At 66.2% G+C, this 55703-nt stretch carries 57 protein-coding genes (1 of these 57 cut by a window edge); 33 read left to right on the top strand and 24 right to left on the bottom strand.

The genetic code is table 11. From position 1 onward, the window contains the following. The 6 genes from AB2U09_RS06870 to AB2U09_RS06845 form a co-directional block, all read right to left on the bottom strand. Positions 1-36: the 5' end (the start) of an NAD(P)/FAD-dependent oxidoreductase gene (locus AB2U09_RS06870; protein WP_459191963.1), read on the bottom strand. 999 nt of this gene lie to the left of the window's left edge; only the first 36 of its 1035 coding nucleotides appear in the window; its start codon is at positions 34-36; the stop codon falls past the left edge of the window. After that, on the bottom strand, positions 37-396 hold the full coding sequence (gene trxA, locus AB2U09_RS06865) for a thioredoxin (RefSeq protein WP_459191962.1): 360 nt from the start codon (positions 394-396) through the stop codon (positions 37-39). It abuts the gene before it with no gap. Between the two features lie 261 nt (positions 397-657). Continuing rightward, positions 658-1062 carry a helix-turn-helix domain-containing protein gene (locus AB2U09_RS06860; protein ID WP_459191961.1) on the bottom strand — a complete coding sequence of 135 codons (405 nt, stop codon included), beginning with the start codon at positions 1060-1062 and terminating at the stop codon, positions 658-660. 170 nt (positions 1063-1232) lie between these two features. Then, a complete protein-coding gene (locus tag AB2U09_RS06855; protein WP_459191960.1) occupies positions 1233-1694 on the bottom strand; it encodes a YeeE/YedE family protein in 462 nt (153 codons plus the stop codon). Between the two features lie 2 nt (positions 1695-1696). Continuing rightward, positions 1697-2251 carry a YeeE/YedE family protein gene (locus AB2U09_RS06850; protein WP_459191959.1) on the bottom strand — a complete coding sequence of 185 codons (555 nt, stop codon included), beginning with the start codon at positions 2249-2251 and terminating at the stop codon, positions 1697-1699. Between the two features lie 11 nt (positions 2252-2262). Next, on the bottom strand, positions 2263-3456 hold the full coding sequence (locus AB2U09_RS06845; protein WP_459191958.1) for an MBL fold metallo-hydrolase: 1194 nt from the start codon (positions 3454-3456) through the stop codon (positions 2263-2265). Between the two features lie 243 nt (positions 3457-3699). Here AB2U09_RS06845 and AB2U09_RS06840 point away from each other — a divergent pair, with 243 nt between their 5' ends. The 8 genes from AB2U09_RS06840 (at position 3700) to AB2U09_RS06805 (ending at position 10006) form a co-directional block, all read left to right on the top strand. Continuing rightward, positions 3700-3945 carry a sulfurtransferase TusA family protein gene (locus AB2U09_RS06840; protein ID WP_459191957.1) on the top strand — a complete coding sequence of 82 codons (246 nt, stop codon included), beginning with the start codon at positions 3700-3702 and terminating at the stop codon, positions 3943-3945. A gap of 2 nt (positions 3946-3947) precedes the next feature. Continuing rightward, positions 3948-4547, top strand: a complete 600-nt coding sequence (locus tag AB2U09_RS06835; protein WP_459191956.1) for a DsrE/DsrF/DrsH-like family protein — start codon at positions 3948-3950, stop codon at positions 4545-4547. Positions 4548-4698: 151 nt separating this feature from the next. Then, complete coding sequence (locus AB2U09_RS06830) at positions 4699-5433, top strand: DUF2270 domain-containing protein (RefSeq protein WP_459191955.1); 735 nt, start codon at positions 4699-4701, stop codon at positions 5431-5433. Between the two features lie 147 nt (positions 5434-5580). Beyond that, a complete protein-coding gene (locus AB2U09_RS06825; RefSeq protein WP_459191954.1) occupies positions 5581-5967 on the top strand; it encodes a DUF302 domain-containing protein in 387 nt (128 codons plus the stop codon). Positions 5968-6076: 109 nt separating this feature from the next. Further along, positions 6077-6946, top strand: coding sequence for a DUF7351 domain-containing protein (locus AB2U09_RS06820; RefSeq protein WP_459191953.1), 870 nt, complete (start codon positions 6077-6079; stop codon positions 6944-6946). A gap of 211 nt (positions 6947-7157) precedes the next feature. After that, positions 7158-8078 (top strand): ABC transporter ATP-binding protein, encoded by a 921-nt coding sequence (locus AB2U09_RS06815; protein ID WP_459191952.1) that lies wholly within the window; start codon positions 7158-7160, stop codon positions 8076-8078. Beyond that, positions 8075-8947, top strand: coding sequence for an ABC transporter permease subunit (locus AB2U09_RS06810; protein WP_459191951.1), 873 nt, complete (start codon positions 8075-8077; stop codon positions 8945-8947). Before AB2U09_RS06815 ends, AB2U09_RS06810 begins: the two co-directional genes overlap by 4 nt. 243 nt (positions 8948-9190) lie before the next feature. Further along, a complete protein-coding gene (locus AB2U09_RS06805; protein ID WP_459191950.1) occupies positions 9191-10006 on the top strand; it encodes a CPBP family intramembrane glutamic endopeptidase in 816 nt (271 codons plus the stop codon). Here the strand turns inward: AB2U09_RS06805 and AB2U09_RS06800 are convergent. Beyond that, positions 9986-10552: an ArsR/SmtB family transcription factor gene (locus AB2U09_RS06800; protein ID WP_459191949.1), complete on the bottom strand. Its 567-nt coding sequence runs from the start codon at positions 10550-10552 to the stop codon at positions 9986-9988. The genes AB2U09_RS06805 and AB2U09_RS06800 overlap by 21 nt on opposite strands. A 157-nt stretch (positions 10553-10709) precedes the next feature. Here AB2U09_RS06800 and AB2U09_RS06795 point away from each other — a divergent pair, with 157 nt between their 5' ends. Genes AB2U09_RS06795 through AB2U09_RS06785 form a run of 3 tightly spaced genes read left to right on the top strand, consistent with a single transcriptional unit; the run spans position 10710 to position 13527 of the window. After that, on the top strand, positions 10710-10925 hold the full coding sequence (locus AB2U09_RS06795) for a heavy-metal-associated domain-containing protein (RefSeq protein WP_459191948.1): 216 nt from the start codon (positions 10710-10712) through the stop codon (positions 10923-10925). A 4-nt stretch (positions 10926-10929) separates the two neighbouring features. Next, complete coding sequence (locus AB2U09_RS06790; RefSeq protein WP_459191947.1) at positions 10930-12849, top strand: heavy metal translocating P-type ATPase; 1920 nt, start codon at positions 10930-10932, stop codon at positions 12847-12849. A gap of 24 nt (positions 12850-12873) precedes the next feature. Continuing rightward, a complete protein-coding gene (locus AB2U09_RS06785; protein WP_459191946.1) occupies positions 12874-13527 on the top strand; it encodes a hypothetical protein in 654 nt (217 codons plus the stop codon). 16 nt (positions 13528-13543) lie between these two features. Here AB2U09_RS06785 and AB2U09_RS06780 read toward each other — a convergent pair whose 3' ends face one another. Beyond that, positions 13544-15745: a heavy metal translocating P-type ATPase gene (locus tag AB2U09_RS06780; RefSeq protein ID WP_459191945.1), complete on the bottom strand. Its 2202-nt coding sequence runs from the start codon at positions 15743-15745 to the stop codon at positions 13544-13546. 29 nt (positions 15746-15774) lie between these two features. Continuing rightward, positions 15775-16653 carry a DUF6920 family protein gene (locus AB2U09_RS06775; RefSeq protein ID WP_459191944.1) on the bottom strand — a complete coding sequence of 293 codons (879 nt, stop codon included), beginning with the start codon at positions 16651-16653 and terminating at the stop codon, positions 15775-15777. Between the two features lie 129 nt (positions 16654-16782). Between AB2U09_RS06775 and AB2U09_RS06770 the strand changes: the two genes are divergently transcribed. The 3 genes from AB2U09_RS06770 (at position 16783) to AB2U09_RS06760 (ending at position 20108) form a co-directional block, all read left to right on the top strand. Beyond that, positions 16783-18111, top strand: coding sequence for an MFS transporter (locus tag AB2U09_RS06770; RefSeq protein WP_459191943.1), 1329 nt, complete (start codon positions 16783-16785; stop codon positions 18109-18111). Next, positions 18108-18986 carry a bactofilin family protein gene (locus tag AB2U09_RS06765; RefSeq protein ID WP_459191942.1) on the top strand — a complete coding sequence of 293 codons (879 nt, stop codon included), beginning with the start codon at positions 18108-18110 and terminating at the stop codon, positions 18984-18986. The genes AB2U09_RS06770 and AB2U09_RS06765 overlap by 4 nt, the downstream gene beginning before the upstream one ends. A gap of 216 nt (positions 18987-19202) precedes the next feature. Then, a complete protein-coding gene (locus AB2U09_RS06760; RefSeq protein WP_459191941.1) occupies positions 19203-20108 on the top strand; it encodes a CPBP family intramembrane glutamic endopeptidase in 906 nt (301 codons plus the stop codon). 41 nt (positions 20109-20149) lie between these two features. On the opposite strand, the gene AB2U09_RS06755 is transcribed toward AB2U09_RS06760, so the two are convergent. The 4 genes from AB2U09_RS06755 to AB2U09_RS06740 form a co-directional block, all read right to left on the bottom strand. After that, entirely contained in the window at positions 20150-20809 is a 660-nt protein-coding gene (locus AB2U09_RS06755; RefSeq protein ID WP_459191940.1) for a DUF998 domain-containing protein, read from the bottom strand. Positions 20810-20882: 73 nt separating this feature from the next. Continuing rightward, entirely contained in the window at positions 20883-21638 is a 756-nt protein-coding gene (locus AB2U09_RS06750; protein ID WP_459191939.1) for a sugar phosphate isomerase/epimerase family protein, read from the bottom strand. Between the two features lie 70 nt (positions 21639-21708). Then, positions 21709-24354: a cation-translocating P-type ATPase gene (locus AB2U09_RS06745; protein ID WP_459191938.1), complete on the bottom strand. Its 2646-nt coding sequence runs from the start codon at positions 24352-24354 to the stop codon at positions 21709-21711. Positions 24355-24403: 49 nt separating this feature from the next. Further along, entirely contained in the window at positions 24404-24892 is a 489-nt protein-coding gene (locus AB2U09_RS06740; protein ID WP_459191937.1) for a hypothetical protein, read from the bottom strand. Positions 24893-25534: 642 nt separating this feature from the next. Between AB2U09_RS06740 and AB2U09_RS06735 the strand changes: the two genes are divergently transcribed. The 5 genes from AB2U09_RS06735 to AB2U09_RS06715 all read left to right on the top strand — a co-directional run bounded on the left by AB2U09_RS06735 (position 25535) and on the right by AB2U09_RS06715 (position 28699). Continuing rightward, the gene (locus AB2U09_RS06735; RefSeq protein ID WP_459191936.1) at positions 25535-26569 is read left to right on the top strand and encodes a bactofilin family protein; all 1035 of its coding nucleotides are present in this window, start codon (positions 25535-25537) and stop codon (positions 26567-26569) included. Positions 26570-26679: 110 nt separating this feature from the next. Then, the gene (locus AB2U09_RS06730) at positions 26680-26844 is read left to right on the top strand and encodes a DUF7560 family zinc ribbon protein (protein ID WP_459191935.1); all 165 of its coding nucleotides are present in this window, start codon (positions 26680-26682) and stop codon (positions 26842-26844) included. Between the two features lie 136 nt (positions 26845-26980). Continuing rightward, entirely contained in the window at positions 26981-27436 is a 456-nt protein-coding gene (locus AB2U09_RS06725; RefSeq protein ID WP_459191934.1) for a pyridoxamine 5'-phosphate oxidase family protein, read from the top strand. 97 nt (positions 27437-27533) lie between these two features. Beyond that, complete coding sequence (locus tag AB2U09_RS06720; RefSeq protein WP_459191933.1) at positions 27534-28178, top strand: helix-turn-helix domain-containing protein; 645 nt, start codon at positions 27534-27536, stop codon at positions 28176-28178. Between the two features lie 119 nt (positions 28179-28297). Next, a complete protein-coding gene (locus AB2U09_RS06715) occupies positions 28298-28699 on the top strand; it encodes a helix-turn-helix domain-containing protein (protein ID WP_459191932.1) in 402 nt (133 codons plus the stop codon). Between the two features lie 628 nt (positions 28700-29327). Here AB2U09_RS06715 and AB2U09_RS06710 read toward each other — a convergent pair. Then, a complete protein-coding gene (locus tag AB2U09_RS06710; RefSeq protein ID WP_459191931.1) occupies positions 29328-30101 on the bottom strand; it encodes an inositol monophosphatase family protein in 774 nt (257 codons plus the stop codon). Between the two features lie 223 nt (positions 30102-30324). Here AB2U09_RS06710 and AB2U09_RS06705 point away from each other — a divergent pair, with 223 nt between their 5' ends. Beyond that, positions 30325-31416, top strand: a complete 1092-nt coding sequence (locus tag AB2U09_RS06705) for an endonuclease/exonuclease/phosphatase family protein (RefSeq protein ID WP_459191930.1) — start codon at positions 30325-30327, stop codon at positions 31414-31416. 187 nt (positions 31417-31603) lie between these two features. Here the strand turns inward: AB2U09_RS06705 and AB2U09_RS06700 are convergent, their stop codons facing one another. The 3 genes from AB2U09_RS06700 to AB2U09_RS06690 form a co-directional block, all read right to left on the bottom strand. Then, positions 31604-31732 (bottom strand): hypothetical protein, encoded by a 129-nt coding sequence (locus AB2U09_RS06700; RefSeq protein ID WP_459191929.1) that lies wholly within the window; start codon positions 31730-31732, stop codon positions 31604-31606. Between the two features lie 181 nt (positions 31733-31913). After that, a complete protein-coding gene (locus AB2U09_RS06695) occupies positions 31914-32543 on the bottom strand; it encodes a YIP1 family protein (RefSeq protein ID WP_459191928.1) in 630 nt (209 codons plus the stop codon). Between the two features lie 43 nt (positions 32544-32586). Then, positions 32587-32799, bottom strand: coding sequence for a hypothetical protein (locus AB2U09_RS06690; RefSeq protein ID WP_459191927.1), 213 nt, complete (start codon positions 32797-32799; stop codon positions 32587-32589). A 178-nt stretch (positions 32800-32977) separates the two neighbouring features. On the opposite strand from AB2U09_RS06690, the gene AB2U09_RS06685 reads away from it, so the two are divergent. After that, positions 32978-33829, top strand: coding sequence for a DUF8054 domain-containing protein (locus AB2U09_RS06685; protein WP_459191926.1), 852 nt, complete (start codon positions 32978-32980; stop codon positions 33827-33829). Positions 33830-33841: 12 nt separating this feature from the next. Here AB2U09_RS06685 and AB2U09_RS06680 read toward each other — a convergent pair whose 3' ends face one another. The 3 genes from AB2U09_RS06680 to AB2U09_RS06670 all read right to left on the bottom strand — a co-directional run bounded on the left by AB2U09_RS06680 (position 33842) and on the right by AB2U09_RS06670 (position 38617). Then, positions 33842-34942, bottom strand: a complete 1101-nt coding sequence (locus tag AB2U09_RS06680; protein WP_459191925.1) for an ABC transporter permease — start codon at positions 34940-34942, stop codon at positions 33842-33844. Further along, complete coding sequence (locus AB2U09_RS06675) at positions 34929-35924, bottom strand: ABC transporter permease (RefSeq protein WP_459191924.1); 996 nt, start codon at positions 35922-35924, stop codon at positions 34929-34931. Before AB2U09_RS06675 ends, AB2U09_RS06680 begins: the two co-directional genes overlap by 14 nt. 197 nt (positions 35925-36121) lie before the next feature. Further along, positions 36122-38617 (bottom strand): ABC transporter ATP-binding protein, encoded by a 2496-nt coding sequence (locus tag AB2U09_RS06670; protein WP_459191923.1) that lies wholly within the window; start codon positions 38615-38617, stop codon positions 36122-36124. A 548-nt stretch (positions 38618-39165) separates the two neighbouring features. Here AB2U09_RS06670 and AB2U09_RS06665 point away from each other — a divergent pair. Beyond that, positions 39166-39927, top strand: coding sequence for a metallophosphoesterase family protein (locus tag AB2U09_RS06665; protein WP_459191922.1), 762 nt, complete (start codon positions 39166-39168; stop codon positions 39925-39927). Positions 39928-40005: 78 nt separating this feature from the next. Here AB2U09_RS06665 and AB2U09_RS06660 read toward each other — a convergent pair whose 3' ends face one another. Further along, positions 40006-42000: an ABC transporter substrate-binding protein gene (locus AB2U09_RS06660; protein ID WP_459191921.1), complete on the bottom strand. Its 1995-nt coding sequence runs from the start codon at positions 41998-42000 to the stop codon at positions 40006-40008. Between the two features lie 203 nt (positions 42001-42203). Here AB2U09_RS06660 and AB2U09_RS06655 point away from each other — a divergent pair, with 203 nt between their 5' ends. The 6 genes from AB2U09_RS06655 to AB2U09_RS06630 all read left to right on the top strand — a co-directional run bounded on the left by AB2U09_RS06655 (position 42204) and on the right by AB2U09_RS06630 (position 48036). Next, entirely contained in the window at positions 42204-42986 is a 783-nt protein-coding gene (locus AB2U09_RS06655; RefSeq protein WP_459191920.1) for an inositol monophosphatase family protein, read from the top strand. Positions 42987-43702: 716 nt separating this feature from the next. Continuing rightward, the gene (locus tag AB2U09_RS06650; RefSeq protein ID WP_459191919.1) at positions 43703-45079 is read left to right on the top strand and encodes a BNR-4 repeat-containing protein; all 1377 of its coding nucleotides are present in this window, start codon (positions 43703-43705) and stop codon (positions 45077-45079) included. Positions 45080-45383: 304 nt separating this feature from the next. Next, on the top strand, positions 45384-46154 hold the full coding sequence (locus tag AB2U09_RS06645) for an MOSC domain-containing protein (RefSeq protein WP_459191918.1): 771 nt from the start codon (positions 45384-45386) through the stop codon (positions 46152-46154). A 74-nt stretch (positions 46155-46228) separates the two neighbouring features. After that, positions 46229-46690 carry a dTDP-4-dehydrorhamnose 3,5-epimerase family protein gene (locus AB2U09_RS06640; RefSeq protein WP_459191917.1) on the top strand — a complete coding sequence of 154 codons (462 nt, stop codon included), beginning with the start codon at positions 46229-46231 and terminating at the stop codon, positions 46688-46690. A gap of 90 nt (positions 46691-46780) precedes the next feature. Further along, on the top strand, positions 46781-47854 hold the full coding sequence (locus AB2U09_RS06635) for a glucose-1-phosphate thymidylyltransferase (RefSeq protein ID WP_459191916.1): 1074 nt from the start codon (positions 46781-46783) through the stop codon (positions 47852-47854). Positions 47855-47856: 2 nt separating this feature from the next. After that, a complete protein-coding gene (locus AB2U09_RS06630) occupies positions 47857-48036 on the top strand; it encodes a hypothetical protein (RefSeq protein WP_459191915.1) in 180 nt (59 codons plus the stop codon). A gap of 205 nt (positions 48037-48241) precedes the next feature. On the opposite strand, the gene AB2U09_RS06625 is transcribed toward AB2U09_RS06630, so the two are convergent. Beyond that, entirely contained in the window at positions 48242-48490 is a 249-nt protein-coding gene (locus tag AB2U09_RS06625; protein ID WP_459191914.1) for a hypothetical protein, read from the bottom strand. Positions 48491-48626: 136 nt separating this feature from the next. Here AB2U09_RS06625 and AB2U09_RS06620 point away from each other — a divergent pair, with 136 nt between their 5' ends. Both AB2U09_RS06620 and AB2U09_RS06615 read left to right on the top strand, forming a co-directional pair. Next, the gene (locus AB2U09_RS06620; protein ID WP_459191913.1) at positions 48627-49217 is read left to right on the top strand and encodes a hypothetical protein; all 591 of its coding nucleotides are present in this window, start codon (positions 48627-48629) and stop codon (positions 49215-49217) included. A gap of 182 nt (positions 49218-49399) precedes the next feature. After that, positions 49400-50155 carry a PspA/IM30 family protein gene (locus AB2U09_RS06615; protein WP_459191912.1) on the top strand — a complete coding sequence of 252 codons (756 nt, stop codon included), beginning with the start codon at positions 49400-49402 and terminating at the stop codon, positions 50153-50155. 16 nt (positions 50156-50171) lie between these two features. On the opposite strand, the gene AB2U09_RS06610 is transcribed toward AB2U09_RS06615, so the two are convergent. Both AB2U09_RS06610 and rfbD read right to left on the bottom strand, forming a co-directional pair. Further along, entirely contained in the window at positions 50172-50411 is a 240-nt protein-coding gene (locus tag AB2U09_RS06610) for a hypothetical protein (protein WP_459191911.1), read from the bottom strand. Positions 50412-50549: 138 nt separating this feature from the next. Beyond that, the gene (gene rfbD, locus AB2U09_RS06605) at positions 50550-51452 is read right to left on the bottom strand and encodes a dTDP-4-dehydrorhamnose reductase (RefSeq protein ID WP_459191910.1); all 903 of its coding nucleotides are present in this window, start codon (positions 51450-51452) and stop codon (positions 50550-50552) included. Between the two features lie 54 nt (positions 51453-51506). Here rfbD and rfbB point away from each other — a divergent pair, with 54 nt between their 5' ends. The 3 genes from rfbB to AB2U09_RS06590 all read left to right on the top strand — a co-directional run bounded on the left by rfbB (position 51507) and on the right by AB2U09_RS06590 (position 55647). Further along, the gene (rfbB, locus tag AB2U09_RS06600; RefSeq protein WP_459191909.1) at positions 51507-52433 is read left to right on the top strand and encodes a dTDP-glucose 4,6-dehydratase; all 927 of its coding nucleotides are present in this window, start codon (positions 51507-51509) and stop codon (positions 52431-52433) included. A 129-nt stretch (positions 52434-52562) separates the two neighbouring features. After that, entirely contained in the window at positions 52563-54389 is a 1827-nt protein-coding gene (agl22, locus tag AB2U09_RS06595; protein ID WP_459191908.1) for a glucose-alpha-(1,4)-galactose-dolichol phosphate synthase Agl22, read from the top strand. A 349-nt stretch (positions 54390-54738) separates the two neighbouring features. After that, on the top strand, positions 54739-55647 hold the full coding sequence (locus tag AB2U09_RS06590) for a glycosyltransferase family 2 protein (protein ID WP_459191907.1): 909 nt from the start codon (positions 54739-54741) through the stop codon (positions 55645-55647). Positions 55648-55703: the final 56 nt, after the last annotated feature.

Genomic DNA, 55703 nt, shown 5'->3' with positions numbered 1-55703 from the left:
CCCGGCGACGACGAGGTCCCTCGGGGTTCCGGACATTTACTCGGCGTACCGCTCGATCAGCGAGCGGAGCTGTTCCTCACTCTGCGCGCCGACGACTTCTTCGACCTGCTCGCCGTCGGCGAACAGGACCAGGGTCGGGACACCGCGGACGCCGTACGCACCGGCGAGTGGTTGGTTTGCGTCGACGTCGATCTTCGCGACCGCGGCATCGGTCTCCGCGGCGAGTCGCTCGACGACGGGTTCGAGCATCCGGCATGGACCGCACCAGTCGGCGTAGAAGTCCGCGAGAACGATGCTGGTGCCATCGACCAGGGCATCGAGTTCTGACTCGCCGTCCACGTGGACTGGCTCGTTCGGCGTTTCTGCACTTCCATCGGTTGCAGTGTCGGTTGCCATCACTCCATCGTACGCACCGGCAATAGTTAAGGGTTGTGTGTATATCATACAATATTGGTGGGCGAAAAGTACTGGACAGGTCCTCAACGTTGCGTCCGGTGAGTGCGCTGTTCGGCGCTGTTTCGGGAGTATTGAACCGGTTACGCGGGAGATGTTCTCGGGAGCGAGTTTCGATGGGAGTGTACCAGGCAAACTCGGCAGAAGCGAGCGTTCGAACGATCCGGTGGACGATCGACGGAGAACTGCGCTGGGGCGACCGCGTTAGCTTTCGGCCGACTGAGCCGCCGCGTCGGTCTGCTCGTACTTGGTTTCGAACTCCTGGATGAGCTGACCCATCTTGGCGTACCAGTCGTTGAGCAGACGCTGCATGTCGTCGGCGATCTTGGAGGGGTCGGTCGGCGAGTAGACGTGGTAGTACCCGCCCTGATCGTAGTTGACCTGGTCTTTCTGGATGAACCCCGTCTGGAGGAGCCGCTGGACGGCCCGGTAGGCGGTCGAGCGCTCGCGATCGACCGCTGCGGCGATCTCGTCCACGGTGAGCGGTTCTTCGGCCTCGACCAACGCTCTGAAACACTCCTTGTCGAGTTGCTTCAACCCGTGGAAACACTCGAGTAGCCCCTCACACTCCATGTCCTGCTGCAGTTGCTCCGACATCGAATCCGGCATTGTTCTCTCGTAGAGGTATGGACGAGCTGGTTAAAAGACTTGTGTAGGGAGCGCACAATCGCGTGCACGCTACGGATAGGTGCGGACGGGTGTCCCCGGGCACCGCCGACGGCGGACCGAGACGGTGGTCGACTGGTGTCCTCGCGATCAGCGACCCCGACGCCGGGCGGTCAGTCGGCGCTTCGTGTCGCCGGTGTTGCGTCGAGCGAGCGACTGCGCCAGTAGCCCTGAACGTAGGCGCCGACGAACATGCCGGCCAGCGCCCAGAGGATCGCGACGTTGCCGACCCCGAGACTGGCGTACGCCGCGCCGGGGCAGATGCCCGATAGGCCCCAGCCGACGCCGAAGATCGCGCCACCGATCAGGACGTTGCGGTCGAACGGCTTCAGGCGCCGCTCGTACGCGTCGCCGGTCAGCGGTGCGCGATCACGGACCCGGGGAAGCAACGCGAAGGCGGTCCCCGATACCACCGCGGCGCCGAACATCACGAACAGCAGCCCGAAGTCCTCGAACTGGAGGAAATCGAGCACGACCTCCGGGCGCGCCATCTGGCTGAACCCGAGCCCGAACCCGAAGATCAGGCCGCCGACGAAGATCAGCGGTTTGAACAACGGGTGCCGTTTTCCGCTCATCGTTACGGTGACACCCCGAGCGCGGCGACGACCTGTGCCGTCCCGATCGCAACGGTCAGAAACGTCAACACCCCTATCAGCGACGTCTTCGACGCTGAACCGACGCCACAGACGCCGTGGCCGGACGTACAGCCCTTGCCGACCCGGGTCCCGATCCCCACCAGGACGCCGCCGACGAATAGCCGCCAGGGCTGGACGTCGGTCGACCACAACGTGATGCCGGCGACTTCGTACAGGTCGCCGGTCGTACCGGGTTCGTACAGCGACGTCGTGACGACGCCGGACTGGACGGTCGCCGCGAACGCCAGCGCGCCAAGGACGATCCCCGCCGTGAACACGAGCCGCCAGTCCCGCGAGGCGACGTACTGCTGAAACTGCGGTCGGTCGGAGACGTACGAGAGCGTCGACTCCAGGAACGTGCTCGCCCCAGCCGGGATCCCGGTGCCGAGGTAAATCACGACGGTCCCGAGACCGACGAGCAGGCCGCCGACGGCGTAGCGGCTGATCCCGTCGGGGAACAGTTCGGTGGCCAGCTGCAGCACGACGAGATCAGTCATCGTCGGTGACTCTAGTCACCGGCGAGCGATTCCTGACTCGCGGCGCAGTTGTTCGGGCCGAGTTCGAGCGTGAACGCCTCCTCGTCGTCGACCTCGTTCTGGCCGAGGTTCGTCGCGATGATCGCCTCGTAGTTGGCCGGCCGGGGTGGCATGTCCGTGAGGATCAGGTCGACGAATTCGTCCTCGGTCATCGTCAGTGCGTCCATCTCTGCGACGAGGGTTCCGAGCGGCGCGGTGAAGCTGCCGTCGGCGGCGGGCTCGGCCGCGTTGCTAAAGTGGGCGCCACCGACGAGAGTGTCGTCCGGCAGCGACAGGATCCGCTCCTGTAGCGATTCGTAGAGCATTCGGGCGGCCTCGGGTGCGCCCTCGTCGCCCTCTTCGAGGTCGGGGCGGGCGACGCTCTCGACGAACAGCCCGTCACCAGTTGCGAGCAGCCCGTCGTCGATCAAGTACGAGGTCATGCCCGTGGTGTGTCCGGGCGTGGCGATCGACTCGATGGTAGCGTCGCCGACTCCGAACTCGTCGCCGTCCGCAGCGGCGGTGAGTTCGTCGGCGTCGGTGACGCCGCGGTCGACCGCGGCCTCGGGGATCACGCCCTCGACCCCCTCGTCGTGGAGGGTTCGGACGCCCGAGATGTGGTCCGCGTGGATGTGCGTGTCCAGCGCGTACGTCAGTTCGACACCCAGTTCCTCGGCGTCTTCGAGGTAGCGGTCGGAGAACGCACGGAGGGGGTCGACAACGGCAGCTTCATCGCCGTCGTACAGCAGGTAGCCCAGACAACCCGAGGAAGGACGCTGGTACTGTACCAGCGTGCCAGCCCCGTCGTACCCCTCGACCTCGACGGCCTCGTAGATGCTCGCCCAGCCGTTCATGCCGTCTTCGAGGTGGCGGACATCGTAGCCGCGCTCGATGAGTTCGCCGGCGACGTACTCGCTGGAACCGCCCTTCGCGCAGACGACCGTGATCTCGCGGTCGTCTGGGACTCGTGCGAGGATCTCATCGTCGATCTCGTCGTTGAGGAACTCGAAGTAGGGGACGTTGATCGACTCGACGGTCTCGCCGTCGATGCGCCACTCCTCGTACTCCGAGTTCATCCGCGTGTCGAGGAGCACGAGGTCCTCCCCCTCGTCGATCTGCGCTTTCAGCGTCTCCGGCTCGATCGAACCGACCTCGACAGCCGGCGTCGGAAAGTCTGCTGCGTTCATGGTGTACGCCATAGGGTAACGGAAGGATTCACAAAAGTGTTTGCATAGTATTTACTGGATCAAACAATATTGTGTCGCGCATGCTGTGTCGGTTCAGTGTGGGGATTTCTGGCTAATGGTTCCTTATGCGCAATTATTGGCTAAATGTGTTGGTCTGTGGGGCCGACCACAACCGATATATTTTTGCAGAATCGTACAATATTGTGAATTGGCTCCAATACGAAGCACTGGAGCAACTAACCAATGAGCTCAGAATTTGACGTCACGGAGACGCTCGACGTGAAAGGTGAATCGTGCCCCATGCCGGTCGTCAAGACCAGGTCTGCAGTCGACGAACTCGAGACGGACGACGTTCTCGAGGTGTTAGCGACCGATTCCGGCAGCATGAGCGACATCGACGGCTGGGCGGACAGCACGGCCGACGTGGAACTCCTCGAGCAGGTCGAGGACGGCGACGTGTACAGGCACTACGTGCGCAAGGAGGAGTGAAGATGAGCACCGAACCGCCTGACGCGACGGCCGAGGACGGCGATCAGACCACGGAAGCGGTTCCGACGCGCGCGGCGTTGGCAGCCCGCGTGGAGGACCTCGAAACGCGGCTCGCCGAGGCGACCAGCGATTCCGGCGATGGCCAGCAGAAGATGTCGATCATCGCGACGAAGGGGACGCTCGATATGGCCTACCCGCCGCTGATTCTCGCCAGCACTGCGGCCGCCTTCGGCTACGAAGTGACTGTCTTCCACACGTTCTGGGGGCTGGAAATCCTTCACGAGGAGCGTTCGAAGCACCTCAAGTTGAGTGCCGTCGGCAATCCCAACATGCCCGTCCCGAACGTCGTCGGTGCGCTTCCCGGGATGGACCGCGTGACGACGAAGCTGATGGAGCGGAAAATCGAGGAGAACGAGACTGCATCGATCGAGGAACTCATCGAAACCTCCCTGGACATGGGTGTGGAGTTCCAGGCCTGCCAGATGACTGTCGAGCTGATGGGCTACGACGAGGAGGACTTCTACGACGGTGTCACCACCGGTGTGGGCGCCGCGACGGCGCTCCAGGACATGGCCGAGGCCGACGTTCAGCTCCTCGTGTGACGCCCCCGTTCTCCGCTCGCGAGGCCGTAGATGCGACACAGGGATTGCAGATCATGGACAATACAGAACCCAACGACGCTGTGGACGAGTTCGATACGACCGGTGACCCAATCACGGATACGTCCTTCCAGACGGGGGTGTTCCCGCTCGGATGACTTCGCCACCGGAGGACGAACCGGGACAGCGTCCCGAAGCGAATGATACTGGACAGGTACCCGAGGAAACGGCGTCGCCGTACGTCGGGTCGGGCCTTCTCGACGAGGAGATGGGACCGAGTTCTGCGATGGCGCACCTCTATCGCGGTGAGATCCACCGGATGAAATTCTGGCGTGAACGACTCGACAGGACGACCAACTGGGCGGTCATCGTGATCGCGGCGCTGCTCACGTGGGCGTTCTCCAGTCCGAACAATCCGCACTACATCGTCCTCATCGGTGTCGCGACGCTGACGGTCTTTCTCGTCATCGAAGCGCGACGCTATCGGGGCTACGATATCTGGCGGTCGCGCGTCCGCACGCTCCAGGAGAACGTCTGGGCGTACGGCCTCGATCCCGAGGGCGGCGTCGCCGACGAGGAGTGGCGGGTGCGGCTCGGCGACGACTACCGGACGCCGACACTCAAGATCGCCGCCGAAGAGGCGATCGCTCACCGCTTGCGGCGCGTCTACCTTCCGCTGTTCGTCGTGCTACTTGCCGCATGGATCGTCCGAATCACTGCGTTCGCGCCCGAACGGTGGACCGAAACGGCGGCCATCGGGACGATTCCCGGTCCCGTCGTCGTCGGACTCGTCGGCGCCTTCTACGCGGTCGCACTCGCCATCGCGTTCCGGCCGCGGACCTGGCACGCGCGGGGCGAACTTCGCGCTGAAGATCTCCGAAAACGATGAGAACCGATCTCGTTTTCGAACCGACGCTCATCGATCACGCTCCACCGCAGTTCTCCCAACCAGCGACCGAGGGCGTATCTGATCGTTCTGACTCGGCAGTCCGAGGCCGACCCAACAGTCATTACCGCTGCGATAGTATTGTTGAGTATGGGATATACAATACAAACTACGGTGGACGGCGAGTTCGACGACGTCGTCGAGCGGACGATAGGCGCCCTGGAAGACGAGGGATTCGGAGTACTCTGTGACATCGACGTTCAGGCGACGTTCGCGAAAAAACTCGACGAGGAGTTCCGCCAGTACCGGATCCTCGGCGCGTGCAATCCGCAACTGGCGTACGACGGACTCGGAGACGAACTCGAACTGGGAGCGCTCCTCCCGTGTAACGTCGTCGTGTACGAGACCGACGACGGACCGGTCGCGGTGAGCGCGGTCGACCCGGCGAAACTCGTCGGTATCACCGACAACCCGGAACTCGACCCGATCGCTGCGGACGTCTCGGAGCGGTTCGAGCGCGTGCTCGACTCGCTTTGAGCGGTCCCCGACGACCCAGCGGCGATTCTTCTGGGTGTCGGATGGAGCCAGTTTCCGTTTCGTCTGGCGGAGTGCCCTTTCATAGGGGCGGCGCACAGAGTTGCGACCGATGGATGACGGAGTTCGCGGCGGTGAGGTCACGCAGGAGGTGGTCGACGCTATCGCAGCGCTCGGGAACCGGCAGCGACTGGAGATCCTGTTCGCCCTGGCGGCCGCAGCGTGGAAACACCAGCAGCAGTGGCAGACGCTGACGTTCAGTGCACTTCACGAGGCGATCGACATCGAGAGCTCGTCGCAGTTCTCGTATCACCTCGATCAACTCGTCGGACAGTTCGTCAGCGAGACGCCGGACGGGTATCGACTCACGTACAGCGGTCACAGGATCGTACGAACGGTCCTCTCCGGGCTGTACGAGAGCACGTCGACCTTCGAGGACAGGGCCGTCGACGGCGCGTGCGTGTTCTGCGAGGAACGGTCGCTTCGCGCGAGTCTGGAAGACGAGCAGTTCCTCGTCAGGTGCGAGGGCTGCGACTCGGTCCTCGTCACCGACTACTTTCCCCGGAGCCAAGCGCGCGGCCGGTCGCCATCGGAGGTGATTGAAAGCTTCGGCGCCCGGACCTGGAGCGCGTACGTGTTACTCCGCGGGGGCGCCTGTCCCGAATGTTACGGCCCAGTCGAGACTGCGGTCGAATCACACGAACGCCGTGGAGAGACCCGATACACTCACCGAGGCGCCTGTCAGGAGTGCCTGTTTACGGTCCATCTGCCGGTCGAGGTATCCGCAGTGTTCCATCCCGCAGTCGCCGACCTGTTCCGCCGACACGGTGTCTCGGTCGTGGACATCCCGCTGTGGAACTCTTCGAGTACATCGCGTCCGGTGCGATGGAGACGGAACGTGTCTCTCACGACCCGACAGAGTTGCGCTGTACCGTCGCCCTTGAAGGCGACTCGTATTGTGTCGGAATCGACGAGACACTGAAAGCCACTCTTCTCGATACTTCCGGCCAGTGACTCCATCCCAACTGTTCGCCGGATCGCCCTCCATCGGCACCCATTCCTCCTCAAATATGTTTGAGTTGTGTGCCTGTCAAGTGTAACAATTGTAACAAGACTTAACTCGCGATAGCGCCTCGATTTGGCTATGGCATCTGTATCACTCGTGGTGGACGGTCAGGACGGGAGAGCGAGCGATGGCGGCGATTGAGATCGACGGGCTGACGAAGCGATTCGGGAACGTCGTCGCCGTCGACGGCCTCGACCTGACAGTCGAGGAGGGCGAGATATTCGGCTTTCTCGGCCCGAACGGCGCCGGGAAGTCGACGACGATCGACATCCTGCTGGATTTCATCCGTCCGACAGCGGGGACCGTCACCGTCCTCGGACACGACGCACAGCGCGAGGGCGAGGCCGTCAGACGGCGCACAGGGGTGCTTCCGGACGCCTACCACGTCTACGACCGGCTCTCCGGTCGCCAGCACGTCGAGTTCGCGATCGACATGAAGGACGTCGACGACGATCCGATGGCACTGCTCGATCGAGTCGGGATCGCGGACGCAGCCGGACGGAAAGCCGGGAACTACTCGAAAGGGATGCGCCAGCGGCTGGTGCTCGCGATGGCGCTGGTCGGCGACCCCGATCTGCTGGTCCTCGACGAACCGTCGACGGGGCTTGACCCCAATGGCGCCCGCGAGATGCGCGACATCATCCGGGCGGAGAACAACCGCGGAACGACGGTGTTCTTCTCCAGTCACGTCATGGAGCAGGTCGAGGCGGTCTGCGACCGGGTCGCGATCATCAACCGCGGGCACCTCGTCGCCGTCGACACGATCGACGGCCTCCGTGACGCGACCGAAACTGGCGAGATTCTGTACGTCTACGTTTCGAACCTCGACGACGGGATCGTAGAGCGGGTCGCGAGCCTCGACGAGATCAGCAGTGCGACCGTTCAGGACGGTCGCCTTCGCGTCACTGTCGACGACGTCTCCAAGTTCGCCGCGCTCCACGCCATCGACGCGAACGTCGTCGCGGTGCAGGACTTCTCCGTCGTCGAATCGTCGCTGGAGGACCTGTTCGTCCGCTACACGAACGAAGATCAGGCGGTAGAGGCATGACCTGGGCCACGGTTGCGGAGAAGGACTTCAGGGACGCCGTCCAGTCACGAGCGCTGTGGGCACTCGTGGTCGTCTTCGTCCTCCTCTCGGTCGCCTCGACGTTCGCGTACGTCGAAGTGCCCGAGATGTTCGGCGAGCCGGGCGGCGCGACGTTCGGTGGCCTGATCCTCTTCACCGTCGGGATTACCGGACTGTTCGTTCCACTGGCTGCGATCGTCGTCTGCTACAAATCCATCGCCGGGGAGCGAGAACTGGGGAGCATCAAGCTCCTGCTCTCGCTGCCGACGAACCGGAGAAGCGTGTTCATCGGGAAAGTCGCTGGCCGCGCAGCGGTCCTGTCGTTCGGCCTCGGCGTCGGACTCGTGGTCGGGTTCGGCTTCGGCGCGGTCATGCTCGGGACCATCGACCTCGGTGCGGTTCTGGTCTTCCTGCTCGTGACGCTGGCGTTCGCGGCCGTCTACGCCACGATCGTCGTCAGCCTGTCCGCGACGACGGGGTCGACGACGCGAGCGACGACACTCGCGCTCGGCTTTTTCGTCGTCTTCGAACTGTTCTGGGACGTGGTCCCGACGGCGTTTCTCTACGTCGTTTCGGGGCTCTCGTTTCCGTCGACGTTCCCGGACTGGTTTTACTTTGTGTCGCAGCTGTCCCCGTCGGCGGCGTACTTTTCGACAGTCGTCGCGCTATTGCCCGACATCGCTGGCACGACCGGTGCCGCTCCGTCGGGATCGGGTGTCGACGTCGAGGTGGCACAGGCCGGAACCGACCCGTTCTACCTGTCGCCCGAGATCGGGATCGTCGTCCTCCTCGTCTGGTTCGTTATCCCGCTAGTCGTGGGTTACTTCCAGTTCGACAGCGCCGATCTCTGAACCGCCACCCAACTTGTCGAACCGGCCCTGCTAACCCGGGGTTGTCGATATTGCCGATCGCCGTCTCCGCGCTGCTGGCCGTTACCTATCTCCGCGGAATGGAATCTCCAACGTAGGCCCCGGCGGACAGAATCGTCCCGAACGGAGTCATCTGGGGATCCGAGGTCGAGAGTCTTCACTTTGCGGACAGCGGCGTCTGTCGCCTGCGGGGTTTATCATCGACGCCGTTGAATGCCGGACGCAATGACAGTCGGGAACAACGGAGTGCGCGAGATCGGGCGTGGGTCGGCCCTCCTGTTCGTTCTGGGCCTACTCGGAGTCGTCGCACTGGGAGTATTTTCCGTCCCGGGGCTTAGGGAGGTCCCGGAACTCGCTTCGCTCTCTTTCCCGGTACTCGTGGCGATCGCGGCTGCAAATTCGGCGGTTTTGCTCGTCGTATTCGTCGTCCTCGGAGCCCTGACAGCGCCACGCATTGGCCTCCGATCGCACCTCTATGCGTGGGCAACCGGGGCTGATCCGGAGTGGCAGGAGTTTCGAGTATCCCTCCCGCTCGCGGTTGGCCTCGGTGCCGTTCTGTTCGTGGTCATTACGCTTCTCGATGTGGCGTTCGCCCCGTTCCTCCCAGCGGGACTCGGGGAGGCTGCTTCCGACGCTGAGGCGTTGCGTGCGCTTGCGGAATCCGTTCCGATGCGGTTGCTGTACGGTGGTATCACCGAGGAACTACTCCTCCGGTGGGGCGTGATGTCACCACTCGCCTGGGGGCTCTGGCGAGCGCGAACCCGGCTTGGATCCGCGACTGACCGGCCATCCAGCGGGACGATGTGGGCCGCTATCACCGTCACCGCCGTGCTCTTTGGTCTGGGGCACCTCCCGGCCCTAGCGGCGAGTTTCGAACTCACGACCATGCTGGTACTTCGGACGGTCCTCCTCAACGCGATTGTCGGCCTGGGACTGGGATGGCTCTACTGGCGTCACTCGCTGGAGACGGCGATGGCCGCACACGCTGCGTTCCACGTCGCCCTCGTGGCCGTGTCGAGCCTACTTCTCGTCGCCAACTGACAGCGCGGAAGCGTTCGATCCCTGGCTGTGGTGGTGAGCGCGAACGAACGCACGCCGCAAGACCGTCAAGAGGACGTACGTCTCGTACTTCTGTGTTCGGCAGTGTTCGCAGGGCTGCATGTCCGCGACGATCTCCTCGATCGACTCGTCGTGCTCGTCGGTGAGCGTGGCGAGCGCATCCTCGATCTGGGGTTCGACGGCGTCGATCAGTTCCTCGACGGTGGCGTCGGTGGACTCCGGAAGAGAGTACGAGAGGACGATCGTATTCGCGTGGTAGTACTTGGTCGTCCCGCCGCGACCCTCCTCGAACCGGACGACGTCGACGAGACCGGCGTCCCGTAGTTCGTTGATGTGGTGTCGAACCGTATTCTCCGTTCGGTCGACGCCGCGGCCTTCGAGTTGATCGTGGACCTCGGTCGCGGTCAGAGCTTCCTCCGACAGAATATCGAGGATCATCGCCCGCATCGGCTCGTCGATCGCGTCTGAAACTCGGGGGTCTCGCACCGCGATGTCTTCGAGCCGGTGATCGGTATCGGAACCACTCATGCGGGAACTGAGAGCGAGCACGCGGGAAAAGGTAGCGGGACGAACGCGACCGCGAAGCCCCAGACGACCCGTTTGACTGTTCCAACGACCGATTTCCGTACTCAAACATATCATCTAAAAAATACTTATTGCGATATAGGGGGTAGATCGAACTGTAATGAGCGAAACCACACAGTTCCGCGTGATGGACTTCGACTGTCCGACCTGTGCGAGCACCGTCGAACGCGCCCTGTCGAACGTCGACGGCGTCGGGCGCGTCGAGGTCCACTACGCGACCGGCCGCGTCGAGATCGAGTACGACGACGGGGTCGCCACCCCCGACGCCTTCGCAGCGACCATCGAGAGCCAGGGGTACACCCCTCAGCCCGCCTAAACCCATGGACGGACGAACCATCAGACAGTACTACCGGGCACATCGGAAGGCCGTCGTCACGGCGACGACCGGCCTCCTCTACGGGTGCGGCTGGAGTCTCGGCTACTTCACCGGTCTCGATATCGTGAGCGCCGTCGGACTCGTCCTCGCGACGATCGTCGGTGGGTACGACATCGCCAGGATGGCCTACCACGAGGTCACCAACCGGACGCTCGGTATCAAGACGCTCGTGACGCTGGCTGCCATCGGAGCCGTCGTTATCGGGGAGTACTGGGAGGCCGCCGCCGTCGTCTTCCTGTTCAGCCTCGGCAGCTACCTCGAAGGCCGGACGATGCGGAAAACCCGGACAGCTCTCCAGGAGCTACTGGAGATGACGCCCGACACGGCGACGGTTCGCCGCGGAGGGGAGCTCCAAGAGGTACCTGCCCGTGACGTCGAGGACGACGAAGTCGTTGTCGTGAAGCCGGGCGGGAAAATCCCCGTCGACGGCGACGTCGTCGACGGTGAGAGCGCCGTCAATCAGGCGCCAGTCACCGGCGAGAGCGCGCCCGTCTACAAGGCCCACGGTGACGAGGTCTACGCCGGGACCGTCAACCAGGACGGGGCGCTGGAAATCCGAACGACAGGTGCGGGCTCGGACACGACGCTCGAGCACATCATCCGTCGCGTCGAGGAGGCCCAGGAGGCCCAATCGCCCACCGAGAGTCTCATCGACCGGTTCGCGAGGTACTACACCCCAGCCGTCATCGCTCTCGCGATCGGAGCGTATGCAGTCACCCAGAACGCGATCCTGTCGCTGACGCTGCTGGTAATCGGCTGTCCCGGCGCGCTCGTTATCGGCCCACCGGTTAGCATCGTCTCCGCGATCGGAAACGCCGCCCGCTCGGGTGTCCTGATGAAGGGTGGTGACCACCTCGAACGCGCCGGCAAGATCGACCACGTCGCCTTCGACAAGACCGGCACCCTCACGAGTGGCGAGACCACGGTCGCCGACGTTGAGGGGTTCGGCGTCGCTACTGACGAGGTCCTCTCGCTCGCGGCCACCGCGGAGAAGAAGAGCGAGCACCACCTCGCCGCCGCCATCGTCGACGCAGTTCGCGAGCCTTCGACGGCTATGACAGACGGTGGCGCGACAGTCGCGAAAGCGGACGAGACGGACGCGGGACGCCAGTCGGTGCCCGACCCGGACGACTTCGACGTGGTCGCCGGCAAGGGCGTCACTGCCCACGTCGACGGCCAGGAAGTCGTCGTCGGCAACCGCGCACTGCTGGACGACCGTGATATCGATATCCCGGGTCCGGTCACCGAGTACGTCCGCGAGCGTGAGGAGCGCGGCGAGACGGTCGTCCACGTCATTCGAGATGGAGACGTCATCGGTGCGATCGCGATGCGGGACGAACTCCGAGAGACCGCCCCCGGTGTCGTCGCAGCACTTCGAGACGCCGGCATCGAGACGATGATGCTCACCGGTGACAACGAGCGGACGGCCGCTGCCGTCGCTGCGAAAGTCGGCATCGACGAGTACCGCGCCGAACTCCTCCCCGAGGACAAGCAGACCGTCATCGAGGCCTACCAGGCCGACGGCCACGTTGTCGCGATGGTCGGTGACGGCATCAACGACGCCCCGTCGCTGGCGACCGCCGACGTCGGTATCGCGATGGGCGCCGCCGGTACTGACACCGCTATCGAGACAGCGGACATGGCGCTGATGGCCGACGACTTAGAGCGCATCCCGTACGCGGTCAAACTGAGCAAAGCGACGCGCTGGAACGTCCTCGAGAACGTCGGACTCGCGGTAGTGACTGTGACTGTCCTGCTCGCGGGCGTGCTCACCAGCTACGTCACTCTCGCGTCGGGGATGCTCGTCCACGAGGCCAGCGTCCTTGCGGTCATCCTCAACGGGATGCGCCTGCTGCGGTACTGACGACCGACCACACTCACACTACTCATGACACCAAATTCGACTCCCACCGATGCGGCCACCGCGAGCACCGAACTTGCCGTCGAGTACGACGTCGCCCCCATCGAAATCCGTGACCCCGTCGCGGAGGCGCTCGGCGTCCTCGAACCCGACGACCCGTTCGTCGTCACCTACGCGGACGTGGTGAAAGCGGCAGGCCACTCCTGTCCGACCGCCGCAGGCGCCTTCCGGATCGTACAACTCGGGCTCGAATCCCTGTATCCGGACGGACATCCAGTTCGGAGCAGCATCGAAGTGCAAGCGGGAGGCCCTCGTAACGACGTCACGTACGGCGTGATGAGCCGCATCATCTCGTACGTGACGGGCGCGGCTGGCGAAGACGGATTCGGCGGGCTCGCCGGCGGCTACGGTGGCCGCCGCGATCTCGTTCGGTTCGATGCGTTCGATCCGGAGACCGCGGAACCGACGTTCCGCTTCAGGCGGACCGACACTGACGAGACTATCGAAGTGATCTACCACGGCAGCGATGTGCCAGACGGTGGACCCGCAATCGGGCATCTCCGGCTGATTCTCGACGGCTCGGCAACCGAACAGCAGCGGGCCGCCTTCGACGAGGCCTGGCACCGCCGCGTTCAGACCGTCCTCAGCGACGAGTCGCTGTTCAGCGTCGAACCGGTATAGACGGGCCACGCAGCATCTACTCGCGAAACCCGAGCAACCGGAGGCCGTTCAGCGACACGAGGACCGTCGATCCCTCGTGCCCGACGACAGCGAGCGGCAGTGGGATCCCGCGGAGCAGGATCGTCCCGACCATGAGGGCGATCGCACCGAAGGCGATCGCGAGATTGATCAGGAGCGTCCGGTGCGTCCTCCGGCCGAGGCCGAGGGCGTACGGGATCTTGCTCAGATCGTCGCCCATCAGTACGACGTCGGCTGTCTCGAGTGCGACGTCAGTCCCCGCACCGCCCATCGCGACGCCGAGCGTCGCTGTCGCGAGTGCCGGGGCGTCGTTGACGCCGTCGCCGACCATCGCCACATTCTCGTGCTGGTCGACCAGTTGCTCGACGGTCGCCACTTTCTCCTCCGGCAGCAGTTCGGCCTGGACTTCGTCGATGTCGACTTCCGCAGCGATGCGCTGGGCGACGCGTTCGTTGTCGCCCGTCAGCATGACGATGTGTTCGACTCCGAGCGCACGGAGGGCTTCGATCATCTCGGCGGCCTCGGGGCGGAGCGTGTCGGTGTAGGTCAGCCAACCCAGGACTGTGGCGGCCCCGTCGGACTCTCGGGCGACGAGCACGCTCGTCTTCCCCTCCGCCTCGAGCGTTTCGAGGCGCTCGAACCCCTCGTCGAGTCCATCGACTGGCGTGTCGTCGAGTACGGTGCGGAAGTAACTTCGATTTCCGATGTGGACGGTCCCGTCTTCGATCTCGGCCCGGACCCCTTTCCCGGCGACTGATTGGAACCCGCGGGCGTCGGGAACGTCGAGCGCTCTCTCCTCCGTCGCCGATACGGTCGCGCGGGCCAGATGATGTTCCGATCGGGTCTGGACTGCGGCCGCGAGGGCGAGCAGATCGTCGGCCGTCAGTCCCTCATCCTCCGTTCCCGCGTGCTCCGATCCCGTCCCGTCACGGACGATGACGTCGGCTAACTGCGTATCGCCCTGAGTGAGCGTCCCCGTCTTGTCGAAGGCGACCGCATCGATCTTGGCGGCCGTCTCGACGTGTTCGCCGCCCTTGAACAGGACGCCCTGTCGCCCCGCGGCGGCTATCGCGGACAGGACGGCCGCCGGCGTCGAGATGATGACCGCACACGGCGAGGCGGCGACCATGAGCGTCATCGCCCGGTAAAACGTGCTGGGGAACTCGCCACCGAGCGCCAGTGGGACCGCGATCGCCGCGACGGTGAGACCGAAGACGCCGAGGACGTACGGCTGTTCGAGACGGTCGATCAGTCGCTGGGTCGGCGCCTTCTCGCTCTGGGCCTCCTCGACCATGTGGATGAGTCGACTGATCGCCGACTCGTGGGCCTGCCGCGTCACCTCGATTTCGAGGCTGCCGCTCTCGTTGATCGTCCCGCCGAACACCTCGTCGCCGGGTGTTTTCGGGACGGGGACGGACTCGCCGGTCAGCGACGCCTGATCGACCGTCCCCTCGCCGGCCGTGACGACGCCGTCGAGGGGGATCCTATCACCGGGGCGGACCACGAACACGTCACCGACGGCGACGTCGTCGATGGGAACGGCGACCTCCTCCCCATCGCGCAGGACGTGGGCTTCGTCCGGCCGCATCTCGACGAGCGACTTGATCGCCCGGCGCGAGCGGCCGATCGCGTAGTGCTGGAGGGTATTCGACAGCGAGAACAGGAACAGAAGCATCGCGCCCTCGAAGGGCGCTCCGATCGCGAGGGCGCCGAGCGCGGCGACGATCATGAGCAGGTCGATGTCGACTCGGTGGTGGCGGAGCGTCTCGATCGCGCCCTTGAGCCCGTACCACCCACCGAAGGCGTACGCGACGGCGTATCCCGCCCACACGAGAACAGATGGGCCCTCGAGCCACCCCACCGCGAGGCCGGTCACCATCCCGAGGAGCGTCAGGCTGACGAACGCCACTTCCCGCCTGAGTCCCGAGCGGGTACTTCCGTCGTCCGCTCCCGTATCGCGCTCGTCTCGGACCGAGACAGCGCGGTCGCGGATCGCGTCTCGGATCGTGTGTTCGGACGTAACGGTCTCGTCGTAGGTTATCCGAACAGTGCCCGTCCGGAAGGAGACGGCAACGTCGTGGACGCCGGAAAGGCCCTGAAGATACCGTTCGAGTGACCGGGCGCCCGCTTCGCCGCGGCCTCCCCGTCGTTCGATCCGGACAGTACACGTGGATTCCGGGGGAGATTCAGTAACGGCCACGTTCTCTCTCCGTACGGCGTGATCTGCGTTTACCTTTTTGAAACCCGCGGCCGATACTCGACGTCGGTGACCGTGGCGCGCCAGTAGGGCACTTCCCCGTCTTCCGTCTCCCAGCCGACCTGCGCCTCGGTCGGGATCGCCATGCCGCTCCGTTCCTCGTAGGCCCCGTAGTGGCCGACCCACGGGGCCAGCGCTCCCTCGTCCTGCCGGTACCTGTCGGCGGTCACCCGCGTGACGTAGCCCCGCTCGTCGAAGTGGAAGGTTACGGTCGCGGTCACGACGCCGTCACGGATCGAGGCCCGGGCGGTCCGGTCGTCGACTGGCTCCCACGAGACGCCGGCCGCGGGCAGGAGCGCGGTCGGGAACCAGGGCGTCTCCGAGAGATAGCGCTGGAGCTCCGCCTCGTTCATCCACGGGTCCGGGCCCGCGGTGGCAACCGGGATACCGCCGAGGAGGTCCGCCCGGAGCAGTCCCTCGCCGTCGACGTAGGCGTCGAGGACTCGCGCGGCGGCCAGCGGGTGGAGGTCGATCCGGGCGTCCCAGACGTACCCGGGCGGGGAGACGCTGTAGTCCTGTGTCGCGGTGAACGGGTGCCACTGCGCGCCCGCCCCACCGAGGCGGAAGTCGCCCGCCTGTTCGAGGCGGACGCCCGTGACGTGGGAGTGGCCCGCATCCAGCACGTTCTCGAAGTACCGCCTGACCGGTGCGGGGAGGTCGGCCACGTCGTCGGGATCGTACGACCCATCTGCGGCGGCGACGCCGTCGGCCCGAACCCGGGAGCGGTACTCGCCGATCCGCTGGGACACCCGGCGGCGACGGAGGGCGACTGTTGCGGCGGCCGCGGCGACCGTGACAGCGCCACCGGCGGCGACGCCGGTCAGCCACCGGCCCCGCGAGGACAGTTGCATGGGCCTCGATTGTGCCCCGGCCGCCAAAGAGATTCCTGCGATGTGGGGATCCGACCGGCGTCTCACTCCGAGTGCGCCCGCGGAGTCCGTCTTTATAATTGTCCGCTGAGATGGTTGTTGACACCTCTCATGTATCTCGGCACCTGTCTACGCGAACGACACTGGGAGACAGTGGTCGGGTACGTGCTGTTCGTCTCGCTCATGGTCGCCGGGTACTACTACAACATCACGTTCGTCCAGCTCGGGCTGATCGACCTCGGCACACGCCTGGTCGGGATGTCCGAGACGATGGTCTCTCTCTGGATGGCCGCGCTCGCCCTGTGTACGCTCGTCGTCGCCGTGATCACCGGCGTTGCGATGGACCGTCGCGGCTGGAGCACTGCCCTCCTGACGAAGTTCAGACTGCTGTTCGGGGTCGTCTGCGTCCAGTTCGTTCTCACGCTCGTCGCGCCGCACGTCAGGACCGTCCCGGGCTTCGGCGCCTGGATCGTCGCCGGATCGATCGGACTGGGCGTCGGCTTTCCGGTCTCGTTCTCGCTGGCGATCGACCTCGTGCCGGTGCCGGACCGGGGGTACGTCGCGGCTGCGATCACGGCCATCGCGTACTTCGCGGCGAACGCGGTCCCGCTGTCCTGGTCGGTCGACGTCTTCAGCCGCGTGCTGGTCGCCGCGATGGTCCCCGGACTGGTCGTGCTGGCCGTCCTCTCGTTCGTACGGTCTGCCCACGTTGACGCCCTGCGCACGGAACTTGGAACTCAGCACCACGCGTTCGAGACCGGCCGCTTCTGTCGGGGCGACCCGATCCGGGCGCGGAGCCTCGCGTTCGCCGTCCCCGTGGTCCTGATGTTCGGCGTGTTCTTCGTCGACAGCCTCGGATTCCTGCGTATCATCGACACGCCGGCGCTGTTGCTCAGTTCGTGGCAGTCCCCGGCTTTCTCGACGCGACTGCTCATCGCGGCTGCACACGTCGTGGGGGCGGTGATGGCCGGCGTCATCTACGTCAACTTCGACATCCACCGGCTGTTCCTCTGGACGTTCGCGCTGTTCGCACTGACGCACGTGCTCTACACCTCCGACCTGCGGGTGGCGGCGCTGTTTCCCTCGCTCGCCCAGAGCGGGTCGTCGCCGCTCAACCCGATGCTGTACGCCGTGGCGGTGAGTTTCTACACGACACTGAACTTCGCGCTGTGGCCGGACCTCTCGACGGCCGAAACCGTCGGCCGACACTGCGCGGTCGGCATCGGCGTCGCCGGGTGGCTGGCCACGTTCCTCAGCACCGCCCTCGCACTGTACTTCCAGACGACCGACCTGCCCCTGCTGTCGCATCTGAACGTCGTCCAGGCGCTTTCCCTGCTCCTCGTGTTCGGCCTCGCCGTCGGACTGTACGTCCACCGGATGGTGGAGATCGCCGATGGCGGTGCAACCGGGCGAGCCGACCTGCGGGGTGGTTCGGAATGAACCCGACCGAAGCCATCCCGCTGCTGGTCGTCGTCCTGTTGCTGGTCTCGGCCGGCGGGGAGGACATCGGAGAGATGGCTATCGTCTTCGAGGGGGCGCACGAACCCGAGACGGTCGACGACGTGCACGTCGTCGCCGGGGGGACGACGACTGTCCCGACGAACGGATCTGTTTCCGGCGACGTCTACGTCATCGGCGGGACCGTGCGCGTCGCCGGTGAACTCGACGGTGACGTCACCGTCCTCGCCGGGAACGTATCGGTTCTCGACGGCGGCGCCGTCACGGGAACCCTCCGGACGATCAGCGGGGACACGTCGGTGGAGGAGGGCGCAACGGTCGGGGTCCGCTCGTCGTTCGACCCGCCCGCGCCGAACGACTCGCCGGTGCGGCGGGTCGGCGGATTTCTGGCGCGGTTTCTGCTACTCGCCGGCGTCGGCTGGGCGCTCGCGCGGCGCAGCCCCGGACTGCTCGCGAACGTCGGGCACGCGGTCACCGATCACCCGCTCGTCAGCGGCGTGACCGGCGCCCTCGCGGCCGTGACGCTGCTCGTCCTCTTCGTCTACATGGCGTTCACGATCCTGCTGATCCCGGTCAGCGTCGCCGGACTCGTCGCCGAACTGGTGGTCGTCCTCTACGGGCAGGTCGCGCTGGGGTACCTCGTCGGGAGGCGACTCCCGATCGACCGTCCCGAGGTCGCCACGGTCGCCGGAGTCGGGCTGTTCCTCCTCGGCGTCGAGATCCTCGGACTCGTCCCGTACGTCGGTCCGGCCCTCCAGCTGGGACTGTTCGTCGTCGGCTTCGGTGCGGTTGTGAACACGTACTTCGGGCTCCAGCGGTTCGAGCCGGCCGCCGTCCCGGGAGCGGTCGACCTGTGACCGCTGCCGGCGTCGACGGGCTGGCGGTCGAACGTGTGTACTCGGATCGGGCTGTCGCTCGCTCGTCGAACTTCGGCCGCACGGAAACCCTCGAGAAGTGGCCGCGATCAGACGGATCCTACACGACAATTTATCTCGGAGCGACGAGTCCACGAGGTATGACCGTCGCGTTCGCGGCCGAGATGAGTTCGGGACCGAGAGGGGGCGCCGGCGACGATGGCTGAATCGGACGGCGACTCGGCCGTCAGGTCGTGGATCGACCGGCATCGGATCGCGTCGTTTCTGGGCGTCACGTACGCGTTCACGTGGATCATTCAGGGCGCGTTGCTGGCGAGCGGGATGGAGCCCTCGTGGACGCACTCGATTCTCATCGGCTTCGGCGGGTTCGGGCCGCCCGTGGGGGCCGCCGTGGTGATCTGGGCGAGCGGTGGCGACCTCCGCAAGTGGGTCGGCCAGTTCTTCGAGTGGCGCATCGGCGCCCGGTGGTGGCTCGCCGCGCTCGGACTGCCGTTCGTGATCCTGGCCACCGGGGTCGCGCTGTTCGTCGTTCTCGGCGGTCCGGTCGACGTGAGCGCGCTCCCGTTCCCGGGCGTCTATCTGTTCGTCCTGGCGTGGGGCACCGTCTGGGGCGGCGGGCAGGAGGACCTGGGCTGGCGGGGATTCATGCTCCCGCTCCTGCAGGACCGCTACAGCGCGCTCGTCTCGAGCGCGCTGGTCGGCGTCGCCTGGGCCGGGTGGCACCTCCCGCTGTTCGTGAACCCGACCACGACGCACGGCGGGTGGCCGCTCTCACAGCAGTTGCTCTGGCTCGTCTCCATCCTCGCCGGGTCGGTCCTCTGGACCTGGATGTACAACGGTACCGGTGGGAGCGTCCTCGCCGTCGCCGTGTTCCACGCCGGCGTCAACGGGATGGGCGTCTTCCATCCCGCGGACCCGGCCGCGATGGCGCCGGGCGGCGTCCCCGACCAGTGGCTGAGCCTCCTGGCGGAAGTGACCGGTGCGCTCCCGCTCGTCCTCGTCGCGCTCGTCCTCGTCGCCGTGTACGGCCCCGAACGGCTCGCCGGTCGGGAGATTCCCGGACCGGAGGTCGTCGGACTCGAATCGCGAGCGTCCGACAGGTGACCCCGCCCACGCACCTCCGCTGACTGCGCCACCCGCTCGACTCACGGGCCCGACCGGTCGCTCTCGGGGGATCGGCCGGGCGGCCCGAGCAGGTATCCGCCGAAGGCGATCATCCAGATCATCACGGGGTAGACCATCATGCGCTCGGTCCCGCCGTGGTTGATCGGGCCGAACGCGGCCGTATTGCCAGCGTCCCCGACGATCATGAGGACCACGAACACGAGGCCGACCGTCCCGGCGAGGACCGAGACCGCGCGCAGCACGCCGGAGACGGTCGCCGCGCTCCCGACGGCTTCCAGATTGAAGAAGACGAACGCGAGGAGTGCGAACAGCGAGTGCAGGCCGCCCGTATCGAGCGGGAAGGCCGCCGCGCCGAGCGCGCCCACGCCGGCGAGCGCGTAGATCGCCAGCAGCCAGCGCTTGTCGTGCGCTCGGTAGTAGAGGTATCCCCCCACGAGGTTGAGAACGCCCACGAGCGCGAGCGAGGCGTTGAAAAGCAGTGCGGTCTCGGGGACGACGCCGAGGTCGCTGATGGCGGCGGCGCCGAAGTCGTAGCCGGGCGCCATCGCGGCCGCGAGCATGATGACTGTCAGGAACTGCGCCGAGAGGACGAGAAAGATCAGCCCCGCGAGCGTCCGACTGTCGGACGCGGTTTCCCGGACGGTACCCGCGACTCCTCCGTACTCGTTTGCCTGGCTCATCGGGTTCACAAAGCTATCAGGTGAGTAATCGCTTGTGCTTTCGTCAGCAACGCCGAGGCTCACTTTTCGGCGTTCACGCGCTGGCGTCGAGAACGTCGCTGATCCGGCGTGCGGAGTCGCGCAACAGCGGGACGTCGTCGGTGAACACCTCGACGGCGACGGTCCCGTCGAACCCGCCGAGGCGGTCGGCGACGAGATCGTAGTCGATCTCACCGGCGCCGAGCGGGAGGTGGGTGTCCCCGCGGCCCCTGGCGTCGTGGACGTGGAGGTGCGAGACGAGGTCGGCGAACTCGCCGAGGAACCGCTCGATCCCGTCGTCGCGGTCTTCCATGTGGGCGTGGCCGACGTCGAAACAGACGGCCGTCCCGGTGTCGCGGGCGATGTCGCCGAGGACCGACAGCGGGAGCCCCTGCGCCTGATGGCCGACGTTCTCGACGACGACCTCGACGCCGGCGGCCTCGCCCGCGGCGGAGATGGCCGACAGTTGCTCGGCGAAGACCGGCCGCTGGCTGGTGTCGTGCGGATTCCGCATCGTCCCGTGGAGGACCGCCTTGCGGGCGCCCTGCTGGCCCGCCCACGCGAGCAGTTCCGAGAGGTAGTCGACGATGGCGTCGTTGAGCTGTGCGACCGGTGTCGAGACGACCTGATCGAAGGGGAGGTGGACACACAGCTCTGCCCCGGTCGCCTCCAGCGCCGCCCGCAGGTTCGACTCCGGTTCGGCGGCGGGAACGTACGCCGACTCACCGATGGAGAGTTCGGCGAACGCGAACTCGCCGGCCGTCGCTTCCAGCCGTTTCACGGAGTCGCCGACCGTCAACCCGACCTCCATACGTCGAGTAATCGACCACGCGCGCCAAATACGTGGCGGGCGCGTCTGAGACTGACCGCGTCCCGTCGCTTCAGTCGACGTGGGTCTCGGGCGTGTCGCCGGCCGGGGTCGGTTCAGCGTCGGCCGGCTCGGTTCCCGTGCGCCACCGGACGAGCCAGCCGACGAGCAAGAGCGGCGGCGTGCCCGCGAGGGTCACGGCCCCGAGCAGTCCCCAATCGGCGAGCGTCAGCGGGACAGTCCCGAAATACTCGTTCAGCGGCGTATAGAGGACAGCTAACTGGAGGCCGAACGACGCAGCCACCGCGACAGCGAGCCACGGATTCGTCGCGAAGGGCGTGCCCTTCGCCCACCGGATGACGTACAGTTTGAGGAACTCGAAGACGACGAGCCCGGTGAACACCATCGTCATCGCGTACGGCGTAACCGCGGGTGCACCGTCGAGCGTGTAGAACGTCAGTCCGAGCAACAGGACCGTCGCGGTCAGGCCGGCGCCGACGACGAAGCGAAGCAGCTCCCCGTCGATGATCCCCCCGGCCCGTTCCCGTGGCTGGCGGTCCATCACGTCGCCGCCGGGGTCTGTTCCGAGCGCGAGCGCGGGGAGGCCGTCGGTGAGCAGGTTGATCCACAGCAACTGGACCGCCGGGAGGACGAGGTAGCCGGCGAGCGAGGCGACGAGGACGATGGCGACTTCCGCAGCGTTGGCGCTGAGCAGGTAGGTGACGAACTTCCAGATATTGTCGAAGATAGTGCGGCCACGTCGGATCGCGGCGCGGATCGACGCGTAGTTGTCGTCCAGCAGGACGATGTCGCTGGCCTGCTTGGCGACGTCGGTCCCGCGCAGGCCCATCGCGATGCCGACGTCGGCGTTTTTCAGCGCCGGCGCATCGTTGACACCGTCGCCGGTCATCGCAACCGCGTACCCATTGGCCTGGAGCGCTTCGAGGATCCGCACCTTGTGGGACGGGTCGGCTCGCGCAAACACGTCGACTGACTCGACGCGATCCCGGAGCGATTCGTCGTCGAGCGCTTCGAGGTCCTGTCCGGTCAGCACCGTGGACTCGACACCCACTTGCGAGGCGACGGCGCGGGCGGTCGCCGCGTTGTCGCCAGTGATCACCTTCACGTCGATGCCCGCTCGGTGAGTGTCGGCGATCGCGTCGCGAACTTCGGGCCGAGGCGGGTCGAGTAGCCCCTGGAGGCCGACGAACACGAGGTCTGACTCCGGGGTGCTGTCGTCTCGCTCTTTGTAGGCGAACCCGAGCACACGGAGCGCGTCGGCGGCGAACGATTCGACCTGTGCCTCGATGCGGGTTCGCGCCGCGTCGTCGAGATCGACCGGGCCGTCGGGAGTGAGCACTCGAGTCGAGCGTTCGAGGACCGCCTGCGGCGCGCCCTTCACGTAGACGACCTCATCGTGGAGAGTCGCCATCCGCTTCCGTTCAGAAGAGAAGGGTACCTCGTCACGACGGGGTCGGCGCTCGCGGAGCGTCTCGACGTCGAGCCCCTGTTCGGCCGCGGCGGCGACAAGCGCCCGTTCGGTCGGATCACCTTCGTCGGCGGTCGAATCGTTACACACTGCGCCGATCTCGAATAGCAGGTCGAGTCGCTCGTCGTACTCTCCTCCGCGGGACTCGCCTTCGGCGGTCGGTGGCTCGCCAGTCTCACTCGTGCCGGGTTCGACGACGGTATCGTGGACCCACGCGGCGCGGACACGCATTTCGCCCTCGGTCAGCGTCCCCGTCTTGTCGGTGCAGACCACGTCGACGGCGCCGAGGGCTTCGACGGCCGGGAGTGTCCGGACGAGCGCGTTCTCGTCGGCCATCTGCCGAACACCGAGCGCCAGCGTCAAGGTGACGACCGCCGGGAGCCCTTCGGGGACGGCGGCAACCGCGAGCGACACGGCGGTCAGCCCCGCTTGGACGAGCCCGCGGCCCCCGAGGAGGAGCACCGCGACGATCACCGCAGAGAGCCCCACCACACCGAGTCCGAGGCGGCGGCCCAGCCGGTCGAGGTCGCGCTGGAGCGGCGTCCGCGGATCCTCGGTACCGCTCAGCGCCGTCGCGATCGCTCCCATCTCGGTAGCCATGCCGGTCGCGACGACGACGGCGACGCCGCGCCCGCGGGTAACGCTCGTCCCGCTGTAGACCATGTTCTCGCGTTCGGCCAGCGGTGTGTCCACCTCGACCGTTTCGGCCGTCTTCCCGACGGGAACGCTCTCCCCGGTCAGGGGTGCTTCGTCCACTTCGAGACTGCTCGCTTCGATGAGCCGCCCATCCGCGGGAACCACGTCGCCCTGTCCGAGCAGGACAACGTCACCCGGAACGAGGTCCACCGCGTCGATGCGCTGCTCGGTTCCGTCGCGAAGGACGGTAACCGTCGGCGTAGCCATGTCCCGGAGCGCCTCGAGACTTCGCTCGGCCCGGTACTCCTGGACGAACCCGAACACGCCGTTGAGGAGGAGGATGACAGCAATGAGCACCGCGTCGACGACGTGACCGATGTTGAACGAGAGGACGGAGGCGACGATCAGCACCCAGATGAGCGAACTCTCGAATTGCGACAGGAAGATCCGCAGCGGCCTACGCCCGCTGTCGCCGGTAATTTCGTTGGGGCCCGCTCGTTCGCGGCGTGCCGTCACCGCGTCAGTGGCCAGCCCGTCGGGCTCCGTGTCTAGCTCGTCGACGACCGCGTCGACGGTCCGGGCGTGCCAGTCCATATGTCAGCTACGGTGACAGACCCCTTCACTCCGGTGCCTGCGACCTGCGTCACCGGGCGATCGAACGGGGTGCGAGGTACCTGTCCAGCGTCGTATCGTCGACGACTACGTACGAGATGGAGTCCCGATTCGAGACGAAGCGCATGAGACTGCCGAGCGCTCGTGCGTACCGCTGAGCGCCCGCCGCGGTTTCCCACTGATAGATGCCGAGGTAGTCGCCAGTAGCGTGATCGAACAGCCAAAGTTTGGTCCGAAAGCCGGTGAGGCCGGCGAAAAACGGCGTCGTGAGGATCGAAAGCGGTTCGAACACCCGAACAGCGAACGGGACGAACGGGGCGGGCATGAACCAGAGGTGGAACCGAAAGGCGAGGACAGCCGCTGCGTCCGATCGGTCACTTGCTGGTGTCGTGACTTCGGTCTCACGGTAGATCGTGAACTGCTGTCCCTCGTCGGTCTCGATCACGGTCCCGACGCGGCCGCGGGGCATCCGAACCCGGCCGGTGATCACGTACCAGAGGACACGTATGGCCGACAGCATCGGGTTTGGCGTGGATGGAGTCACGCTTGCCTGTCACGAGCGTTCGTCGCAAAAAGAGGATGGACCGTTCGCCCGTGGACGCCGCTCGGAACGGCCGGTTCGGACCCCTTACTGTTCCTGCCGCTGATGGATGCGGGCGGCGTCCCGGAGTAAGAATAGTCACACTCGGAACGGACCGCACAACCACTTCCACCACCGGGAGCGGCACAGAGTGACGGGTTCCCTCGATCAGCGATCGTTTCGCATCGGTAATTAGTGCGTGATGGTTCGGTAGTCGGGCCGTGCGGTGGCGGTTGACCGTCGCTGTGGTCCGTCTGCTCGACGCGGAGCGTGACAGCCCGTCAGTTCCCGATTCTCGCGCTCTCCCGACCCGGGTATCGCGGCTCTTACCGGGTTTTCGACGGGAAAAGCGTATGCTCGTTTGAAATACTCCCGAGTTGACTGGCCGCATATGGCCTCCGAGACAGACACCGAGCGGTTCTGCGTCGACGGCGGACAACTGGGCCGGTTCCCCACGCCCGGTGAGCTGATGCACAGCGGATCCGGTTCCGAGATGGGTGACTATCGAGGCAGGAGGCGAGGCTCGTGATCCCACCACGGTATCGGAGAGCGGCTGTCGCCCTCGTCGTGGCGGTGGTTTTCGTGAGTCTGGGAACCGGAGTCGCTGCGGCGCAGGACGGAGCGGGCGGCACCGTCGTCGTCGAGGCGGACGAGACGGTCTCGGAAGTGAACGCCGTCGGTGGCGCGGTGATCGTTCGCGGGACGGTGACAGGCGACGTCAACGGGTTCGCCGGGGAGGTACTCATTACCGGCACCGTCGAGGGTGACGTCAGCGTCGCCGCGGGGACGCTGCGGATCGCTGGCGACGTGGGTGGTGACGTGTCGGCCGGCGCCGGAAGCGTCGTGGTCGAGGAAGGCGGGACCGTCGGCGGCAACTTCGACGCAGGCGCAGGCGATGTCCGCATCGACGGAACGATCGAGGGCGACGCGAGGATCGGCGCTGACCGGATCCTGCTCGGAGAGTCGGCGGTCATCGCGGGGTCGCTAACCTACGACGGGCGACTCGGAGGGAACTACGACGCAGTAGCCGGGGAGATCACTCGCGACCGGATGGCGGGTCCGTCGGCGTTCGACGACTTCCAGCCGTTCGCCTCGTGGCTCTTCGCGCTGTACGCGTTTGTCGCCAACCTCCTCCTGGGGGCGCTGCTGCTCGCGCTGTTCCCGGCGTTCTCCGATTCGGTCGCAGAGCAGGCGATGACCGACCCGCTCCGGACTGGCCTCGTCGGATTGGGGGTCCTTATCGGAGTTCCGGTGTTGCTGGTCGTGATCGCGCTGACGATCGTCGGGATCCCCCTGACAGTCGCTGGGGCGGTCGTGTTCGCGCTCGTCGTGTGGACCGGGCTCGTCTACGGCCGGTTCGCGCTGGGGGCATGGCTCCTCTCACTGGCGGACAGTCGGGAATCGTTCGGGGGCGTCCACCGCCGCTGGGTGGCGCTGGTGTTCGGTCTCGCTCTCGGCGGCGGCCTCTCACTCGTCCCGATCCTCGGGGGGCTGGTCGACCTGGTGATCCTGTTGCTCGGACTGGGCGCGCTATCGGTCAGGCTGTATAGACGCCGGCGCCAACGTACTCGGGCAACTCCGTCGAACGTGACGCCCGACGAATCCCCTGCTGGGTGAGAAGCGCCCGCTGGGGCTACGGTACCGGCCTCGAAAGCGATCGAGCGACTCCCAGGATCTGGGAAACAGTGGGGTTCATTTACCCGGGAGCGCCATAGGTTGACGTACAGATGCGCGCCAGTGAGGAATACATCTTCGTCTGCCCGGGCTGTGAGGAGTCCATGGAGGTCAACGCCTCGATGCGGGACGCACTCCTCGAGAACGGGTGCGTGGTCTGCGCGTCGCCCGTCTCTGAGGCCGCGTTCACGGCGACAGAAGCTTCCCCAGACCAGTAACGCGAACGCTCCCGGTCGGCTCGCGTCGCTGCCGGAGCCCTCACTGGCCCTTTTTTCACCGCTTGCCGGCTTCTCCCACGGCCGGAGCGACATAGCCAACAATAAAGTTTCCCCGAACATAGCTGAGGTACCGACAATGGGTCTGGAACAAGAGACGGAGATGACGCGGGAGGAGACCGACGCACTCCTCGGGCAGCACGAGACGGGCGTGCTGTCGCTCGCTCGCGACGGCGACCCCTACGCGATCCCGATTTCCTACGGGTACGACGCCGACGAGCGGCGGTTTTACATGCGTCTCGTCTCGACGCCGGAAAGCGAGAAGAGCAGATTCCTCTCCGGCTCGCCGGAGGTCCGCCTCGTCGTGTACGACGACGTCGGCCGAACGTACCGCAGCGCCGTCGTCACCGGGGTGCTCGATCCCATCCCCCGCGAGGAGCTGACGCCCGAACACGTCGAGCAGTACGGCGACGCGAAACGCCCGCTGTTCGAGATCTGGGGCGAGTCCATGGGCGATCTGGACATCCAGCTGTACGTGCTCCGGCCGACGGACATCAGCGGCCGCCGCATCGAACTCGAACCCGACGACGAGTGAGCCGCCCGCGACACCCTCGCTCCGTCCGCCCGTCCAGACGCGTTCTGTCCGACCGATTCCGCAGACTGAAGTGGCGACGCGAACTACGGAGCGACGAATGCCTGCCGGGATCCGCGTCACTGTAACGTTCCCGACCCCGCCAGCCTGTCCCATTGCCGAACTGTCTGCCGACGCCGGTGCCGTCATCGACACCGTCGCGACGACCGTCACGCCTGCCGAGGCCGAGGGCGCCTCCACCGAGTTCCTCGTCGACGCCGACGCGGTACCGGACGACTACGACCCCGACCCCGTGTTCGCCTACGGCGACCGCCACCTCTACCGCATCTCTCACGACACCGACTGCCCCTGCACCTGCCTCGGTGGGTTCGACACGCCCGTCTACCGGTACTTCGCGCGGGGGGGCGACCTCGAACTCGTCTTCCACGCGGGGGACTTCGAGCGCCTCCAGACGATCGTCGGCGACCTCCGCGACCAGTTCCCGGAAGTCGACATCCAGCGACTCGTCCGTGCGCCGACCGAGGGCGCGGTCGGCGATCCGGTGTTCGTCGACCGCGGGAAACTCACCGATCGACAGCTGGAAGTCCTCCGGACGGCCTTCGAGATGGGCTACTTCGAGCGCTCGGGCGGCGCCAACGCCACGGAGATCGCCGAGGAACTCGGCGTCACGCCCTCGACCGTCACCGAACACCTCCTCGCAGCCCAGTCGAAGCTCATCGAAGACGTCCTCGAACGGGGATCCTGATCGGATCCGGGGGTAGCCCGACTCCATCGCCCGATCGCGACAGAAACACTTGCCCCTACTTAAACTGCCCCTGATAGAGGGGGTGAACCTACCTCGGGAATCCTCGCATACGTAGAGATATGAGCCAATCACAGTTTGCGGCCGGTGGGAGCGTTCGAGGGCACAGCGGCGAGGCGACGTCCCTGACGGACGAGGGAGCCATCGAGAGCGTCCTCGAAGCGCTCCACGACGCCGACTGCCGGGCGATCCTGGAGGCGACCAGCGACGACGCGCTGACTGTCTCGGAGATCTGCGAGGCCCAGGAGATCGCCCAGTCGACCGCCTACCGCAAGGTCGACATGCTCGTCGACGCCGACCTCCTCGAAGAGCGAACGCGCATCCGGCGGTCGGGCAGCCACGTCAGTACGTACGCCTGCAGCGTCGAGGACGTGACGCTGTCCGTCGACGAGGAGTCCGGCATCGCGGTCGACGTCACGAGCGCGCAGACCGAATCACCGTTCGCGAGCGCGGGCCGTCGATAGGGCGACGGTATCCACCGGGCTCTATGCGGATATCGGGAGTTCCTGACGTAGCGGGGTAGTTCTGTTTTCGCCGGGTCGACGACCGGGGGCGTGATCGTCTCGGTCTCTCTGTCGAGGTGGGCTTGCGTGACCGAGAGCCGCGACAGTTCGTGACTCACAACGAAGTTCTAGAGACATCTCTTGAGAAACACAGATCTCTGCAGTGAGTGATCGACCCTGACGCGGTAGCCTCGCCCGGCGCTACTGTTCGCCCGACCTCGCCCAGTGTCTCTCTCTCTCTCTCTCTCCGTTCAGGAGTTCTCACGGCGGGGTAGCCGGGTCGTCGCGTGCCCGCGGATTCCGGTCTGACTGTCCACACAGTATCGAGCTCGGCGAGTGTGACCCGAGTGGCTAACCGATGGATTCGGAGTCATCGGGCCGGATTCAGGAGAGTGTCGTACGACGAGCGGACCGATAGCTGTCGCCGCGATCAGAAAGCCAGCCCCGGCACAGATAGATAAGAAATAGTACAAAAACTGAATCCTGACAGATTTTAAGTATTCCTTGGTGGCCGATTTCCCGACCCAGTGACCGAGGTGCCGATGCTATCCCCGCTCGCTGACCGGGACGTCGAAACACCCCAATCGATTCACTGCGGGCTGGTACTGGAAGAGAAGAGGACGACGAGTTCCTGGTGGATCTGCGAGTTGGAGGCGAGGATCACCTCGTCGTTGCCCTCGGTGAACAGTTCGATGCGGGTCACTTCGCCACCGGCCTCTTCGACGAGCAACGCCCCGGCGGTCGTGTCCCAGACGGACAGCATTCGCTCGAAGAAGGCGTCGAACCGCCCGGACGCGACCATCGCCAGCTCGCTGGCGGCCGATCCGAACCGCCGGACGCCCTGCGTCATCGTGACGAGCGAGCGGAACGTCTGGAAGTCGCGGTCGCGGACGGACGCGGCGTCGAATCCGGTGACCACGAGGGCCTTCGAGAGTTCGGATGTCTCCGAGAGCGACAGCGGTTGGCCGTCGGCGAAGGCGCCGTGGCCCTCGACGGCCGTGTACATCGTCTCTGTCGGAACGTGGTAGACGACACCGACGTCCGCAGTGCCGGTGCCTTCGAAGGCGATCGACACCGCGTAGTGCGGGACGCCGTTGACGAAGTTCGCCGTCCCGTCCAGCGGGTCGATGATCCACCGCGGTTTCGTCGTGTAGACTGGCGAGCTCTCCTCGGAGACGACGTTGTGTTCCGGGTACGCCTCCTCGATCACCTGCAAGATGGCCCGTTCCGCGACGCGATCGCTTTCGGTCGTCGCGTCCGGCCGCTCCCCGGATTCGTCGGCCGTCGGCGCGTACGACGTGAGCGCTTCCCCAGCCCGCCGCGCGGCCCGGACCGCCGTCCAGAGCTGTGGGTGAGTCCCCATACCTCGCCTCGCTTCGACGGCGGGTTTTAGATTGCTATGAAGTCTCTGTTCGACTCTATAGCTCTCGTCCGGACCTGATCGCTCCACCTGAGGAACCGCGAGCGAACGTGACGGCCGATAATTCGCCTCGATACGCGAACCGATCTATCTGTTCGATACGTATATCAACAAAATTATCATATAAGGGCTGTTTAGGGCGGGGTTCGACTGTCCGGTGGTCGCTATGACCGACCGAACCGACAGCATCACGGCCAGCAGACGCACTGCACTGAAAGCGAGCGCGGTCGCGCTCAGCGGCGGGACGATCGGCACGACGGGGCTCGCCGCCCCCGCTCGGGCCGCCTCGGAATCGTATCGTTTCCTGTGGGTGAACTCCTGGCTCTCGAACGGGACGGAGGGCGTGCTGGGGATTCCCGTCGACATCGCGGGGAAGCCGCAGTACGAACAGCGAGCGAAGGAACTCGGCCAGCGCCTCGGCGAGGACGGCTACGACATCGTCGGCCTGGCCGAGGTGTTCGACGAGGAGCAGGATCTCGTCGAGACCAACTATCTCGACGCAGTGGACTCCGGAGAGACCGTCTCCGGTCCCGAAGCGGACGGCGGCGAGAAGGGCGCGGGCCTGTTCGACCTCGTCTCGGGGCCGACCGTGACCGACCAGGCGACGCTCGAATACGAGGCGGAGCCCTCGGGGAATTTCACCTACGTCGACGCTCACGTCGGCAAGGGCGTGAATTACGCCGAGATCGACCTCGGGCCCGGCAAGATCGACCTGTTCACGACGCATCTGGTCACCGGATCGCTGCTCCCGTGGGCCGACAGCGGCGACGAGGACATCCCGGCCCTGCGCGAACAGCAGATCGAGGAGATGGGCGATTTCGTCGACGAACAGTCAAGTGCGGAGGCCGTCACCGTCGTCGCCGGCGACATCAACGTCGCTCCCGGCGACGGGGCCTACGACGCCCTCACGAGTTTCACGGCCGACGCCGGCCTCTACGACGTGTGGGAGGAACACGGCACCGGCCACGGCGGGACCGAGGACAACGCGATCTTCGACGGCTGCGACTTCGACCCGGCCGACGCGCCGCCGGCGTACTGCCCGAACGACGACGCGGGCGAGCGCATCGATTACGTGTTCATCGAGGAGTCACAGTCTTCCCACGCCATGGACCTCGTCGTCGAGGACGTCCGACGCCGCGTGTTCTGGCGCGAACTGGCACCGCCGGCGCAGTTCTACGTCGACGACGACGAGGAAGAGCCGAACTACCTCACCGACCACGTGGGACTGGATCTGTCGCTGTCCGTCACGTCGAACTGAGCGGACTCGTCCGAACCCGATCGCAGCGGGTCGAGAGAACACGCCGGCCGAACTCGACCGACCGGCTCTACCCACACTCATCTTTTGATCGCGGGTGCGCGACCCATTCGGCGTCCGGCGGTACCGGCGCGCTGTACAGGGACGTGAATCGCGGGGAGACGTTCCAACGGGTTCTCCCGTCGGGATCTCACCGGTACGTGTACCAGGTGACGAAAAACGCGGACAGGCCGACCGCGATCAGCGCCCCGCCCCAGATGGGCAACAGCCCCGCCCACACGCCGGTCCGCATGACGTACCCCGCCAGTACGAGCGCCATCCCGCAGCAGACGATTCTGAGCGATGATCTCCCCCAGATGTTCGCGAAGGCGTTCCCTAGCCGTCGTCGTGCCGTCGGTTGCTCAGTCCTCATGCTGTGTGCCGTCAGTCGTCTCGAATCTCTGCCGACTAGGTAATGTAGCTTTCGGCAGCGATGGGACAGGTGACGCCTCGACAGTCGCTCAGACGACCGCGACGATCTTCCAGAGGACGTAGACGCCCACGGTGATCCCGGAGACGACGAGTCCGTCCCGTCGGCTGATGTCGCTCGCCGTCACGAGGCCCGCCGCCCAGAGATAGCCGGTGGCGAGGACGAACAGACAGCCGAGGATCGTGGTCCCGATCAGGATCGGGTCGCCGGCCGCCTGCGCCGTGAACTCGTTGAACACCGCGCTCCCGTGTTCGATGCCCGGGTACGGGGGTTCCGAGAGCGCCATGTCCCGGTAGACGAGGTACTTGCCCCCGGCCCAGACGAGCGAGGCCGGGATCAGCGGAGCCATTCCCCAGCCGACGACCCGTGTGAGATGCCCGATGAGCGGCTTTCCACCGATCAAACTCGACAAGACGTACAGCACGAGGGTGAAGATGCCCCACAGCGCCAACCCCCAGAGGAGGTGACCGATCCAAAGCACCGTCAGGAGGTCGAGGACCCACTCGCTCTCTTGGGGCCCGAGCGCGTAGGAGAACGCGATCGGGTGGAGGCTGAAACTCAGCGCCACCAGCGCGACGATCACCCCCGGCTCGTACATTCGGCCCACCGCGGACTTGCGCTCCAGGTAGTCCTCCGAGTCAGTAAGCAGGCGGATGACCATATCTCCGACCATGGAGACCAATTATAAATACATTACGCAACCGTCAGGCCCCGAAGGGGTTCCAGTCGAGCCGGATGACGACTAGCGTCCCGAGCACGGTCAACGCGGCCGGCACCAGCGCCATCACGCCCACGACCAGCGCCTCCTGCCCCGCCGTCGTCTGGAAATCCAGCTTGGAAAAGGAGAAGCCGAGGATCAGCAGGAAGAGGACGGAACTCGTCAGTGCGAACCGGACGAACTGCTGCCAGAGACCCATTGTCGGGGATGCTCGACCCGAGAGCATAAATGTTTTCCAGCGGCGCTGAACCATCAGGTATCTCGACGGAACGGCGGTCCCTGCCGGCGAAACCGCCCGGCGAGTGATTCCAGCGTGCCGGGTCGACGACTGACGCTGTGGCATACGTTTTTGTGCCAGTCGCCGATACTGTCTCGCGATGGCAGTCGATCTCCGACAGGCAGTGGACCGACTCCGTCGGCCCGAGTACACCGGCGAGAATCGCTGTGACCTCTGTACCGCCGTGAACCTGACCGTTGCGGTCGCCCTGAGCGCCGGGGTCGCTCTCGTCAGTATGCGGTGGCTCGCCCCAGCCCCGGCCGCCATTGTCGGCGTTGCGGGCTTCGCTGTCTTCGTCGCCGCGATCTATCTCAGGGGCTACCTCGTCCCGAGAACGCCGGTGCTGACCGAACGGTACGCCCCGGAGTGGCTGCTGCAGTTCTTCGACGGCAAGGCCCCGGATCCGCCGACGACCGGGGGCGGGGATATCGACGTCGAGGCCATCCTGCGGCGGGCCGGCGCAGTGACCGACTGTGATCGTGCGGACGACATCTGTCTCACGGACGGGTTCCGCGACGCGTGGTGGACTCGCATCCGAGCACTGCAGGACGACGACACGCCGCGGGAGGAACTGGCGACCGTCCTCGGCGTGGACGCCGACGCGCTGTCGTACGACGAACACGGCGACGCGTTCGTCGCCTTCCACGACGGCGACCTCATCGGCAGGTGGGAGTCGTACGCGGCGTTCGTGGCCGACGTCGCGGCGGCGAACGAACTCCGATCGCGCGGCTGTGGGTGGTCGGCGCTGACCGTCCGCCAGCGGAGTACGGTACTCCAGCGACTCAGAGTCTTTCTGGAGACGTGTCCGTCCTGCGGTGGTCAGCCGACCGCTGGCCAGGAGGTCGTCGAGTCGTGTTGCCGGTCGATCGACGTGATCGCGATCGAGTGTGCGGACTGCAGCGCGCGACTGTTCGAGGCAAAGCAGCGACGGGACCCCTCGCGACAGCGATAGTCGCTCTCCGAGTCAGACCCAGGTGTCGGTGTTCTCGACTTCTTCGACGCCGTCTTCGGGTGAGTCGTCGACCTGCTGGATGTGCTTGGCCCGGACGCGGGGGTTGAACACGCGGTCGAGCGACTGGGCGAGGAGGATCATGCCCATCGACAGGACGACGATGACCGCCGTCGGGATCAGCAACCAGTGGATGACGTCGGGGCGGAGGTGAGCGTTGTTCGAGTAGGCGGTGTTCAGGATGGTCCCCCAGTTCGGGTCGGTGATCGGCAGGACGCCGATGAAGTAGAGCCCGACTGCGCCGAACAGGACGTTGCGCATCGCCTGGACGAGGTTCACGGTGATGTACGGGAGCAGGTGCGGGAGGACGTCCCGGACGATTATCTTCTGCTGGGGCACCCCGATCGTCCGCGAGGCTTCGGTGAACGCCTCCGTCCGGATGCTCAGCACCTGCGACCTGATCGCGCGGGCGAGGCCGGCCCACGCGGCCACCGTGAGGAGCAGTCCGAGCACGTACGGGTTCTCGGGCTGGATGATCGCCGCGAGGACGATGACCAGCGGCAGCCCCGGGATATTGATGAAGACGTCCGTGATGGTGTTGAGGACGACGTCGACGGTACCGCCCTTGTAGCCCGAGACGGTCCCGAAGAGCGTCCCCATCGAGACGGTGAACAGCCCGCCGGCGGCCATCATCTGGAGTATCGGCTTGGTCGCGTAGACGTGGAGCGCGAGCAGGTCGCGGCCGAGGTTGTCCGTCCCCAGCGGGTGGGCCATGGTCTGGAGCGGCTTGAGGAAGCGTTTCCCGTCGTTCGTCCCCGTCGGATCGACGAAGATCGGTCCGAGGATGGCGACGCCGACGTAGAACGCCACGATCAGGAGTCCCACTACGGCGCGCCAGTCGTGGACCATGATCGACAGCGGGCCGTAGACGTACTGGACGAACGCCTCCCTGAGACGCGAACTCCGGGGTTTTCGGTCCTGATCGTCACCAGTCTGCATGAGGATCTCGAACGGCGAGGCCTCTGCAGTCCCTCCGTCGGTCTCGGCGACCTCGCCGGGTTCGGCGATCCCGGCAGTTTCGGACGTCTCGCCGTCTCGCCGCTCAGAAGGCGTCACGCTGCTCACCCCCCGTTCGCGGGTCGATCTTGGAATACGTGAAGTCGGCGACCAGCAGCGCGAGCACGACGCAGACCGTGATCACGGTGAAGACCCCCATCATCAGCGGGATGTCCCGCTGGTCGATCGAGTTCACCATGATGAGTCCCATGCCCCGATAGGTGAACAGCGTCTCGAGGATGACGGAGCCGCCGACCATCGAGCCGAGCGAGATGACGAACCCGGTGTACAGCGGCAGGATCGCGTTGCGGGCGACGTACTGGACGGCGATCGTCGTGTCGGAGAGCCCCCGAAGGCGGGCGACGCGCAGGTAGTCCTCGCCGAGGACGCGGATGCTGTTGCCGCGCATCGACAGCGAGGCGAGACTGCCCGAGAGTATCAGCGAGAGCGTCGGTAAGGCCGCGTGGTGTATCACTCCCTTCATGAACTCCCAGTGAAACCCGGGGGCGACGTTGGAGTACTGCCGGCCGGTGTAGGGAAACCAGCCCCACTTGACCGCGAGGAAGAGGATGAGGTAGATGGCGAAGATGTAGTACGGGACGGAGCCGGCGACCATCGCGTACGACGTCAGGCCGACGTCCAGTTTGCCGCCCTCGTAGTAGGCCATGAGCGCCCCCAGGACGACGCCGACGAAGAAGCTCAGGAAGGTCGCCCAGCTCAGCACGAAGACCGTCCAGGGAGCCGTCTGGGCGATTATCTCGGCGACTGGCTGGTTGTTCCACATCGACTCGCCGAGGTCGCCGGTCAGCGTGTTCCCCATGTAGTGGAAGTAATCGATGTAGATCGGCCGGTCGGGCTGGGAGTTCAGGAACTGTTCGACCCGCCGCGCGATCTGCCGGTCCGACAGTCCCTCCCGTTGCAGTTGCACTCGCAGCGTGTTCACCGGCCCGCCCGGCATCACGCGGACGAGGACGAACGAGAGCGAGACCACCGTCCAGACCGTGATCAACGCCTGCAGTATCCGCTGTGTAATCCACCTCATTGCCGAAACGTCCAGACGCATATGGCATCAATGTTGTGGATGTATCCTGACATAGCGGCGAGTCCGGGAGGCGGTGCCCGGGGATCTCACGGGCAGACCATCCCCCGGAAATCCCATCGCCGGCGCGGCTCGATCCGCGACGGTTCGCTGTTGCCGTCCCGAGCCAGAAGGCCGCCGCTCGGAACGGGGTAGGCGGACTACTGAGAACGGGCGTCGTCCAGCGCGTCCGTCCCGGAATGCCGCTCCGAGTGGCGGAAACACGCGACGTCGCGGTGGGGCGCCGATCCGTCAGCCGCCGACTCCGGGGCGTCGCTCCGGTCGTCGAGGAGCGACTGGGGTGAACGCTGCTGACAGATCGTCGGGAACTCGTCGTCGAGAAGCGCTTGCGCGTCGGTGACGTCGCCCTCGTGGACCAGTTCGAGCGCGGTCGCGACGATCCGATCGGCGTCGGCGTCGTCGAGCGAGTCGGGGATCCCGAAGTGGTCCCGGACCGTCGCAGCGAACGCCGACTGCGAGAGGGTTTCCGGGTCGGTCTCCGGACCGAACAGTCGGTCCCGCGTGCCCTCGTCGTCGAAATCGTCCCGCTCGACGGCCTCTTTCAGCCCCATGACCGCGTTCCACACCGATTGGTCGAACGTGTAGTCGTCGGGCTGGATGACCTCCGAGCAGCGGGTGTGGTATCGGCAGCCCCGCGGCGGGTCGGTCGACTCCGGGATGTCGATGCTCCGGATCGGCGTCTCCCCGTCGTCACGCTCGTCGGGGTCCAGATTCGTCGTCGCCCAGCGCAGCGCCTTCGTGTAGGGGTGGTCCGGGTCGTGGATGATCTCGTCGGGGGTCCCGATCTCCACGATCTCCCCGAGGTACATGATCGCGATCCGGCCGTCCATCTGCTTGGCGACGTAGCGGGCGTTCGAGAGGTCGTGGGAGACGAACAGGAACGACGTGTCGAACAGGTCCTGCAGTTCGACCATGAGATCCATCATCTCCACGCGCAGCGAGACGTCGAGGGCGCTCACCGGCTCGTCGGCGAGGATGAGCTCCGGGTTGACCAGCATCGCCCGGATCAGCGCGACCCGCTGTTTCTCCCCGCCGGAGAGCTGCGGCGGGTACCGCTTGCTGTACTCCTCGGTAGGTTCCATTCCCACCCGTTCCAGCATCCGCGAGATCAGTTCCCGCCGCCGCTCCGCGCCGAGATTGGGGTACCAGCGCTTGAGCGGGTCTTCGAGGATGGTCTTCACCCGGCGCATCTCGTTCAGCGAGCTCCCCGGGTCCTGGTGGATCACCTGGAGCGCTTTGCGGATGTCCTCGAACGGGATGTCAATGTCCCCCAGCCGGCGCCGCGCCTGCCAGATGTCCTGGCCCCGGTACTCGACGGTGCCGCTCGTCGGCTCCTGCACCCCGATCGCCGTCTTCCCGAGCGTGGTCTTGCCCGACCCGCTCTCTCCGACAAGCACGACGACGTCGTTCTCGTATACTTCGAGGTCGACGCCATCGACGGCCTTCACGGTGCTCACGTCCGAGAACGGGTTCAGCTTGCTCCCCTTTTGCTGTTCGAAGTGCACTTCGACGTCGTCAAGCGTCACCACCGGGTCGTCGGACTGGCGATCGGTCGAGCGGCCGCTGTCCAGATCAGTGACGGCGTCGTCGCTCCCGCGTTCCTTCCAGCCCAGCGGGATCGTCGAGGGCACGTCCTCCCAGTAGTGGCAGTGGACGTCGTGGTCCTCCTCCGCGTGGTAGGCCGGGGGGTTGTCCTCGAGACAGCGGTCGTCGGCCAGCGGGCATCGCGGGTGATACGAGCAGCCCTCGGGGATGTTGACCGGGTCGGGTGCCGACCCCTCGATCGGCTCCATCTCGTCGACGTGCGTGTCCAGGTTGGGTGTCGAGTTGAGCAGCGCGCGGGTGTACGGATGCGTCGCGTTGCGGAGGATCCGGTCGGCGGGGCCGACCTCGACGAACTCGAAGGCGTAGAGCACGGCCAGCCGGTCGGCGAGGTTCGCGACCAGCGAGAGGTCGTGCGTGATGAAGACGATCGTCAGGTCGTGTTTCTCCTTGATCTCCTCGATGAGCGAGATGATAGAGCGCTGCATCAGGAGATCGAGCGCCGCGGTCGGCTCGTCCATGACGAGCACTTCGGGTTCGAGCAGCAGGCTCAGGGCGATGAGGATCCGCTGGCGCATCCCGCCCGACAGCTCGTGCGGGTAGGCGTCCAGCACCCGGTCGGGGTCCAGATACAGGTCGGCGATGAGTTCGCGGGCCCGCTCCATGCCCGCCTCGACCGGATAGTCGTGGGCGGAGAGCGTCTCGACGAAGTGGGTCCGTATCCGCCGAACCGGATTGAACGAGCTCATCGCCCCCTGGAACACCATCGAGACCTGCTCCCACCGGTACCGATTGCGCTCTTTCTTCGACAGGTCGAGGACGTCGACGGGTCTGCCGTCGCGGGCGTAGTACGTGATGTCGCCGGTGAGGACGCCCGGTTCGACGACCGCGTCCAGCAGCGAGGAAGCGAACATCGACTTGCCAGACCCCGACTCGCCGACGACGCCGAAGATCTCCGTCCGTTCGAGGTCGATACTCACCTCGTCGAGGACCCGCGAGTCACCCCGGTCGGTCCCGAACCGGACGGTCACGTCCCGGAGCTCGAAGACGGTGTCGTCGCCGTCCACCTCGCGTGCGTGAACTGTCTCAGACATCTCTCTCGTGGTCGCTGGCGAGTGCCCCACCGGACGGGGCGATCAGCCGTGATTCGCCGTCGTCGACGGAGGAGTCGTGACGGGTCCTAGCCGGACCCGCGGTTCCGGTACGAACCCGAGTCTGCCGACGATCGCCGCTCCTGCTCGGAAACATTGTCTGCCGGCAGTGCTCTCGCATCTCGCTTAAATCTTCTGTACCAGCGAACGGAACGGCGTCGAACGGCCCGTCAGGAGGGGGATATCGGCCGTCCCGGTACGTAACCCGGGTGGCATAGACCTACCGAGCGCTACATAGAGATTACAGTCATAATCGTGTAATCGTATGGGGAGCGGTGTATTGGGCTATGGAGCGGTACATAGGGCCCACGACGGGGTCGGATCTGCACGAGTCGTGGCCCCCGGGTAGCCCGCACACACCGTCAACCTCTCTCGATTTCGCCCCGTCCGCGATTTGACGACGTCGTTCCTGCTGGAATCGGCCGACCGGTACCAGACCGCGGCCCGTAGGTTGGGGTGGATATTTACCGCGGACGGTCCCAGCGGCGAGTGTGACCTCCCTCGTACTCGCCGATATCCACGCGAATCTCCCCGCGCTCGAAGCGATACTCGACCGGGAGTCCGACTGGGACGCGGTCTACTTCCTGGGTGACGCCGTCGGTGCCGGCCCGCATCCGGACGCGGTGCTTTCGACGCTCTCGGGCCTCTCCGGCGAGTTCCTCTCGGGGAACCACGATCGGTCGGTACTCGACACGCCACCGGAGCTCCCACCACCCGACTCGCGCGACGTCGAACGCTGGACCAGCGCACGGCTGTCCGAGGGGAACCGCCGGGCGCTCGCGGACTTCGGGGACGAGCGCCGCGTGTCCACTGACGCCGGGACGGCCCGACTCCATCACGGTGACTTCGCCTTCGACCGCGACGACCTCGACTGGAACCGACGCGCCTGGCCCGACACGGACCCAGCGGTCTACCGCGAACTCGCCGCCCGGTACGACGAGGACGTCGTCCTGTTCGGCCACTCCCACGTCCAGTTCGAGACGACCGTCGACGGGACGCGGTTCGTCAACCCCGGAAGCGTCGGGCAGCATCGGCTCGGCCAGGTCCTCGCGTGCTACGCGGTCGTCGAGGACGGCGACATCGATCTCAGAGCGGTCGACTACGACGTCGAGCGGACCATCGCCGACCTCGAACGGCTCCCGCTGGACGACGAGTACGTCGAGGCCCGCAAACTGGTCTACACCGAGGGGAAGTTGCCCGACGACCCGCCGATGCGGGATTTCCAGCCGCTCCGCGAACGGGGGTATCGATAGATCGGGCGCCGAAGGCGTCTGCCGGTGGGATCCGCGCCGAAAACGGGAGCGAAGAAAAGCGGGGGAGCGACCGTCGGCTTAGTTACCGATGGTGACGTCGTCGAACTCGGGGAGACAGGCCTCGCCGCCGGGGCCGTCCTGGTGGCGGAGGATCCCGTGCTGGACGAGCTGGTGGAACGAGTGACTCGGGAGGTCGTTGATCCACTTGCTATCGGTGGTCGACAGCTCCCACGGGGGGCTCCTGACGCCCTGCGAGGAGACCTTCAGGTAGGGGATAAACGCGGGGAGGTACTGGTTCCACGCCCAGCCGAGTTCGGTCGTCACCTGGAACGCCTCTTCCTCGGGCATCGCGAGGATGCCTTCCATCTTGTCGTAGACGTCGACGGTCGCGAGTTCGTCGTCGTCCGCGAGGAGGTTCGGCTCGCCGACGGGCTGGGGCACTTCCCACTCGCCCGGGTGGTCCCACCGCTCCTGGTACGAGGAGTTCGGGCCCATCCGCCCGAGTCGCCAGCGTTCCATCGAGGGCTTGGTCGTCCCGGTCGAGTCGGGATAGATGTCGTAGTCGCCGGAGTGGCGGCGCTCGTCGTAGACGGCGCTGTCGACGATCTCCAGCGTGACGTCGAAGCCGAACTCGCTCAGCTGGTCCTCCATCGTCTCGAAGCTCGGTACCCAGTCGCCCTCGGAGACCATCAGGTCAAGGTGCGCCTGGGTGCCTTCGACGTCGTCGTAGACCTGCCCGTCCTCGTAGGCGAAGTCGTCGGTCGCGTTGATCAGTTCGACGGCGAGGTCCGTCTCCTGCGGGCCGTGGTCCGTCCAGCTCGAGAGGTCGCCGTGGACGCCGTTCTCGACGTTCTCGACCGAGAGGTGGCTCTGGGGGATCGGGAACTCCTCGAAGCCGGGTCCCATGTTCTGGACGATGAGGCTGAAATCGAGCGCCTTCGCGATGGCGTGGCGGACGCGGCGGTAGTTCGACGGCCGCCGCGGGCGGTCGCCGGACCCGTTCACGTTGAAGGCGTGGATCTGCCAGCGGGTCTCGCGCTTGTATTTCTCGACGTCGGGTGCCTGCTGGGCGAGGCCGGACTCCATGGGGTACTCCCAGTTGTCCAGTTTGCCCTCCAGCCAAGCCGACTGCGCGACGGACTGGTCCTCGATGAACTCGTAGCGGATGCGGTCGATGTTGATGCAGTCGGCCCGCGGGTGGTCCTCGAACTTCGTCAGTTCGAGGCTGGATTCGCCGAGGCTCTCGAACTCGAAGGGGCCGAAGCCGAGGTACTTCTCGCCGGCCTGTTCGGTCGGGGTGAACTCGCTCAGGTCCGTGAGGAACTGGTCGAACTCGTCGGTTCCCGGCTCGGTGTTGACGGCCCGTTCGCGCCACTCGTTCCAGGTGTCCGGGTGGTACGCGAAGTGGCTGTCGAGGTCGAGCGTCGCGTCCACGAGGAACGTCTTGAGGACGCCGTCCTGATAGCGGTCGCGGAGCGTGAACTCGACGCGCTGGTCGTCGACGATCTCGTAGTCCTCGTAGAACTGCGCGTCGACGTTGGGCTCGCCGGTGTGTTCGTTGATCGCCCAGTTGATGTCGTAGGCGATGCCGATGCTCTCCGTCGTGACCGGGTCCCCGTTGTGCCACTGCCAGTCGTCGTCGAGTTCGACGTAGACCGTCCCGTCCTCTTCGCCCCAGTCCTCGGCCATGATGGGGAACGTCTCCTGAGCGCCGAACAGCTTGCCGACGACGCCGTCGAACAGGTGGACGCCCCACCGACAGCAGTGCTGGGTGATCGCACCGGCCGGGCCCCACGGCGCGTTCATGTGGGCGTTCGCTCCCGGCTCGATCGGGCCCATGAAGCCCTTGTACACGATCTCGTTTTCGTCGCCGTCGGTCCCACCGTTTCCGCCACCGCCGCCGTCGCCGTTTGTCCCGCCGTTGCCGTCGCCACCGCTCGTGTCGGTCTCGCCGCCGCTACTGCAACCGGCCAGGAGCGCTGCGCTCCCGCCTGCCACACCCTGGAGGATCTTCCGTCGCGTGTGATAATCCGTGATCTGTGCACCCGTTGAGTCGCCGCCCTTTGAGGGCATGTGGGAATCGATATTGCACTCCATTATAATGTTATCTAAAGATTTCATATAGTAGTGGGTAGCATCGTGGTATCGTGAGAGAGTAACTCACACCACTGTGCAGCCCCGACTTCCATCGATCCTGTGTGTTCCTAACAGGTATAAAACAAAAAGGTAAAGAAACATCTTTTCGTAGCGGGCCGTCAGGCGGTGCCCAATCCAACATGGAACATCTCGTGAGAGCGAATACGCCGTTACGAGTCGGACTGGAGGCGGTCGAAAACGCAGCCGAGATCCACCAGCAACGCGAGTGGAACGGCGCGGAGTTGAAATCGCCGCAGCAGCTCGTCACGGAGGTCGATGTCCGGATCGAACAGCGACTCAAGGACCGCCTCTCCGCGGAGTTTCCCACACACGCGTTCGTCGGCGAGGAAGAGGGCTCCCACGGGGATTCGGAATCCGTCTGGTACATCGATCCGATCGACGGGACGACGGACTTCGTCTACGGCCTGCCCCACTCCGCTATCTCGCTCGCCTACGTCGTCGACGGCGTCCGGAAGGTCGGGATCGTCCACCATCCGAATTCGGACACGACCTACACGGCAGTCGCCGACGAAGGCGCCTACCGGGACGGCGAGCCGATCTCGGTGTCACCCGAAACCGAACTGGACCGGTCGCTGTTCGGCATCGGCTTCTCGCGGAAAGACGTGAACGACCCGACGCTGCGGACTGCCTTCGAGTTCCTCATCGAGGAGACGCTTGGCGTCCGGCGATACGGCTCGGCGGCCCTGCAGCTCTGCTACGCGGCCGACGGGACCTTCGACGGGTTCCTGCACCGCAACCTGGGGTCGTGGGACGTCGCCGCGGGGACGCTCATCGTCGAGGAAGCCGGCGGCGTCGTCACCGATTTCGACGGCAACTCGACCGAGGAAGAACTCTTCAGCGGCGACGTCGTCGCGACGAACGAGCCGCTCTGGGACCGGATGGAGTTCGTGACCTCGTCGTAACTGCGTTCCCAGCAAGCGGTCGATTTTGCGTCCAGACGCTCCGATCGTGAACAATTGTGCTCCATCACCGGTGGACCCCCGGTACTGACTGTTCGTCCCGCCCGTGAAACCCGGTGAATGGGCCGGAAGGTCGGTATTTCTGAGCGGATCTAAATAGAATACGTCTGCCGCTGTCGCGGGCCTCGAACCGGCGATGTCTTCGAGCACTACGGCATGGGTTCGCGGGTTCGCTCCGACACGGCGCTCCCGTCGCCTCCGGTGAATCACGGTAGGGAGCGGCAATTCAACGGCCGGTGACACTTCGACCGTTTGGAGTCGTTTCGTCGGCCGTTCGGCGGAGATGCTGGCCTGAAGCTGTCCGGCGCTCTCGCTCGATCCGGTAACGACGGGGCTCTCTGCGACCCCGGGAAGATCCTCGAATGACGGGGGCGGGCCATACCTATCCCGAGGAATATATTCCATACATAGGGCTGTAATCGTCGGGGTCGTTCGAGTCGTTCGGCTGCGCCGGCAGCCCCCGTCGGCTCTACAGTGGGCAACGAGCGGCTCTTCTCCATAGATGGCGTATCTCCCTCTCACCGATTGTAGTTGAGTGCGGTGCTTGTGGAAGCCCGTTCGTGGTCTCGCGGTCGGGCTATCGGGCGACCGGACGGGAAGCGATCGAGTCTCCGTGGGCGTTCACAATCTTCATATAGCGGAGCGTCGCATTCGAAGCCGTGACCACAGAGTCCGACCTCCCGGCAGCGGAGAGTCCAGCCACCGAAGCCCGCGTGATCTCGGAGAACGTCGGCCGGAAGAGCGCTCACGACAAGCAGAACCCGCAGGCGGTCTACGCGCCGGCGGTAGACACGACGTTCGTCGTTTTCCGGGGCGAGAGCGCCGACCCCTTCGCGACGTCTTACGACCACGAGACCGGTGAGTTCGGGCCCGAAGTGCGGATCGGCGACAACCCGATCCCCGACGACGACACCCACGGGGCTCCCGCGCTGGCGATCGACGACGACGGCTACCTGCACGTGTTCTACGGCGTCCACAACGACCCGCTCTCGTACGCGAAAAGCGAGGCCCCCTACGACGTGAGCGAGTGGCAGTCGATGGGGCAGCCGGTCGCGGACGCCGACGGCGAGATCCTCGCCTCGGAGTACTGGGAGACCGACCGCGCGCTGCTGTCCGTGCCGGGAGGTACCTACACGTTCCCACTAAATTACCAGAACGATATATATCTTCTCTACCGGACAGGTACGGAACCGAACGCCCACGGATCGGACCCGGAACAGGGCGCGGAGATCACCTATCCGGCACACCAGTTCGCGACGATACTCCGGAGCACCGACGGCGGCGAGTCGTGGGAGGATCTCGGCCCGGTGATCGATACGCGGGGCGCCCGGGGGATGCCGGAATCGGACGCGTACGTCGAGGACTTCGACGAACACGACGGAAAACTACACATCACGTGGACGGTCGCCACGGGCGACGCGGAGTCCCAGCCGCCGCGCGGCCACGACGGGCCGCGACGCGGCGGCTTCCACGCGTACTTCGACCCCGAAGACGGCACGCTCTACGACCTCGCCGACAACGAGTACGGATCGACGATCACCTGGGAGGACCACGGTACCGGCGCGCTGCGCGTGGCAAACGGCGAGTGGACGACCGAGAGTGGCTGGGTGTACAAGCACCTGGTCGACGACGATGGCGTCTCGATCCTGTTCCAGTCGACGGACAACTTCGGGATCCCCGACGGCAAGTCTCAGCACGTCCTCGCGACGTACGACGACGGCTGGGCGTTCGAACGCATTCCGGACGCCTACACGGCGAGCAATCATTCCCATCTCAGGCGGACCGACGACGGCAAGCTGGAGGCGCACCTCCTCACCGCAACTGCCGACGGCGAGGACGCCGCGTCGAATTACTCGCTGTTCACGCGTTCGGGCGACGGATGGACCGAAGACGTGCTTCTCGAAGCCGAACCGATCGAGGGGATCAACACCGTCAGAAACGGGACGGACGAGTTCACGGCGCTCGCGAACGGCATCGGAAGCGACCGCGAGCAGTTCTCCAAGCGGCTCTGGGTGATCGGGACGTTCGCCCGGTAACGAACGCACCGGGCCGACCCTCGGTGCACCCAGATCGACTCCCCTGTGGACAGCGTTTCGACCATCAGGGTAATGTGACGTTGTTTATAATCTAAATTACTATTCGAAACAGATAACAGAATTATTATATCTAGAGTGCGCGTTCGCGGCGCGCTCGATCGACCGAGATCGCCGCGCCGTTCGAACTTCTGGACGATCCCTGGGCGAATGTGGACGTTCGGACAGGGGTGCTGGGCGCGTTCCGATCCGAGACCGATCGCGTTCGAACGAATCGCTATTGGGACCGGGGTTCGATCCCCTGGTGATGGCCAGTCTCGAACGACTCAGGGTGTTCCCGGTGAAAGGGTTAGACGGCATCGACCTCGAAGCGACCGAAATCCTCGACGGCGGGACGCTCCGCTACGACCGCGAGTTCGCACTGTTCGACGACGAGGGGGAGGTTCTCAACGGCAAGCGGACCGACCGGGTCCACGATCTGTCGACCGACTTCGACACGCAGTCGGGCGAGCTCGTCGTCGAGACGCCCGATGGCGACCGCCGGACGTTCGACCTCGACGCCGACAGCGAGCGCGCCGAAGCGTGGCTCAGCGACTTCTTCGACGTGAATCTGGAACTTCGCCGGGACGACTCGCTCGGGTACGTCGACCGGAGGGAGATGGGCCCGTCGGTCGTCAGCACGGGGACGCTCGAGGAGGTCGCCTCGTGGTTCGACGAGATGACCGTCGAGGGGGCGCGCCGCCGGCTGCGCGCGAACGTCGAGATCTCCGGCGTGCCGGCGTTCTGGGAAGACCGCTTCGTCGGCGAGGACGCGCCCGCGTTCGCGGTCGACGGCGTCCGATTCGAGGGGGTGACGCCGTGCGGACGCTGCGTCGTCCCGCAGCGCGACCCGGACAGCGGCGAGCCGATCCCGGAGTTCCGCGACCAGTTCGTCCGGAAGCGCGAGGAGACGTTCCCCGAGTGGGCCGACTGGGACGCCTTCGACCACTACTACACGCTGATGGTCATCACCCGAGTTCCCGAACGCGACCGCGGCGAGTCCGTCGCCGTCGGCGACGAGGTCGCGGTCGTGGAATGAGGACGGGGCCACGACGGGGCCCGAGCCTCGACCACACGGAACGTTAAGAATCTGGGACGAGTGGTCACACGCGTATGATAGACGGCGTCCAGACGCGGGAGCTACAGGTCAACGCCGACGAACGCGGCCACCTCGTCGAGGTGTTCAGGGAGGACTGGGAGGAGTACGATCCGGAACCGGCGATGAGTTACTACTCGCTTTCCTATCCGGGCGTCGTCCGCGCGTGGCACCGCCACACGCGCGGGCAGGTCGACCACTTCGTCTGCCCGAGCGGTCGCATCAAGGTCGGGATCTACGACGACCGCGAGGACTCGCAGACGCAGGGGGAACTCGACACGTTCGTCATCGGCGAGCACGACCAGCGAATGGTCCGCATCCCGGGGGCGTGCTGGCACGGGTTCAAGGTCGTCGGCGACGAGCAGGCCACGCTGATCAACTTCCCCACGAATCTCTACGACTACGACGACCCCGACGAGGAGCGCCTGCCTCCGGACACCGACGAGATCCCGCTGGACTGGGACGAGATGCCCCACTGAGCTGTATTACCGCGGTAAAGCCGAGGTTTGTTACCCCCCGCGTCGGATAAGTGGCGACTAACTGACTGGCTGGGCCGCTACGGCGCGTCCATGAAGGGACTTATCCTCGCCGGTGGGACGGGGTCGCGGCTCCGGCCGATCACCCATACGGGGCCGAAACAGCTCGTCCCCATCGCGAACAAACCGGTCCTGGAGTACGCCATCGAGGACCTCCGTGAGGCCGGCGTCACCGACATCGGCGTCGTCCTCGGGCACAAGGGTCGGGAGGGGATCCAGTCGTTCCTCGGCGACGGCAGCGACTACGGCGTCGACGTCACGTACGTCGTCCAGGGCAACCCGCTGGGGCTGGCCCACGCCGCCGGCTGCGCCCGCGAGTTCGTCGGCGACGACGATTTCGTGATGTACCTCGGCGACAACCTCCTCAACCAGGGTATCGAGCGGCTGGTCGAGAACTTCGAGTCGGGCGAACACGGCGCGGCGATCGCCTTACAGCACGTCGACGACCCGGGGGCGTTCGGCATCGCCGGCGTCGACGAGACGGGCGCGGTCCGGCGGCTGGTCGAGAAGCCCGACGACCCGCCGAGCGATCTGGCGCTCATCGGCATCTACGTGTTCTCGCCGGCAATCTTCGACGCCATCGAGGACCTCGAACCGTCGTGGCGCGGGGAACTGGAGATCACCGACGCCATCCAGTCGCTGCTGGACGACGGACTCCCGATCAGCTCCCACGTCGTCGACGGCTGGTGGAAAGACACCGGCAAGCCCGGCGACGTCCTCGAAGCTAACCGACTCGTCCTCTCGGATCTCGACCCGGCCGACGACGGTACCGTCGCCGACGGCGCGGAGACCAGGGGACCGATCGACCTCCGCGAGGGCGCGGTCGTCGAGTCCGGCGCGGTCGTCCGCGGGCCGGTCTCGCTCGGCGCCGACGTCACCGTCGAGGAGGGCGCGTACATCGGCCCGTACACGTCCGTCGGCGCGGGATCGACCGTCGCCAGTGCCCACGTCGAGAATAGCGTGATCATCGGCGACGCGGAGATCGACGCTTCCGGCCGGATCGTCGACAGCCTCGTCGGAAGCGGCGCCACGATCACCAGCGCGGACGAAGTGCTCCCCGACGGCCAGCGGCTCGTCGTCGGCGAGAACTCCGACCTCAAACTCTAAGCATGCGAATCAGTACCCTCACCTGCCCGGAATGCGGGACCGTCGTCGCGGCGAACGAACTCGAAGCGAATCGCGTGATGAAGTGTCCCGGACTGGACTGCCAGACGGTCCTCCGGTTCGCGGACCTCCCCGAGGACGACCGCGAGCACTTCCTCGCCAATCGCGACCAGTACCAGATTTGAGCCCGGCGGGTACGCGGCGACGGGGCCGGCCACCGGCCGCCGACTGCAACAGGCTTAATTAACAGTAGCCCCTTGACCCAAGTGACGCTTCGTCTTGGAGGGCCGAAGCGTCAGCGGGGACCAATTCGGAGCGACACACGGCCGCTTTTCGGCCGTGGTCCGCTCTTTCGTGAACACGACTCGCCGAGACTCGTCTCCGCCGTTCTCAGCCGATCTCGTAGTCGCCGTCGGCGTCCCCGAGCGCCTCGTACACCGTATCCTCGTGCGCGTCGGCTATCTCCGGTGCCTGCAGGCGCGTCTGCTGCTCGTCGGGGTCGCCGCGGAACACGTACGACACCGACTCGAACTCGCCGCTCGGCGTCTCGCCGTGGAGTTCGACGATCACGTCACGCTGGTAGTCGAACACCCGCGCGTTCTCGATGTCGAGGGGTCGTGCGGACTGGTCGAGGCTCATTGGTCTCACGTCAGCGTATGCGATTGATAGCCATACACACTCTCCCAAAATAGAAAGGCCCGGGCCCCGATCCGACCCTCGGCCTGCCTATGCCGTATTGCCACTCTTTTCCGCGGAGACCGAAGGGGGACCCGTCATGATGGAGCAAGTACTGTACCCCGAGTCGGACGCCACCGACCAGGGGGACCTGGCGGAGCAGATGAGCGGCGATCAGCGGGACACGCTCCCGTGGGTGCTCGGCGCCCTCGTCCTCCGGAGCACGCTGAAATCGCTCCGCGACGGCGAGAACGATAGTTCGAGCAGCGGCGGGCGGCGACAGGAATCGAGCCAGTCGTCGGAGAGCGGTAGCAGCACGCTCACGTGGCTGATCGGCGGGGCAATCCTCCTCGCCGCAGGCTACCTGATCCGGGACCGGCTCGGGCCGGCGCGCGAGCGGGCCGCACCGCGGGTCGGCGAGGGATCCAAGCAGGTCGCGGACCGGACCGAACAGATGAGCCACGAGGCCGCCGACCGCGTCCGCGAGGGCGGGCAGACGGTCGCCGAGCAGGCAGAGCAGACGGCCGAGGAGGCCGCCGAACAGGTCGAATCGGCGAGTAAGGAAGTCGGCGACCGGATCGAGGAGACGAGCGAGGAGGTCGGCGACCAGCTCGAAGACCGCGGCGAGAAAGCCAGCGAGACGATCGAAGAAGAGGGCGAGAAGATGGAGGACGGCGGCGAGAGCGACTAGGCAGAGGACGCTCCGCAGCAAGACGACTGAGCGGATCGTCTGCGGGGTGAGCCCGCAGCGGGACGCGACGGGTTCGAACCGGCATGTGCGCGCAGCGCCGTTAACCGCGTTCGAGCCGATTCCTTCCCCATGCCAGCCAACGGCAGCAGGCGGTCTGTTTGTCTCGAAGTGGGGGGATCACGGTGAGCCTCCTCGACCGCATCGTCTTCAGGATCGAGTCGTGGATCAACGCGCTGCTCGACCGCACGTCTGACCCGTCGGCGGAGCTCGATTACTCCTACGAGCGGTTGCGCGACCAGCTTCAGGAGATAAATCGCGGGATCGCGAGCGTCACGACCCAGAAGAAGCGACTGGAGATGCACCGCGAGCGCCTGCGCTCGTCGGTCGAGACCTACGACGAGCAGGTCCGCGAAGCCATTCGTCAGGACCGCGACGACCTCGCGCGGCGGGCGCTGGAGAAGAAACACGCGACCCTCGATCAGGTGACCGACATCGAAGACCAGATCGGGCGGTTGCAGGCGACCCAGGACACCCTGACCGAGCGGCAGGTGGCCCTCCGCGGTCGCATCGAGGGGTTCCGGACCCGCAAGGAGACGCTGAAGGCGCGCCACGAGGCGGCGCAGGCGTCGGCGCGCGTCGCCGAGGCGTTCACCGGCGTCGGCGGCGAGATGGAGGACGTGAGCCGCGCCATCGAGCGCGCGACCGAACGGACCGAGCAGATGGAGGCGCGAGCGGCCGCACTGGAAGAACTGGAAGCCAGCGGCGCGCTCGACGACGTGCTCGCCGAGGGCGACGAGATCGACCGCGAACTGCGCCGCCGCTCGACCGAGGAGCGGGTCGACCGCGAACTTGAGGAACTGAAGACGCGGGTCGGCCGAGAGACCGACGCGACCGATCGAGAACTCGAACGGGAGCCCGCCGGGAGCGGGGCCTCCTGACCTTCTTGATCCGCGATTAGGACCCGACCGCGAGCGAGTATCCGAACAGGAAGATCCCGACGACGACGAACGCCGCGGCGACCATGCCACCGTAGCCGGCCGGCCACTCGCCGCTCAGTGCGTGTACGGCCGGCGAAATAGCGCCAGCGGTGACGAACAGACTCCCCACGCCGATCGCCGACCAGAACTGCTCGGTGCTCGACTCCGTCGTCGCCTGATCGACGGCCTCAGGGGCCCTTCCCTGCTGTTCACTCATACCTCGATTAGGGCGTGACGACCGAAGGGGACGCGGCGTGATGCTCGAAGGTCTTTAAATCGAGTATCGTATCGGGACGTCAGGTACGCCCCGACGGAACTCCTCAAAAGAGATGGTATCGGCCGCTATGGGGCCCAATTACTGCTCGCCGGCGGCGAGCCCGTCGCCGATGGCGGCGAGGTCCTCGTCGGTGGTCGGTTGCGGACGGTCGAGGACTGCCTCGACCCCGGATACGTCGAGGCACGTGTGCCGTGGCCGCGTCGCCGCACGGTCGACGTCGTCCATCGATCCTTCCTCGACGAGCGACGGATCGGCGCCCAGTCGGTCGGCGAGCAACCCGCCGAACTCGTGGGGGGTCAGACACGAGCGGCTGGCGACGTGGACGGTTCCACGCTCGCCGGCTTCGGCGAGGTCCAGTAGCGTCTCGGCCGCCTGTCCGGCGCGGCTCGGCGTGACGTGCTGGTCGGTGAACAGCGGGACGGACTCGCCCGCTGTGAGTCGGTCGCGGACCCACGCCGGGAACCCCGTCAGTTCGCCCGAAAATCCGTGGGTACCGTAGACGAACGAGAGACGGACGACGAGCGATTCCGGCGCCGCATCGCGGACGGCGTGCTCGCCGGTCAGTTTCGACTCGCCGTACACCTGAACCGGGCTCGTGGCGGCCGATTCGTCGTAGGGCGTCTCGTCGCGCCCGTCGAACACGTAGTCCGTCGAGACGTGGACGAAGGGAATTTTCCGGTCGGCACAGGCCGATGCGAGGGCACCGGGCGCCTCGCCGTTGACCGCGTGGGCGCGCTCGGGGTCGCGCTCGCAGCCGTCGACGTCCGTCATCGCGGCGCAGTTGACGACGAGGTCGGGCGCCTGCTCGTCCAGCAGCGCGGCCACGCGGTCGGCGTCGCGGACGTCCAGTTGCGACCACTCCACCGGCGCGCGCTCGAGAGGCGAGTGAACGGCGGCGTGCGCTTCCCAGCCGCGGTCGAGGGCGGCGGTGACGACGTTGCTCCCGAGCTGTCCGGCCGCGCCGAGGACCAGCGTTCGCATGGGTCGGCATACGCCGCGGAAACACAAATATGCGGTCGGCCCGTTGCTCAGACCGTGCGAACGCTCGTCACCGGCGGTGCGGGATTCATCGGCTCGAACTACGTCCATCACCTCCTCGAGCACACGGACGACGAGGTGGTCACGCTCGACGCGCTGACCTACGCGGGCTCGACGGACAACCTCGCAGGCGCCCTCGACGACGACCGCCACGAGTTCGTCGAGGGCGACGTCCGCGACGACGACCTGGTGACCGATCTGGTCGCCGACGTCGACGCGGTGGTCCACTTCGCGGCGGAGTCGCACGTCGACCGTTCGATCGACGGCGCGGCGCCGTTCGTCGAGACGAACGTCGATGGGACGCGCGCGCTGCTCGACGCCGCCCGCGACGCCGACCTCGAGCGGTTCCTGCAGGTCTCGACCGACGAGGTGTACGGCCAGACCGTCGACGGCGAATTCGCCGAGACGGACCCGCTCGACCCGCGCAACCCCTACGCGGCGACGAAGGCCGGGGCCGACCATCTCGCGCTGAGCTACGAGCGGACCTACGGACTCCCGGTCGTCGTCACTCGCTCGTCGAACAACTTCGGCCCGCGTCAGCACCCCGAAAAGCTCATCCCGAAGTTCCTCACGCGGGCCGTAGCGGGGGAGTCGCTCCCGCTCTACGGTGACGGCTCGAACGTCCGCGAGTGGACTTACGTCGCCGACAACTGTCGCGCGGTGGATCTCGTCCTCCGGGAGGGGCTCGAGGGCGAGGTGTACAACGTCGGCAGCGGCGAGGAGCGGACGAATCTCGAAGTAACCGAGGCGATCCTCGACGAAGTCGGGGCCTCGCGGGACCTCGTCGAGTTCGTCGAGGACCGACCGGGCCACGACCAGCGCTACGCCCTCGACACGGCGAAGATCCGGGAGCTGGGCTGGGAACCGGAGTACGCGTTCGAGGAGGGGCTCGAACGGACGGTCCAGTACTACCTCGGCGAGTGAGGCGGGGCGACGAGCGACTCGCCGACGCCGTTTCACGGCGGCGCGGTCCGGCCGTTAGCCCGGGCTTACCGATGCGACGGCGGGTATATCGACGCTATGACTTTCCGGGCCTCCGCCGAACGCAATCGCATGCGCCCAGTGGCCGGAGGGCTGATCGGACGGGCGAAGCGCTGCCTCCGCGACGACCTCGAGTCGGATCCGTACCTCCCGTACATCCTCGGGCTGGCGACGCTGCTCGCGGGCTTCTGGTTCTGGCACCGCGTCCCCAACTTTGCGACCCGGGACGAGCGCTGGCGGATCGTCGACGTGATGTCGTTCGTCGGGAGGGTCGTCGACGAGCCCGGGATCGACTCGGTGCTCTCCGGCCTGCGGACCGGGCGGACCTTCGGTGCGACGTTCTACCTCTTCGGACTGGCGCTGATCCCCGTCTTCGTCGTCGCCTTCCTCACCGGGCAACTCGACGCGTTCGTCGAGTTACCCGAGCACGCCTCGGTCGACCTGTGGGCCCACTGGAACCGGACGCCGGCGTGGATATGGACGGCGAGCATCCTGCTCGGGCGGCTGGTCGTCGTCGCGCTGGCGGTCGGCTGCGTCTACGTCACCTACCGCATCGGCACGGTGATGCGCGACCGAACGACCGGCCGGCTGGCCGCGCTGCTGCTGTCGTTCACGTGGGGCTTTCTCGTCCTCGCTCACGAGGTCGGCGAGGACGTGCCGGCGCTGTTTTTCTTCCTGCTGGTCGTCTACTGGTGCATCCGCTACACGCAGACGGGCGACGCCGCGCTGTTTCTCGCGGCCTCCCTCGCCGGAGGGATCGCCATCGCGGTGAAACTGACGGCCGTCGTCTGCGTGCTCTTGATCGCCACTGCATTCGTCCTGCGAGTCGGCAACGCCGGCGATGACTGGCGGGAGGCGCTGGTCCGCCCACGGTTGCTCGTCGTCGGCGCGGCGCTCGGTGCGGGAGCGATCTACTTCGGATTTCCCGCGGTGGTCTCCGGCGGGCTGGAGCCGCTCGTCGCCCGCATCACTCGGGGGACGACCGGCAAGACCGACCCGCACGGCTGGCGGATCGAACCCGCCTGGTGGTGGTTCCTCCGGGGGTACCTCAACGGGATGGGGCTACCCCTGTTCGTCGCCTCGGTCGGGGGGCTCGTCGCGAGCATCCCGCGGGTGGTCCGGCGTTCGGCGGAGGCCGACGGCGTCGCGCTGACGCTGGTCACCGTCGCGGCGTACGGCCGCCTGTACGCGAACTGGGGGTACATCCGCACCCACCACCTCCTCTTCACGATGCCGCTACTGGTCGTCGTGCTCGCCGTCGGGCTAATGCGGCTGTACGACTACCGGGAGCGGGTCGGCGGGCCGCTCATCGCGCTGTTGCTGGTGACCAGCGGGCTGTACGCCGGGGTCGGCGACCTCGGCTACGCCTCGCAGGCCCGCGACGGGGCGACCGGCTGGCTCGATTCGAACGCCGCGCCGAACGCGACCGTCGAGACGTACCCGGACGACCCCCAGGAGGCGGCGGTCCCCCACTGGATGACCGTCTACCGGCCAACGAACAGGAACGCGACGCCCGGCGGCGCGAAAGAGTCCGGGATGGACTGGTTGCTCGCCATCGAGGAGCGCTGTCCCGACTACATCCAGTTGCACTACTACGAGAGCATCCTCGTGCTGGCGCCGGACGACTGGAGCGAGCGGGCGCGCCGGCTCTCCGGCGACCGCCGGGAGCAGTTCGTCCGGAACCTGCTCGCCGAGGACACATACCCCTACCGCGTCGCGGGGACGTTCGGTCCCCGGCCGCCGTTCCTCGACAACGAGTCCACTCGGACGGGGTTGCCCGAACTGGTCGAGGTGGGGATCGTTCCGCGGTCGATCCAGTACGGCGACCCGCAGGACGTGGGCATCGACCAGTACACCGTAATCCTCGAGCGCGACGGGCAGTGCGATCCGTCGAACTGACGGTCGTGACCCCGGCGTTCGACTGGTTGGGATAGCCCATCGTCGAGCCGTCAAATCCGTACTCGACGGAAATTCCTCCCGTCCCGTTCGGTGTCCGAGCGGGCTTGAGAGTGCAACATGATTCGTTAACCGCTTCTCGGCCCACCGATCGGACAGGAGGACCGACCATGTCACCGCCTGTCTGCCGCCGACTTCGATCCGGACCGGCACCGACGGCGCGAGCCGGGCCGCGCCCCGGACAGACCGCTCGACGCCCGCCCGGAGCCGCGACCGCGGGCCGCTCGGGAGCGGGACGCCAGCCGGCCGGCAGGAGGCGGCAGCCACGAACCAGCGGAAGGAGGTGGCGACGGTGACGAGCGAACGGCCCACGTTCTCGCTCGTCTTCCTGACGTGGAACCCCGGCGAAGCCATCGTCGGCGCCATCGACTCCGTGCGCCGGCAGGACTACGACGACTACGAGGTCGTCGTCGTCGACAACGACAGCGACGACGGCACGCCCGAGCGCGTCCGCGAGGCGTATCCCGACGACGCGCCCGTCCGCGTCCTCGAGAACGACGAGAACCGCGGGTTCAGCCGCGGGATCAACCGCGGCATCCGGGCGAGTCGCGGGGAGTACATCTGCTGTTACAACCACGACACGCTGTTCCCGCGCGGCTACCTGCGGACGCTCGCCGACCGCGTCACGCCGGAGGCGGTGTGGACGACCGCCCGGCGCAACTTCCGCGTCGACCCCGACTGGACGTACGTGCGGCTGCTCTCGCCGTATCGGTTCACGATTCCGTACGTCGTCGACCCGTTGTCTGGAACCGCGGAGGTCAACTACGTCCCCGGTGACGGAGCTATCGTCCCGCGGGATATCTACCGCGAGGAACTCGACGGCGAGGTGTTCGACCCGTCGATGCCGACCCGCGGCGAGGACGTCGACCTGTCGCTGCGGTTGTCCGACCGGGAGATCCCGATCCGGGCCGTCCTCGACACCCACTCCGTCCACCCGGACAAGGGGGAGATCTACAGCCCGTCGGTCGAGAACTTCAGGATGCTGCTGCGGACGATCGCTGCCCGGATGGCCGCTCACAGCAACAACGCGGTCCCGGCCACCGCGGTCGCGCTCTCGGCGGCGAGTCTGGTGACCCAGCCGATACAGGTCTACCTGATGCAGTACCCCCGCTCGGAGGAGGAGTTCCTCGAAACCGCGACCGTGTACCAGCGCGAGGAGCCGCGCTCCCAGCCCGAATCGGCCCCGGCCGAGGTGCACTGACGTGACGGGGATCGACGAACCGCGCCACGCCGGAGTCGCGGCGAGCGACCGCTCGC

The organism is Halosimplex yunnanense (assembly GCF_054504345.1).
This window is presented reverse-complemented; position numbering and strand designations above follow the sequence as displayed.

What these genes read in the sequence shown, in the direction of transcription:
- AB2U09_RS06755 (WP_459191940.1), bottom strand. Translation starts at nt 20,809, where the DNA reads ATGAGCCAGGCAAACGAGTACGGAGGAGTCGCGGGTACCGTCCGGGAA.
- AB2U09_RS06655 (WP_459191920.1), top strand. Translation starts at nt 42,204, where the DNA reads ATGGAACATCTCGTGAGAGCGAATACGCCGTTACGAGTCGGACTGGAG.
- AB2U09_RS06760 (WP_459191941.1), top strand. Translation starts at nt 19,203, where the DNA reads ATGGCTGAATCGGACGGCGACTCGGCCGTCAGGTCGTGGATCGACCGG.
- AB2U09_RS06770 (WP_459191943.1), top strand. Translation starts at nt 16,783, where the DNA reads ATGTATCTCGGCACCTGTCTACGCGAACGACACTGGGAGACAGTGGTC.
- AB2U09_RS06695 (WP_459191928.1), bottom strand. Translation starts at nt 32,543, where the DNA reads ATGGTCATCCGCCTGCTTACTGACTCGGAGGACTACCTGGAGCGCAAG.
- AB2U09_RS06685 (WP_459191926.1), top strand. Translation starts at nt 32,978, where the DNA reads ATGGCAGTCGATCTCCGACAGGCAGTGGACCGACTCCGTCGGCCCGAG.
- AB2U09_RS06620 (WP_459191913.1), top strand. Translation starts at nt 48,627, where the DNA reads ATGATGGAGCAAGTACTGTACCCCGAGTCGGACGCCACCGACCAGGGG.
- AB2U09_RS06800 (WP_459191949.1), bottom strand. Translation starts at nt 10,552, where the DNA reads ATGAGTGGTTCCGATACCGATCACCGGCTCGAAGACATCGCGGTGCGA.
- AB2U09_RS06660 (WP_459191921.1), bottom strand. Translation starts at nt 42,000, where the DNA reads ATGCCCTCAAAGGGCGGCGACTCAACGGGTGCACAGATCACGGATTAT.
- AB2U09_RS06675 (WP_459191924.1), bottom strand. Translation starts at nt 35,924, where the DNA reads ATGAGGTGGATTACACAGCGGATACTGCAGGCGTTGATCACGGTCTGG.
- AB2U09_RS06670 (WP_459191923.1), bottom strand. Translation starts at nt 38,617, where the DNA reads ATGTCTGAGACAGTTCACGCACGCGAGGTGGACGGCGACGACACCGTC.
- AB2U09_RS06815 (WP_459191952.1), top strand. Translation starts at nt 7,158, where the DNA reads ATGGCGGCGATTGAGATCGACGGGCTGACGAAGCGATTCGGGAACGTC.
- AB2U09_RS06835 (WP_459191956.1), top strand. Translation starts at nt 3,948, where the DNA reads ATGAGCACCGAACCGCCTGACGCGACGGCCGAGGACGGCGATCAGACC.
- trxA (WP_459191962.1), bottom strand. Translation starts at nt 396, where the DNA reads ATGGCAACCGACACTGCAACCGATGGAAGTGCAGAAACGCCGAACGAG.
- AB2U09_RS06860 (WP_459191961.1), bottom strand. Translation starts at nt 1,062, where the DNA reads ATGCCGGATTCGATGTCGGAGCAACTGCAGCAGGACATGGAGTGTGAG.
- AB2U09_RS06830 (WP_459191955.1), top strand. Translation starts at nt 4,699, where the DNA reads ATGACTTCGCCACCGGAGGACGAACCGGGACAGCGTCCCGAAGCGAAT.
- AB2U09_RS06610 (WP_459191911.1), bottom strand. Translation starts at nt 50,411, where the DNA reads ATGAGTGAACAGCAGGGAAGGGCCCCTGAGGCCGTCGATCAGGCGACG.
- AB2U09_RS06710 (WP_459191931.1), bottom strand. Translation starts at nt 30,101, where the DNA reads ATGGGGACTCACCCACAGCTCTGGACGGCGGTCCGGGCCGCGCGGCGG.
- AB2U09_RS06840 (WP_459191957.1), top strand. Translation starts at nt 3,700, where the DNA reads ATGAGCTCAGAATTTGACGTCACGGAGACGCTCGACGTGAAAGGTGAA.
- AB2U09_RS06790 (WP_459191947.1), top strand. Translation starts at nt 10,930, where the DNA reads ATGGACGGACGAACCATCAGACAGTACTACCGGGCACATCGGAAGGCC.
- AB2U09_RS06820 (WP_459191953.1), top strand. Translation starts at nt 6,077, where the DNA reads ATGGATGACGGAGTTCGCGGCGGTGAGGTCACGCAGGAGGTGGTCGAC.
- AB2U09_RS06775 (WP_459191944.1), bottom strand. Translation starts at nt 16,653, where the DNA reads ATGCAACTGTCCTCGCGGGGCCGGTGGCTGACCGGCGTCGCCGCCGGT.
- AB2U09_RS06855 (WP_459191960.1), bottom strand. Translation starts at nt 1,694, where the DNA reads ATGAGCGGAAAACGGCACCCGTTGTTCAAACCGCTGATCTTCGTCGGC.
- AB2U09_RS06640 (WP_459191917.1), top strand. Translation starts at nt 46,229, where the DNA reads ATGATAGACGGCGTCCAGACGCGGGAGCTACAGGTCAACGCCGACGAA.
- AB2U09_RS06725 (WP_459191934.1), top strand. Translation starts at nt 26,981, where the DNA reads ATGGGTCTGGAACAAGAGACGGAGATGACGCGGGAGGAGACCGACGCA.
- AB2U09_RS06715 (WP_459191932.1), top strand. Translation starts at nt 28,298, where the DNA reads ATGAGCCAATCACAGTTTGCGGCCGGTGGGAGCGTTCGAGGGCACAGC.
- AB2U09_RS06730 (WP_459191935.1), top strand. Translation starts at nt 26,680, where the DNA reads ATGCGCGCCAGTGAGGAATACATCTTCGTCTGCCCGGGCTGTGAGGAG.
- agl22 (WP_459191908.1), top strand. Translation starts at nt 52,563, where the DNA reads ATGCGCCCAGTGGCCGGAGGGCTGATCGGACGGGCGAAGCGCTGCCTC.
- AB2U09_RS06825 (WP_459191954.1), top strand. Translation starts at nt 5,581, where the DNA reads ATGGGATATACAATACAAACTACGGTGGACGGCGAGTTCGACGACGTC.
- AB2U09_RS06810 (WP_459191951.1), top strand. Translation starts at nt 8,075, where the DNA reads ATGACCTGGGCCACGGTTGCGGAGAAGGACTTCAGGGACGCCGTCCAG.
- AB2U09_RS06745 (WP_459191938.1), bottom strand. Translation starts at nt 24,354, where the DNA reads ATGGACTGGCACGCCCGGACCGTCGACGCGGTCGTCGACGAGCTAGAC.
- AB2U09_RS06635 (WP_459191916.1), top strand. Translation starts at nt 46,781, where the DNA reads ATGAAGGGACTTATCCTCGCCGGTGGGACGGGGTCGCGGCTCCGGCCG.
- AB2U09_RS06705 (WP_459191930.1), top strand. Translation starts at nt 30,325, where the DNA reads ATGACCGACCGAACCGACAGCATCACGGCCAGCAGACGCACTGCACTG.
- AB2U09_RS06625 (WP_459191914.1), bottom strand. Translation starts at nt 48,490, where the DNA reads ATGAGCCTCGACCAGTCCGCACGACCCCTCGACATCGAGAACGCGCGG.
- AB2U09_RS06795 (WP_459191948.1), top strand. Translation starts at nt 10,710, where the DNA reads ATGAGCGAAACCACACAGTTCCGCGTGATGGACTTCGACTGTCCGACC.
- AB2U09_RS06805 (WP_459191950.1), top strand. Translation starts at nt 9,191, where the DNA reads ATGACAGTCGGGAACAACGGAGTGCGCGAGATCGGGCGTGGGTCGGCC.
- AB2U09_RS06690 (WP_459191927.1), bottom strand. Translation starts at nt 32,799, where the DNA reads ATGGGTCTCTGGCAGCAGTTCGTCCGGTTCGCACTGACGAGTTCCGTC.
- AB2U09_RS06700 (WP_459191929.1), bottom strand. Translation starts at nt 31,732, where the DNA reads ATGGCGCTCGTACTGGCGGGGTACGTCATGCGGACCGGCGTGTGGGCG.
- AB2U09_RS06645 (WP_459191918.1), top strand. Translation starts at nt 45,384, where the DNA reads ATGGCCAGTCTCGAACGACTCAGGGTGTTCCCGGTGAAAGGGTTAGAC.
- AB2U09_RS06740 (WP_459191937.1), bottom strand. Translation starts at nt 24,892, where the DNA reads ATGCTGTCGGCCATACGTGTCCTCTGGTACGTGATCACCGGCCGGGTT.
- AB2U09_RS06750 (WP_459191939.1), bottom strand. Translation starts at nt 21,638, where the DNA reads ATGGAGGTCGGGTTGACGGTCGGCGACTCCGTGAAACGGCTGGAAGCG.
- rfbD (WP_459191910.1), bottom strand. Translation starts at nt 51,452, where the DNA reads ATGCGAACGCTGGTCCTCGGCGCGGCCGGACAGCTCGGGAGCAACGTC.
- AB2U09_RS06765 (WP_459191942.1), top strand. Translation starts at nt 18,108, where the DNA reads ATGAACCCGACCGAAGCCATCCCGCTGCTGGTCGTCGTCCTGTTGCTG.
- AB2U09_RS06785 (WP_459191946.1), top strand. Translation starts at nt 12,874, where the DNA reads ATGACACCAAATTCGACTCCCACCGATGCGGCCACCGCGAGCACCGAA.
- AB2U09_RS06720 (WP_459191933.1), top strand. Translation starts at nt 27,534, where the DNA reads ATGCCTGCCGGGATCCGCGTCACTGTAACGTTCCCGACCCCGCCAGCC.
- AB2U09_RS06845 (WP_459191958.1), bottom strand. Translation starts at nt 3,456, where the DNA reads ATGAACGCAGCAGACTTTCCGACGCCGGCTGTCGAGGTCGGTTCGATC.
- AB2U09_RS06850 (WP_459191959.1), bottom strand. Translation starts at nt 2,251, where the DNA reads ATGACTGATCTCGTCGTGCTGCAGCTGGCCACCGAACTGTTCCCCGAC.
- AB2U09_RS06630 (WP_459191915.1), top strand. Translation starts at nt 47,857, where the DNA reads ATGCGAATCAGTACCCTCACCTGCCCGGAATGCGGGACCGTCGTCGCG.